The sequence below is a fragment of the Bathymodiolus japonicus methanotrophic gill symbiont genome (assembly GCF_019721995.1).
Classification (GTDB): Bacteria; Pseudomonadota; Gammaproteobacteria; order Methylococcales; family Methylomonadaceae; genus Methyloprofundus.
In genome coordinates this window covers 1-56,067 of sequence record NZ_BLYC01000023.1, presented here as the reverse complement: position 1 = coordinate 56,067, position 56,067 = coordinate 1, and the positions used below count along the sequence as shown (strand labels likewise).

At 39.7% G+C, this 56,067-nt stretch carries 58 protein-coding genes, 1 tRNA gene and 16 pseudogenes; 41 read left to right on the top strand and 34 right to left on the bottom strand.

Annotated elements, in window-relative coordinates; all coding sequences use genetic code 11:
* Positions 1 to 136: 136 nt before the first annotated feature.
* Entirely contained in the window at positions 137 to 412 is a 276-nt protein-coding gene (locus K6984_RS21355; RefSeq protein ID WP_221897329.1) for a hypothetical protein, read from the top strand.
* A 1,744-nt stretch (positions 413 to 2,156) separates the two neighbouring features.
* Here the strand turns inward: K6984_RS21355 and K6984_RS34500 are convergent.
* Positions 2,157 to 2,288 carry a hypothetical protein gene (locus tag K6984_RS34500; RefSeq protein WP_263458831.1) on the bottom strand — a complete coding sequence of 44 codons (132 nt, stop codon included), beginning with the start codon at positions 2,286 to 2,288 and terminating at the stop codon, positions 2,157 to 2,159.
* Positions 2,289 to 3,886: 1,598 nt separating this feature from the next.
* Positions 3,887 to 4,459: pseudogene (locus tag K6984_RS36475) on the bottom strand (IS1 family transposase); the annotation flags it as partial.
* Between the two features lie 74 nt (positions 4,460 to 4,533).
* On the opposite strand from K6984_RS36475, the gene K6984_RS21340 reads away from it, so the two are divergent.
* Positions 4,534 to 5,217 (top strand): IS6 family transposase, encoded by a 684-nt coding sequence (locus K6984_RS21340; protein ID WP_221897327.1) that lies wholly within the window; start codon positions 4,534 to 4,536, stop codon positions 5,215 to 5,217.
* 130 nt (positions 5,218 to 5,347) lie between these two features.
* Here K6984_RS21340 and recD2 read toward each other — a convergent pair whose 3' ends face one another.
* Both recD2 and K6984_RS31525 read right to left on the bottom strand, forming a co-directional pair.
* A complete protein-coding gene (gene recD2, locus K6984_RS21335) occupies positions 5,348 to 7,819 on the bottom strand; it encodes an SF1B family DNA helicase RecD2 (RefSeq protein WP_221897326.1) in 2,472 nt (823 codons plus the stop codon).
* Positions 7,820 to 7,997: 178 nt separating this feature from the next.
* Positions 7,998 to 8,114, bottom strand: a pseudogene (locus K6984_RS31525) (recombinase family protein); the annotation flags it as partial.
* Between the two features lie 53 nt (positions 8,115 to 8,167).
* Between K6984_RS31525 and K6984_RS34495 the strand changes: the two are divergent.
* Complete coding sequence (locus K6984_RS34495; protein ID WP_263458596.1) at positions 8,168 to 8,296, top strand: hypothetical protein; 129 nt, start codon at positions 8,168 to 8,170, stop codon at positions 8,294 to 8,296.
* Positions 8,297 to 8,548: 252 nt separating this feature from the next.
* Here K6984_RS34495 and K6984_RS21330 read toward each other — a convergent pair whose 3' ends face one another.
* The 4 genes and pseudogenes from K6984_RS21330 to K6984_RS21320 form a co-directional block, all read right to left on the bottom strand.
* Positions 8,549 to 9,142 (bottom strand): IS6 family transposase, encoded by a 594-nt coding sequence (locus tag K6984_RS21330; RefSeq protein WP_263458830.1) that lies wholly within the window; start codon positions 9,140 to 9,142, stop codon positions 8,549 to 8,551.
* A 27-nt stretch (positions 9,143 to 9,169) separates the two neighbouring features.
* Complete coding sequence (locus tag K6984_RS34490; RefSeq protein ID WP_263458596.1) at positions 9,170 to 9,298, bottom strand: hypothetical protein; 129 nt, start codon at positions 9,296 to 9,298, stop codon at positions 9,170 to 9,172.
* A gap of 22 nt (positions 9,299 to 9,320) precedes the next feature.
* Positions 9,321 to 9,527, bottom strand: a pseudogene (locus K6984_RS21325) (IS6 family transposase); the annotation flags it as partial.
* 722 nt (positions 9,528 to 10,249) lie between these two features.
* A complete protein-coding gene (locus K6984_RS21320) occupies positions 10,250 to 11,524 on the bottom strand; it encodes a hypothetical protein (protein WP_221897325.1) in 1,275 nt (424 codons plus the stop codon).
* 43 nt (positions 11,525 to 11,567) lie between these two features.
* On the opposite strand from K6984_RS21320, the gene K6984_RS21315 reads away from it, so the two are divergent.
* Complete coding sequence (locus tag K6984_RS21315) at positions 11,568 to 12,341, top strand: IS1 family transposase (RefSeq protein ID WP_221894694.1); 774 nt, start codon at positions 11,568 to 11,570, stop codon at positions 12,339 to 12,341.
* On the opposite strand, the gene K6984_RS21310 is transcribed toward K6984_RS21315, so the two are convergent.
* Entirely contained in the window at positions 12,288 to 12,845 is a 558-nt protein-coding gene (locus tag K6984_RS21310; protein WP_221897324.1) for a hypothetical protein, read from the bottom strand. The two genes, K6984_RS21315 and K6984_RS21310, sit on opposite strands and share 54 nt — an antisense overlap.
* Before the next feature lie 204 nt (positions 12,846 to 13,049).
* Between K6984_RS21310 and K6984_RS34485 the strand changes: the two genes are divergently transcribed.
* Together K6984_RS34485 and K6984_RS21305 are read left to right on the top strand one after the other, a co-directional pair.
* Positions 13,050 to 13,178, top strand: a complete 129-nt coding sequence (locus K6984_RS34485; RefSeq protein ID WP_263458596.1) for a hypothetical protein — start codon at positions 13,050 to 13,052, stop codon at positions 13,176 to 13,178.
* 27 nt (positions 13,179 to 13,205) lie between these two features.
* Positions 13,206 to 13,454, top strand: coding sequence for a hypothetical protein (locus tag K6984_RS21305; protein ID WP_221897323.1), 249 nt, complete (start codon positions 13,206 to 13,208; stop codon positions 13,452 to 13,454).
* 486 nt (positions 13,455 to 13,940) lie between these two features.
* On the opposite strand, the gene K6984_RS21300 is transcribed toward K6984_RS21305, so the two are convergent.
* The gene (locus K6984_RS21300; protein ID WP_221897322.1) at positions 13,941 to 14,150 is read right to left on the bottom strand and encodes a hypothetical protein; all 210 of its coding nucleotides are present in this window, start codon (positions 14,148 to 14,150) and stop codon (positions 13,941 to 13,943) included.
* Here K6984_RS21300 and K6984_RS21295 point away from each other — a divergent pair.
* The 4 genes from K6984_RS21295 (at position 14,107) to K6984_RS21285 (ending at position 17,003) form a co-directional block, all read left to right on the top strand.
* On the top strand, positions 14,107 to 14,328 hold the full coding sequence (locus K6984_RS21295) for a hypothetical protein (RefSeq protein ID WP_221897321.1): 222 nt from the start codon (positions 14,107 to 14,109) through the stop codon (positions 14,326 to 14,328). The genes K6984_RS21300 and K6984_RS21295 overlap by 44 nt on opposite strands.
* 300 nt (positions 14,329 to 14,628) lie before the next feature.
* Positions 14,629 to 15,033 carry a hypothetical protein gene (locus K6984_RS21290; protein WP_221897320.1) on the top strand — a complete coding sequence of 135 codons (405 nt, stop codon included), beginning with the start codon at positions 14,629 to 14,631 and terminating at the stop codon, positions 15,031 to 15,033.
* Positions 15,034 to 15,662: 629 nt separating this feature from the next.
* Positions 15,663 to 15,791: a hypothetical protein gene (locus K6984_RS34480; protein WP_263458596.1), complete on the top strand. Its 129-nt coding sequence runs from the start codon at positions 15,663 to 15,665 to the stop codon at positions 15,789 to 15,791.
* Positions 15,792 to 16,247: 456 nt separating this feature from the next.
* Positions 16,248 to 17,003, top strand: a complete 756-nt coding sequence (locus K6984_RS21285; protein ID WP_221897319.1) for a virulence-associated E family protein — start codon at positions 16,248 to 16,250, stop codon at positions 17,001 to 17,003.
* 633 nt (positions 17,004 to 17,636) lie between these two features.
* Here the strand turns inward: K6984_RS21285 and K6984_RS21280 are convergent.
* Positions 17,637 to 17,798 carry a hypothetical protein gene (locus K6984_RS21280; protein ID WP_221897318.1) on the bottom strand — a complete coding sequence of 54 codons (162 nt, stop codon included), beginning with the start codon at positions 17,796 to 17,798 and terminating at the stop codon, positions 17,637 to 17,639.
* Positions 17,799 to 17,810: 12 nt separating this feature from the next.
* On the opposite strand from K6984_RS21280, the gene K6984_RS21275 reads away from it, so the two are divergent.
* Both K6984_RS21275 and K6984_RS21270 read left to right on the top strand, forming a co-directional pair.
* Complete coding sequence (locus K6984_RS21275; protein WP_221897317.1) at positions 17,811 to 17,960, top strand: hypothetical protein; 150 nt, start codon at positions 17,811 to 17,813, stop codon at positions 17,958 to 17,960.
* A gap of 517 nt (positions 17,961 to 18,477) precedes the next feature.
* A pseudogene (locus K6984_RS21270) lies at positions 18,478 to 19,808 on the top strand (DEAD/DEAH box helicase family protein); the annotation flags it as partial.
* A gap of 57 nt (positions 19,809 to 19,865) precedes the next feature.
* Here K6984_RS21270 and K6984_RS21265 read toward each other — a convergent pair.
* Complete coding sequence (locus K6984_RS21265; RefSeq protein WP_221897331.1) at positions 19,866 to 20,534, bottom strand: IS6 family transposase; 669 nt, start codon at positions 20,532 to 20,534, stop codon at positions 19,866 to 19,868.
* On the opposite strand from K6984_RS21265, the gene K6984_RS21260 reads away from it, so the two are divergent.
* The 4 genes from K6984_RS21260 to K6984_RS21245 all read left to right on the top strand — a co-directional run bounded on the left by K6984_RS21260 (position 20,533) and on the right by K6984_RS21245 (position 22,429).
* On the top strand, positions 20,533 to 20,814 hold the full coding sequence (locus tag K6984_RS21260) for a hypothetical protein (protein WP_221897316.1): 282 nt from the start codon (positions 20,533 to 20,535) through the stop codon (positions 20,812 to 20,814). The genes K6984_RS21265 and K6984_RS21260 overlap by 2 nt on opposite strands.
* A gap of 64 nt (positions 20,815 to 20,878) precedes the next feature.
* A tRNA-Met gene (locus tag K6984_RS21255) sits at positions 20,879 to 20,953 on the top strand.
* Positions 20,954 to 21,132: 179 nt separating this feature from the next.
* The gene (locus K6984_RS21250) at positions 21,133 to 21,384 is read left to right on the top strand and encodes a helix-turn-helix domain-containing protein (protein WP_221897315.1); all 252 of its coding nucleotides are present in this window, start codon (positions 21,133 to 21,135) and stop codon (positions 21,382 to 21,384) included.
* Positions 21,377 to 22,429 carry a restriction endonuclease gene (locus K6984_RS21245; RefSeq protein WP_221897314.1) on the top strand — a complete coding sequence of 351 codons (1,053 nt, stop codon included), beginning with the start codon at positions 21,377 to 21,379 and terminating at the stop codon, positions 22,427 to 22,429. The genes K6984_RS21250 and K6984_RS21245 overlap by 8 nt, the downstream gene beginning before the upstream one ends.
* Here K6984_RS21245 and K6984_RS21240 read toward each other — a convergent pair.
* The 3 genes from K6984_RS21240 to K6984_RS31520 all read right to left on the bottom strand — a co-directional run bounded on the left by K6984_RS21240 (position 22,409) and on the right by K6984_RS31520 (position 25,509).
* Positions 22,409 to 24,151 (bottom strand): Eco57I restriction-modification methylase domain-containing protein, encoded by a 1,743-nt coding sequence (locus tag K6984_RS21240; protein WP_221897313.1) that lies wholly within the window; start codon positions 24,149 to 24,151, stop codon positions 22,409 to 22,411. The genes K6984_RS21245 and K6984_RS21240 overlap by 21 nt on opposite strands.
* A 193-nt stretch (positions 24,152 to 24,344) precedes the next feature.
* A complete protein-coding gene (locus K6984_RS21235) occupies positions 24,345 to 25,061 on the bottom strand; it encodes an ISAzo13 family transposase (protein WP_230988228.1) in 717 nt (238 codons plus the stop codon).
* A complete protein-coding gene (locus K6984_RS31520) occupies positions 24,958 to 25,509 on the bottom strand; it encodes an ISAzo13-like element transposase-related protein (protein ID WP_230988227.1) in 552 nt (183 codons plus the stop codon). The genes K6984_RS21235 and K6984_RS31520 overlap by 104 nt, the downstream gene beginning before the upstream one ends.
* Positions 25,510 to 25,867: 358 nt before the next feature.
* Here K6984_RS31520 and K6984_RS21225 point away from each other — a divergent pair, with 358 nt between their 5' ends.
* A complete protein-coding gene (locus K6984_RS21225; RefSeq protein ID WP_221897311.1) occupies positions 25,868 to 26,578 on the top strand; it encodes a hypothetical protein in 711 nt (236 codons plus the stop codon).
* Between the two features lie 363 nt (positions 26,579 to 26,941).
* Here K6984_RS21225 and K6984_RS34475 read toward each other — a convergent pair whose 3' ends face one another.
* The 3 genes from K6984_RS34475 to K6984_RS21215 all read right to left on the bottom strand — a co-directional run bounded on the left by K6984_RS34475 (position 26,942) and on the right by K6984_RS21215 (position 28,513).
* Positions 26,942 to 27,067, bottom strand: coding sequence for a hypothetical protein (locus tag K6984_RS34475; RefSeq protein ID WP_263458613.1), 126 nt, complete (start codon positions 27,065 to 27,067; stop codon positions 26,942 to 26,944).
* Positions 27,068 to 27,224: 157 nt separating this feature from the next.
* The gene (locus K6984_RS21220; RefSeq protein WP_087871031.1) at positions 27,225 to 27,869 is read right to left on the bottom strand and encodes a hypothetical protein; all 645 of its coding nucleotides are present in this window, start codon (positions 27,867 to 27,869) and stop codon (positions 27,225 to 27,227) included.
* Positions 27,869 to 28,513, bottom strand: coding sequence for an AAA family ATPase (locus tag K6984_RS21215; protein ID WP_087871030.1), 645 nt, complete (start codon positions 28,511 to 28,513; stop codon positions 27,869 to 27,871). The genes K6984_RS21220 and K6984_RS21215 overlap by 1 nt, the downstream gene beginning before the upstream one ends.
* Before the next feature lie 460 nt (positions 28,514 to 28,973).
* Between K6984_RS21215 and K6984_RS21210 the strand changes: the two are divergent.
* The 6 genes and pseudogenes from K6984_RS21210 to K6984_RS36465 form a co-directional block, all read left to right on the top strand.
* Positions 28,974 to 29,465 (top strand): annotated as a pseudogene (locus tag K6984_RS21210) (IS30 family transposase); the annotation flags it as partial.
* Positions 29,466 to 29,586: 121 nt separating this feature from the next.
* Positions 29,587 to 29,712, top strand: a complete 126-nt coding sequence (locus K6984_RS34470) for a hypothetical protein (protein WP_263458829.1) — start codon at positions 29,587 to 29,589, stop codon at positions 29,710 to 29,712.
* A gap of 464 nt (positions 29,713 to 30,176) precedes the next feature.
* Entirely contained in the window at positions 30,177 to 31,475 is a 1,299-nt protein-coding gene (locus K6984_RS21205) for a transposase (protein WP_221894003.1), read from the top strand.
* Between the two features lie 236 nt (positions 31,476 to 31,711).
* Positions 31,712 to 32,512 (top strand): BT4734/BF3469 family protein, encoded by an 801-nt coding sequence (locus tag K6984_RS36470; RefSeq protein ID WP_221897309.1) that lies wholly within the window; start codon positions 31,712 to 31,714, stop codon positions 32,510 to 32,512.
* Positions 32,394 to 32,696 carry a hypothetical protein gene (locus tag K6984_RS21195; RefSeq protein ID WP_221897308.1) on the top strand — a complete coding sequence of 101 codons (303 nt, stop codon included), beginning with the start codon at positions 32,394 to 32,396 and terminating at the stop codon, positions 32,694 to 32,696. Before K6984_RS36470 ends, K6984_RS21195 begins: the two co-directional genes overlap by 119 nt.
* 218 nt (positions 32,697 to 32,914) lie before the next feature.
* Positions 32,915 to 33,019, top strand: a pseudogene (locus tag K6984_RS36465) (IS1 family transposase); the annotation flags it as partial.
* Between the two features lie 101 nt (positions 33,020 to 33,120).
* On the opposite strand, the gene K6984_RS21190 reads toward K6984_RS36465, so the two are convergent.
* Both K6984_RS21190 and K6984_RS21185 read right to left on the bottom strand, forming a co-directional pair.
* Positions 33,121 to 34,818, bottom strand: coding sequence for a hypothetical protein (locus K6984_RS21190; RefSeq protein ID WP_221897307.1), 1,698 nt, complete (start codon positions 34,816 to 34,818; stop codon positions 33,121 to 33,123).
* Positions 34,815 to 37,271, bottom strand: coding sequence for a hypothetical protein (locus K6984_RS21185; protein ID WP_221897306.1), 2,457 nt, complete (start codon positions 37,269 to 37,271; stop codon positions 34,815 to 34,817). Before K6984_RS21185 ends, K6984_RS21190 begins: the two co-directional genes overlap by 4 nt.
* 110 nt (positions 37,272 to 37,381) lie before the next feature.
* Between K6984_RS21185 and K6984_RS21180 the strand changes: the two are divergent.
* Positions 37,382 to 37,561, top strand: a pseudogene (locus K6984_RS21180) (transposase); the annotation flags it as partial.
* A gap of 53 nt (positions 37,562 to 37,614) precedes the next feature.
* Here the strand turns inward: K6984_RS21180 and K6984_RS21175 are convergent.
* The 3 genes and pseudogenes from K6984_RS21175 to K6984_RS21165 all read right to left on the bottom strand — a co-directional run.
* Positions 37,615 to 37,770: pseudogene (locus tag K6984_RS21175) on the bottom strand (IS6 family transposase); the annotation flags it as partial.
* 30 nt (positions 37,771 to 37,800) lie between these two features.
* On the bottom strand, positions 37,801 to 39,210 hold the full coding sequence (tnpC, locus tag K6984_RS21170; protein ID WP_221897305.1) for an IS66 family transposase: 1,410 nt from the start codon (positions 39,208 to 39,210) through the stop codon (positions 37,801 to 37,803).
* Between the two features lie 259 nt (positions 39,211 to 39,469).
* Positions 39,470 to 40,012 (bottom strand): annotated as a pseudogene (locus K6984_RS21165) (IS6 family transposase); the annotation flags it as partial.
* 37 nt (positions 40,013 to 40,049) lie between these two features.
* On the opposite strand from K6984_RS21165, the gene K6984_RS34465 reads away from it, so the two are divergent.
* Positions 40,050 to 40,178 (top strand): hypothetical protein, encoded by a 129-nt coding sequence (locus tag K6984_RS34465; RefSeq protein WP_263458600.1) that lies wholly within the window; start codon positions 40,050 to 40,052, stop codon positions 40,176 to 40,178.
* Positions 40,179 to 40,205: 27 nt separating this feature from the next.
* Positions 40,206 to 40,400, top strand: coding sequence for a hypothetical protein (locus tag K6984_RS21160; protein ID WP_221897303.1), 195 nt, complete (start codon positions 40,206 to 40,208; stop codon positions 40,398 to 40,400).
* On the opposite strand, the pseudogene parA reads toward K6984_RS21160, so the two are convergent.
* The 5 genes and pseudogenes from parA to K6984_RS21130 form a co-directional block, all read right to left on the bottom strand.
* Positions 40,368 to 41,017 (bottom strand): annotated as a pseudogene (gene parA / locus K6984_RS21155) (ParA family partition ATPase). The gene K6984_RS21160 and the pseudogene parA sit on opposite strands and share 33 nt — an antisense overlap.
* 37 nt (positions 41,018 to 41,054) lie before the next feature.
* Positions 41,055 to 41,660: a replication initiation protein gene (locus K6984_RS21145; RefSeq protein WP_221897301.1), complete on the bottom strand. Its 606-nt coding sequence runs from the start codon at positions 41,658 to 41,660 to the stop codon at positions 41,055 to 41,057.
* Positions 41,644 to 41,874 carry a replication initiation protein gene (locus K6984_RS34460; protein WP_221897300.1) on the bottom strand — a complete coding sequence of 77 codons (231 nt, stop codon included), beginning with the start codon at positions 41,872 to 41,874 and terminating at the stop codon, positions 41,644 to 41,646. Before K6984_RS34460 ends, K6984_RS21145 begins: the two co-directional genes overlap by 17 nt.
* A gap of 365 nt (positions 41,875 to 42,239) precedes the next feature.
* Positions 42,240 to 42,713, bottom strand: a complete 474-nt coding sequence (locus K6984_RS21135; protein WP_221897299.1) for a hypothetical protein — start codon at positions 42,711 to 42,713, stop codon at positions 42,240 to 42,242.
* A gap of 251 nt (positions 42,714 to 42,964) precedes the next feature.
* Complete coding sequence (locus tag K6984_RS21130; RefSeq protein WP_221897298.1) at positions 42,965 to 43,153, bottom strand: hypothetical protein; 189 nt, start codon at positions 43,151 to 43,153, stop codon at positions 42,965 to 42,967.
* Positions 43,154 to 43,223: 70 nt separating this feature from the next.
* On the opposite strand from K6984_RS21130, the pseudogene K6984_RS21125 reads away from it, so the two are divergent.
* Positions 43,224 to 43,763: pseudogene (locus K6984_RS21125) on the top strand (IS6 family transposase); the annotation flags it as partial.
* On the opposite strand, the gene K6984_RS21120 reads toward K6984_RS21125, so the two are convergent.
* A complete protein-coding gene (locus K6984_RS21120) occupies positions 43,689 to 43,880 on the bottom strand; it encodes a hypothetical protein (protein ID WP_221897297.1) in 192 nt (63 codons plus the stop codon). The pseudogene K6984_RS21125 and the gene K6984_RS21120 overlap by 75 nt on opposite strands.
* Positions 43,881 to 43,907: 27 nt before the next feature.
* Complete coding sequence (locus K6984_RS34455; RefSeq protein ID WP_263458596.1) at positions 43,908 to 44,036, bottom strand: hypothetical protein; 129 nt, start codon at positions 44,034 to 44,036, stop codon at positions 43,908 to 43,910.
* Here K6984_RS34455 and K6984_RS21115 point away from each other — a divergent pair.
* From K6984_RS21115 to K6984_RS21105, 3 genes and pseudogenes are all read left to right on the top strand, one after another.
* Positions 44,014 to 44,163, top strand: coding sequence for a transposase (locus tag K6984_RS21115; RefSeq protein WP_221897296.1), 150 nt, complete (start codon positions 44,014 to 44,016; stop codon positions 44,161 to 44,163). The two genes, K6984_RS34455 and K6984_RS21115, sit on opposite strands and share 23 nt — an antisense overlap.
* Before the next feature lie 53 nt (positions 44,164 to 44,216).
* Positions 44,217 to 44,480 (top strand): annotated as a pseudogene (locus tag K6984_RS21110) (DDE-type integrase/transposase/recombinase); the annotation flags it as partial.
* Positions 44,481 to 44,948: 468 nt separating this feature from the next.
* The gene (locus K6984_RS21105; protein ID WP_221897295.1) at positions 44,949 to 45,917 is read left to right on the top strand and encodes a hypothetical protein; all 969 of its coding nucleotides are present in this window, start codon (positions 44,949 to 44,951) and stop codon (positions 45,915 to 45,917) included.
* 336 nt (positions 45,918 to 46,253) lie between these two features.
* Here the strand turns inward: K6984_RS21105 and K6984_RS21100 are convergent, their stop codons facing one another.
* A complete protein-coding gene (locus tag K6984_RS21100) occupies positions 46,254 to 46,442 on the bottom strand; it encodes a hypothetical protein (protein WP_221897294.1) in 189 nt (62 codons plus the stop codon).
* A 12-nt stretch (positions 46,443 to 46,454) separates the two neighbouring features.
* Between K6984_RS21100 and K6984_RS34450 the strand changes: the two genes are divergently transcribed.
* Positions 46,455 to 46,580 (top strand): hypothetical protein, encoded by a 126-nt coding sequence (locus K6984_RS34450; RefSeq protein ID WP_263458828.1) that lies wholly within the window; start codon positions 46,455 to 46,457, stop codon positions 46,578 to 46,580.
* Positions 46,581 to 46,600: 20 nt separating this feature from the next.
* Here K6984_RS34450 and K6984_RS21095 read toward each other — a convergent pair whose 3' ends face one another.
* The gene (locus K6984_RS21095) at positions 46,601 to 46,771 is read right to left on the bottom strand and encodes a hypothetical protein (RefSeq protein WP_221897293.1); all 171 of its coding nucleotides are present in this window, start codon (positions 46,769 to 46,771) and stop codon (positions 46,601 to 46,603) included.
* Between the two features lie 12 nt (positions 46,772 to 46,783).
* Between K6984_RS21095 and K6984_RS21090 the strand changes: the two genes are divergently transcribed.
* From K6984_RS21090 to K6984_RS21045, 10 genes and pseudogenes are all read left to right on the top strand, one after another.
* The gene (locus K6984_RS21090) at positions 46,784 to 47,143 is read left to right on the top strand and encodes a type II toxin-antitoxin system HicA family toxin (protein WP_221897292.1); all 360 of its coding nucleotides are present in this window, start codon (positions 46,784 to 46,786) and stop codon (positions 47,141 to 47,143) included.
* On the top strand, positions 47,136 to 47,576 hold the full coding sequence (locus K6984_RS21085; protein ID WP_221897291.1) for a type II toxin-antitoxin system HicB family antitoxin: 441 nt from the start codon (positions 47,136 to 47,138) through the stop codon (positions 47,574 to 47,576). The genes K6984_RS21090 and K6984_RS21085 overlap by 8 nt, the downstream gene beginning before the upstream one ends.
* The gene (locus K6984_RS21080) at positions 47,569 to 48,060 is read left to right on the top strand and encodes a preprotein translocase subunit SecB (RefSeq protein WP_221897290.1); all 492 of its coding nucleotides are present in this window, start codon (positions 47,569 to 47,571) and stop codon (positions 48,058 to 48,060) included. The genes K6984_RS21085 and K6984_RS21080 overlap by 8 nt, the downstream gene beginning before the upstream one ends.
* A 353-nt stretch (positions 48,061 to 48,413) precedes the next feature.
* A pseudogene (locus K6984_RS21075) lies at positions 48,414 to 48,545 on the top strand (IS6 family transposase); the annotation flags it as partial.
* 211 nt (positions 48,546 to 48,756) lie between these two features.
* Positions 48,757 to 48,897, top strand: coding sequence for a hypothetical protein (locus K6984_RS21070; protein WP_221897289.1), 141 nt, complete (start codon positions 48,757 to 48,759; stop codon positions 48,895 to 48,897).
* Between the two features lie 244 nt (positions 48,898 to 49,141).
* Entirely contained in the window at positions 49,142 to 50,551 is a 1,410-nt protein-coding gene (gene tnpC / locus K6984_RS21065; RefSeq protein ID WP_221897288.1) for an IS66 family transposase, read from the top strand.
* A gap of 53 nt (positions 50,552 to 50,604) precedes the next feature.
* On the top strand, positions 50,605 to 51,771 hold the full coding sequence (locus tag K6984_RS21060; protein WP_087870166.1) for an IS3 family transposase: 1,167 nt from the start codon (positions 50,605 to 50,607) through the stop codon (positions 51,769 to 51,771).
* Positions 51,772 to 51,827: 56 nt separating this feature from the next.
* A pseudogene (locus K6984_RS21055) lies at positions 51,828 to 52,340 on the top strand (IS3 family transposase); the annotation flags it as partial.
* A gap of 55 nt (positions 52,341 to 52,395) precedes the next feature.
* Positions 52,396 to 52,851 (top strand): annotated as a pseudogene (locus K6984_RS21050) (transposase); the annotation flags it as partial.
* A gap of 54 nt (positions 52,852 to 52,905) precedes the next feature.
* A pseudogene (locus K6984_RS21045) lies at positions 52,906 to 53,484 on the top strand (IS6 family transposase); the annotation flags it as partial.
* A 779-nt stretch (positions 53,485 to 54,263) separates the two neighbouring features.
* Here the strand turns inward: K6984_RS21045 and K6984_RS21040 are convergent.
* Complete coding sequence (locus K6984_RS21040; RefSeq protein ID WP_221897285.1) at positions 54,264 to 54,944, bottom strand: hypothetical protein; 681 nt, start codon at positions 54,942 to 54,944, stop codon at positions 54,264 to 54,266.
* 9 nt (positions 54,945 to 54,953) lie between these two features.
* Positions 54,954 to 55,946, bottom strand: a complete 993-nt coding sequence (locus K6984_RS21035) for an IS30 family transposase (protein ID WP_221894956.1) — start codon at positions 55,944 to 55,946, stop codon at positions 54,954 to 54,956.
* Positions 55,947 to 56,067: the final 121 nt, after the last annotated feature.

The following is a 56,067-nucleotide window of genomic DNA, read 5'->3' as shown; positions in this document are numbered from 1 at the left end:
GTAGGGTACAGATAACCCCCTGCACTGTTTGGAGGCATTGCAAAAAACTACTGATGCTTGCAAAGTTTGTAACGCAATATAGAAAGGCTGTGGCTAGTGGGTGATGCAAGATGGTGGCCCAACATAAGAGTCACTTTTGAGTGTTTTCACCGTTGGTGAAGGTTTAGAGGTTCAAATTAGCGAAGAGAACTTTATACCTGATAGCTGTCTAACGCCTTTGTGGTCATATATGATGATTACGCTACCCGAAAAAGATGCCGATAAACTCAAAAAAAGGCGTTCCATCTCCTTGTTGTGCGATTTTGTTAGATCTCATATAGCGGTGGGGTTGGAAATAGGTATCACGTTTCCAAATTTTAGAAATGATGCTGATATAAAAAACATTTTCGGGGCATGGGTCCTAAATATTTAAAGATAAGCTTGAACCTAAAGATAGAGTAGGTCCAGCAACCGCGATCACAAGAAGTTAGCTATTCTCAAGTGATATGCGCAGGATAATCAACAGGGGGCATAATGATAGATGTTGATAATTTAACGACTAGAGATTATTCCAGACCTGTCGAAGGACTTTGAAAACACGAAATAATTATCCAGCTAAAGATCGTATGCAGAGGCTATGAAGAGGGTTAGAGTCTTAAACCCAACAATAAGCGAGGTGGCTCGCTTTTAGAACATAGAAGGTATGGCAAGAGGAGCGCAATAGGAAAGTGAAAGATAGAGGAGAGTCGATTAAATTTATGGTCGAAAGAACGAAAAGGGGCTAGACGTTTAGCACAAGTAAGAGGCGAAAAAAGAGCGCAGGGGGAAGCGGCTATCAAGAGTGCGAATAAGGATAGAGATACCTAATGGTAAGGGTGTTGGCTTACCGTATTTGAATTGCGGGATGGCGAAGCGCGAGAATGTCGAATGGCAAAGGGCGCAAAAAGGCAGATTGGTTCTTGTATGGTATATATTAGCTGGAGCCTATAATCCGATGAAAGAAGCATAGCCTGCTAGCAGTTGGGCGGACTGCCTAAGAGTGCTAAGCTATCAAGATAGTAAAGGGCTTGTGATGATGAAGGAATTAAGAAGTTTAGTTGACGAAATGAACCAGGATAATGCAGTCGTTCGCTGGGTGGGAAGACTAGAGTTGGCCTAAGGCCTGATGATAAATTGCTACGTATAGTTTTCTAGACGTTTGCGCAGATTTCCACAACTTCTTTTCAAACCAGACTGTGCTTTACTGTTACCTCAATGACAAAAACTTTACGAAGGTTTTAGCAGGCTGCTATAGGGCGCAACCGCCCTGATAGAAAAGAGTACTCACAGTATTTGATTTTTATCCACTACAATTTTTGGGGGTTCTGATAGAGATATATGACAATCTTAAATTATGGGCGGTATTCGGATATCGCAACGAAAGGCTTACAGATTTATCGATATAACAACCGCTTTTCTGCATTACATCAAACGATGTTGTTTTGTGGTGGCAATGACGAAGTTTAAACAGCTTATCGTTATAGGACTGGATTTCAAAAGGTTTTCAGAAACCACCTATTCCCGCCGGTAAGGCCTTTGCTATCTGTCCTATAGAGGGGTGTAGTGTTCAGGCAAAAGTCATCTCTGGTGGCTTATTTTGGCAAATACTTGTTGTTCAATAGTTGGAATGATTATTGAAGATTGTCCCGATAATCTTACCGTACAATTCAACAATCAATTAATGAAACTGGCTTTTCTTGCGGTGTGGCAATGTAGGCGTTTATCATGGGGAATAAAACCCAATCAAAACTTAAATCATTGTGTGACAGGATACCTTCGTAATGATGAGAGGGGAAGGTGCTGATGGCATTAATATAAGCAAATTGTCTTATCTAAGCTATACTATCAGCAATATGATGATTGGGTCATTCATCCAGCTCCAGTCAAAAGTAAAGGTTTTCGGTCTTGAGTTCAAATGAAGTTTGTGTGAGAAAAAACGTAGTATTCAGACCCTTGAGTCTTACTCACCGCTGAAATCTCTGGAAACAGGTTAGCTTTAGCGAAGTGAAGATTTTGTAGATCCGCGATTATTGGCCGTAGGCGTTTGGTTTTGTCGGAGTCCTGAGCGTTAAGCGACTGGTGGAGACACAATACAATGCATCCGATATATCGACACGGCGTCAAGTCATTTGGAAGCTCTATGTTCCGTTACCGCTTGTTGTGGTCGGGACGAGGTGACGAGGACGAATCGGGGCCGCGGAGGCATAAGGTCTCGCGTTAAGTTTTTGCTGCTTTGCGGGCGCGATGCCCAAGAACAAGCTTTCCGCCAAAAAATAGCGACTCCCTGCATGATTTGGTATGGAATATTGGTGATGATGAATCAATGTAGAGGGATCATGAGGTTTTCTTCTATGCTATTGGACTATTTCTTAACTCTACGAGATAAATGGGTTTTACTCATCACGGACTTCCCGGAGACAGATAAAGCCAGACAAATCACGATTTGCATTCGCCTAATTGGTTTCCGCAATTCCTTATGGAGGTGTGTGCAGAGCTATCTTCTTATGGCTGATTGCAATGAAGCAACCCACCCCTGGTCGGAAAACATACACACTGGTCAGTTCCTCAAGCAGCTTTAAATGAATGGGGGAAGGATAATTATAGAATCGGGTATGACAAGTCTCGTTGAAGCTTTAAAATAATATTTTAGGCTAAACGTGGTGTCGTGGGTGAGAAATCTAGCAATCAACTATCAATCATTGATTTGAATCTCAAGGCTGTATCAAGCAGAGTAGAGGGTGGCATCGATTGGTTCTCCTTGAGGAACTGCTTAAAAAGGTCAGGATTGGCCGAGAATCTTCGATACACCGGAAGACGACTAGCACAATATAATGGTGCATGATCTAAAACTCAACTTAATGAGAGGCTCATAAAGTTACCTCTCGCCTGGAGATGAGATCTTGGTAACACTTTCCTGTAAATTTTTGTTACCATGGGAAGCCCTGTCACTACGTGCCCTATGATTGTCGGGTTTTGGTAACAGGTAAAAAATATTCCCAAATTCACACAGATCTTTATATATATGTTTATCACACCTCTTTTTTTATATAATTTTATATATCTTTATATACCTCGTTTTTTTTATTATTTTCCAAGAATGTTGAAAAGAAGATGTTACTTTGTGTACCTATACCTGAGAAACACTACAACAGTCCCTTTAAGCGCGGGTGGTATTCCAATTGTTAACTAACATAGTAACAAAATGGGAAATATTTTTTGTTATCCCTCTGTTACCATAGACGAAACTCTTTAAATGTTAAGATCAATAAGACAACATGAACTCACAACTTGAGTTCTATCTGGAAAGTTTCCTGAGGGGGAAACGAATGAAAAGCTCTATAGAATGACAAGCTGAAACCACAATACTTGAGATTTATATCTGAAAGTTTACGGAATAGAATGTAAGAGAAGAGACCAGGACCAACATAAGTCGATAGCTCCATTATTATCAGGTAAATTCCATGGAGAAGGCTGTAACAAAGACAAAGAGACTGGTTCTGTCGCAAACGATAAAGTATTTGTGTAGACCCGGCTATAAACCTGTTTTTTATGCCTCTCATGAAAACAGCATTATGCAGGAGAAAAATGATCAAACAGTACATCGGGATAATTGATACATGTATAAACCAGGTATGATCTGGTGTTCAGGAAAACTAAAAATAACTTATAAAATTAAGCCATACCATTTTTAGTTGAGCATTTCAAACCTACTTTGGGTGAAATTAAGATCTTATACGTCGGTAATAGAGCTTTTTTTTTGGTTTTTTGCGAACGAACCCACCCGAATTCGGTAGTGGTGTTTTTTAAAATCTGTTTTATTTAGGGCTGAATTATTCTCGGTCCAAATTCGACCTTTATTTGAATTGAATAGTCCAATGACAATATCATGCATTTGTTCTATTTTGGAAAAACAGATTGTTCGACGCGTTAAGCGTTTAATCCATGTTCTAAAATTTAGGTTTTTTCGTTCAATTTTTTGAGTGTTTTGTTTGCCTATTTCATGTTCATTTACATCTAAGTTTCGCTCATAAGCCCCCCAGTCATCTGTATAATATCTGCTTATTTCAAAGGAGTCAGTAAGGCTTTAGCTCTTTGAAAACATCATCTTTACGCTTGCCAAATACATAAGCAATGACTGTATTAGTCGCATGATCAACAGCATGCCATAAACCATCGCTGATTCGACTTTTTACCTACAATGACCATGTTCATCAATCTCAACTTCTTCGCAAACAAGCTCCAGCCGGACGTCTAAAGGTGTTTCTGATTTTTGAGATAGAAAAACAGGATTTACCTGTACAAGGCTATCTTCTTTGCTTTCAGGATGCTGATGACTGTATTTTTTATTGATTTTCAGAACCCGTGCGGTGTCTCTAATACCACTGCTATTAATAGCCATTTCGACGACTTTTTCTTGGACTCCAGGCACACATGCATTATGGTTCTGTCGCATAAATCCCCCTTCCCAACGCTATCTGCTATCATAATTCTAAATTTCAATAAAAGGTGGATCACATGCTCAGCTTCAAAGGCACTCACTTTCAAAAAGATGTCATTCTTTATGCTGTTTTCTTTTATGTCAGGTATGGCGTTTCGTATCGCGACCTTGAAGAAATTATGGAAGAAAGAGGTGTTGAAGTGGATCATGCTACGCTCAACCGTTGGGTTATCCGTTATTCTCCTGACATTGCTGTAAACGCTAAATCTCAGAAACGAGAAACCAATAAATCGTGGCGCATGGATGAAACGTATATCAAAGTGAAGGGTCAGTGGACCTATTTATACCGTGCTGTTGATAGTCACGGTGATACGCTTGATTTCATGCTTTCTGAACGCCGTGATGAAGAGGCTGCAACCGCTTTTTTCAAACAAACGATTAACAATAATGGCTTTCCTGATAAGGTCGTTATGGATAAAAGTGGCGCTAACTATGCAGGATTAGCCAATATTAACCTCTTGTTAATCCTCGCTGGGTTTGCCACTATGATCGACATATTACAGGTTAAATATTTGAATAACATCATCGAACAGGATCATCGATTTATCAAAAAAATAACAAAACCGATGATGGGCTTTAAAGCGTTTCACTCCGCTCAAGCAACCATTGATGGAATTGAAACAGCACATATGATCCGAAAGGGACAATTGTCTGAGGAAAATATTCCTGCTTATAAGCAGTTTATGGCTTTAGCAGGATAGTTATGCCTGAAGACCAGGAGGTCTGCGCTTTTGATAATTATTGCGACAGAACCCTTCTTGATAACAGGTCATAAAATCAAATTATACAGGAACCCTACAAATTCGACCCATTACCATTAAATCCTCGCTCCTAAGCTTTAATCAAATTTTCTAAAGCTGTCTGCCTCTGACTCACATCTTGTTGCATTATGGCCATAGATAATGCTCTTCTAGTCCCTACAAACACAGCTAAATCTTTTGCTCTGGTTAATCCCGTGTAAATCAGGTTACGATACAGCATCTTAAAATGCTGGGTGAGGATAGGAATAATCACCGCCTTAAATTCACTGCCCTGAGACTTGTGAATTGTAATCGCATAAGCCAGATTTAGCTCCATAATATCTTCTTTCTTATAATGCACTTCCCGGTTATCAGGATAAAAAGACACCATAGCCGTTAGTTCCTCATTGTTGATGGTTATAATTTTCCCTATATCCCCATTAAACACATTAAGATCGTAGTTATTACGCCGGTGAATTACGCGATCACCTTCTCGAAATATTCGTTCACCTACTTTCAACTGGCACTTACTTTGATGGGGTGGGTTAGATTTTTCCTGGATCACCTTATTGAGATTAGCAGAACCCAGACTACCCCGTGTCATCGGCGTTAAAATCTGTATTTCCGTGCCTGCCCCATGATATTTAGGAATCCACTCAAGATAGAGTTTAACCACGCTATCAACAGCAGACAGACCGTAATGCAATGAAGACCAGGGGTGTATTTTCTTTACCACGGACTTTAAGGCATCAACCTGCGCATCAGTTTGAGTTAATTGCTCAAGATCCACATGCTTGAATTTATCAGGGACAACAAAACTAACTTCATAAGCTGAAGTAATGGCCTCCTCGATTCTGAATTCAAAAGGGGAGGGATTGACTTTATCTGCACCAAGGTTCTCTAATTCTTTTGTATGCCAGTCAAAATGACGTTTCACGCGAGTAATAAATCCAAGCTGTTCCTGAGTCGCTTCATCTGAATCAATAAACAGACAATCTGCTCCATTTTTCCAGATGTCAGGAGTCTTAAAAGGGGAGGAAATATAAGGTGTTTCACCTTTATTAATCTGATGTGCATACTGGATAATCAAAGATTCTTTAGCCTGACGAAATACCTGGGTTAGCCGAAAGCAAGGGATAAGCTCAGAGGAAATAATATCCTTAAGCACATTGCCTGCACCCACTGAAGGTAATTGGTCGGGATCACCAATAAACAGCACCTGACAGTTATCGGGTACCGCTTTCAATAAAGAAGCGGTTAAACTGATATCCAGCATTGAGCATTCATCAATAATCAAAAAATCAGTCTTCAGCCTGGATTCTTCATTTATTTGGAACTCGCCGCCTTTCCACTCCAGTAGTCGATGAATGGTTTTCGCCTCTCGGCCAATAACCTCGCTCATTCGCTGTGATGCTCGCCCGGTAGGAGCCGCTAGTAAAACTGATTTTTTCATGGCTTCTAGTAGACGGACAATTACCAATGTCGTCGTGGTTTTACCGCAGCCAGGTCCTCCGGTCAGTACCGAGAAGCGATGCTGCACAACGCCTTTAACTGCATCGGCCTGTTCATCGCTTAAAGCAATAGATTTAATCTGACAATAGTGACTGATCCAGTTTGCTATTCTTTCTGGATCACTCGAAATAGACCCTTTCATTCCCCGTAGAATCGTTGCGACTGTTGTCTCATCATAATAAAGTGTTTTTGAGTAATAACCCGTCGTTTCAACACCTTCTTTATTAAGCTGTCGGGTACAAAGCTGCCCCTCTTGTTGCATTAAGCCAAGATAATCATCTAGACGTTCACCTAAATTCATTTCAATCAGATCGACGATACCCTGGTTAATCTGTTGCTCAGTCAGATAACAATGCCCTTGTTCACGGCTGGCCGCTAAAACATGTTTAATTGCCGCCACCATTCGCTGTTGACTATCTTTAGAAAGGCCAATACTCAGTGCCACTTTATCCGCAGAGAAAAAGCCAATCCCGTAAAAATCATTGGCTAAACGATAGGGATCCTCTGTCACCATCGCTATTGCTTTATCGCCATATTGTTTATAGATGCGCACAGCAAACAGGGTACTGATTCCATGGCCCTGAAGAAACATCATGACTTCGCGAATAGCACGATGCTCAGTCCAGGCATCTTCAATAGTCTTGAGTTTCTTTGTGGCAATACCAGGGACTTCAGTTAATCGCTTTATATCGTTCTCGAAAATATCCAGCGTCTCTTTCTGAAAGTATTTAACGATTTTCTTTGCTGTCTGAGGGCCTATGCCTTTAATAAGACCAGAGCCTAAATATTTTTCAATCGCAGCCGTAGTAGCGGGTTTTTTCTCGATGGCTTCGGTGGCCTTGAACTGACGGCCATATTTATGATCAATCGTCCAGGCACCCCGAAATTCCATGGTTGCACCGGCAAAGACTTTGGTCTGATGAACAGTCACTGTTTCTTGCTGCTGGGGTGACTGAAAGGGCTGCAAGCGTAAAACAGACCAGCCCGTCGTTGGGTTATGATAGGTGACTCTGTTTACTATCCCTTTCAGAACTTCAGTAATGGTATTCATTGCTGTGTTATTAATTAAAAATTAAACCACGTCCTTAGGACGTGGAGTTGGTCGAAAGGCTCCGCCTGGAGAGACAAGTAAAGTCTACTCATGCATTCTAGTCATGTTGTCGCCACAACAAAAACTAGGAGAAAAAGCATGAGTAGGGGTCGACGCAGAATTCGGAACATAAACCCCGTTAAGCTTTTTTCAGTAACTTTTTTCCACTTTCTCGCAACGATCCATCAGGAGCAACATAACGATAAAGTGTTTGTCTGGTAATCCCGATTTCCTTACATAAGTCACTAAGGAATGTGCACGAAATAACTTCCTGAAGCAGCCAAGCTTGAATTCGGGGAGTCGCTATTTTTGCGAAAGCTTGTTTTGGGCATCCCAGCCCAAGCAAGCAGCAAAAACTTAACGCGACCACTTATGCCTCCGGCGGCCCCGATTCGTCCTCGTCACCTCGTCCCGACCCAACAAGGGGTCGGAACATAGGCTCCAAATGACTTGACGCCGTGTCGGATGGCCTTTTATTTTGTCTCCACCTTCGCTAACGCTCAGACTCCGACAAAATAACGGCCCTACGGCTATCGCGGACTAAAAATCATCACTTCGCTTAGGCTCCGTTTCCCTGATTTTCAGCGAATGAAATATCTCCCCTAAATTAAGGTTATCTTAATTTATTACTCAGTGGGGTTCTGTCGCAAGTATTGTTGGAAATGCAGGAAGCCTAGTCTTCAGGCATAACTATCCTGCTAAAGCGATAAACTGCTTATAAGCAGGAATATTCTCCTCAGACAATTGTCCCTTTTGGATCATATGTGCTGTTTCAATTCCATCAATGGTTGCTTGAGCGGAGTGAAACGCTTTAAAGCCTATCATCGGTTTTGTTATTTTTTTGATAAATCGATGATCCTGTTCGATGATGTTATTCAAATATTTAACCTGTAATATGTCGATCATAGTGGCAAACCCAGCGAGGATTAACAAGAGGTTAATATTGGCTAATCCTGCATAGTTAGCGCCACTTTTATCCATAACGACCTTATCAGGAAAGCCATTATTGTTAATCGTTTGTTTGAAAAAAGCGGTTGCAGCCTCTTCATCACGGCGCTCAGAAAGCATGAAATCAAGCGTATCACCGTGACTATCAACAGCACGGTATAAATAGGTCCACTGCCCCTTCACTTTGATATACGTTTCATCCATGCGCCACGATCGCTGAAAATCCTGGAAACGGAGCTTTAGCGAAGTGAAGATTTTTAGTCCGCGATAGCCGTAGGGCCGTTGTTTTGTCGGAGTCTGAGCGTTAGCGAAGGTGGAGACAAAATAAAAGGCCATCCGACACGGCGTCAAGTCATTTGGAGCCTATGTTCCGACCCCTTGTTGGGTCGGGACGAGGTGACGAGGACGAATCGGGGCCGCCGGAGGCATAAGTGGTCGCGTTAAGTTTTTGCTGCTTGCTTGGGCTGGGATGCCCAAAACAAGCTTTCGCAAAAATAGCGACTCCCCGATTATTGGTTTCTCGTTTCTGAGATTTAGCGTTTACAGCAATGTCAGGAGAATAACGGATAACCCAACGGTTGAGCGTAGCATGATCCACTTCAACACCTCTTTCTTCCATAATTTCTTCAAGGTCGCGATACGAAACGCCATACCTGACATAAAAGAAAACAGCATAAAGAATGACATCTTTTGGAAAGTGAGTGCCTTTGAAGCTGAGCATGGGATCCACCTTTTATTGAAATTGAGAATTATGATAGCAGATAACGTCGGGAAGGGGGATTTATGCGACAGAACCACCTATTTTCATTTGTTTACTTCTTTAACATGGGTTTTATTAACGATAACACATGATATGTTTTTTAACAGCCTTTTTTAACGCTATTTGCGTAGAATCAGGGCAAAATGAAGGTGATTATTGGTGCTAAGTAGGGTGTTAAAAATACACTTGTTTTTTTAACATAACTATTGGAGCAATCAGTCATTAATAATCTGTTGATTTGCTGGCTATTTTCTTTTGTGCAAATCAATATTTTTGTTTTTGGATTTCCTGAAAATCAATATCGTTTTTTTTGATTCGACCCCCGCCCCCCCTATAGGTAACCCTGAATGTTTAAAGAGAAAAAAAAATAAAAAAAGATTCAGGATTTTCCGTGCTAGTCATTTTTTCTATCATTTTTTGTGACAGAACCCAATAGAACTGCTCAATGTAAGATCACGGCTAGGACGCAACACAAAATACTTGCCGCCACTTCTTGATGAAATAGTATCCATCGGAGCAACTGTCCACTTCCATAGAGTTAACAGGTTTTAAAGTGGGAGAGTGAATTTCAGAGTCGAAATCTATTACGAAATCCTAAGCCTATTACTCGATGTTCAAGTTTTTTAACTGATTGATTTTATTGACAATTTTACTGACAAAGAAAGCATCAACATCATTGTAAATCAATCACTTATAAAACAAAGCCGGAAAAATTTACTTTTCTTAGCCCAGTTATAGCTGAAAACTTGAACATCGAGTATTAAAAACAAAAGTACAGACGATAGCACGCCCTGAAGTAGGCTAAAGAAATAGACCACGTCCGGTATTATTGTTTCGCATGGAAATAACTTATCAAGAATACCAATTGTGATGCTACGTCCGGCAGGGACGAATGAAAATACCTGAGATAAAGAATACAAGAGCCCGTAACAGAAAGGAAAATAATCTAAGCTAGACTCATAAGCATAAATACACGCACAGACAATAGTTAGTACAATAAGCGAGAGCACGGGGCGTATAATACTCTGGCCATAGAGACATGCTATATCAAAAAGTATGTCCAGCAACATATGAGGTGTTTTACCCTTAATAAGTTTAGTATTATAGCGTTTGGCTCGCATTTCTATAACATGAAAATCCAGTGCCTGTTGGTGGTTTTTATTAGCCTCTGCAAGTTCTTTTAGGCGACATAAACGTCCTCCATCACTTTTATCGAAATTACCCTTCGGAGGATAATTATCCGATATTTCCATCCTATCTAGAGATACTTGATTGGTTAACTTTGTATTGGTTAAATCTGGTATGCAGTTAAATATATTGTCTGGCATATCCAAAGATTTATTAAAAATACTGTTCCGTAAAGAGAAACTAGACAATTTCTTTACATCTTGTAATTCTCTAAAACTGATATTTCCTTTAAATTCACAGGAATCAAAAAACACGTTTCCTTCGCCAAACTTAGCATCTTTGAAATTCACGTCTCCATCTCCGAAGCTAGATTTATAAAAATTCACTGTACCCTTTCCAAACTTAGCGTGCTCGAAGTCCACCGCACCCTTTCCAAACGTGACCTCCTTGAAAGTCACCACTCCATTAATCGTATTTGTATTGGTTTTACAAAAATCAACGTCACAGAAACATACGCCTCGATCACCGAATTCTGCTTTATCAAAAGTAACTTTCCTATTACCAAGTTCAGCACTGGTGAAATCCACTCTGCCATTACCGAATTTAGCATCACTGAAATTCACTTGGCCATTACCGAATTTAGCATTACTGAAACTCACCTCACCCTCGCCAAAAACTACTTCACTAAAAGAGATATCTCCATTGACTACCTCAGAATATCTGAATGACACCCCCCCCTTACCGAATGTAGCACGATCGAAAAAAACAGTAGCATTCTGTCCTAACTGTGTGTTCAAAAAAGGGTAGTGGGTTAAACCTGTGTTTAGCATGAGAGCAATAGAATAAGAAAGTGATTTATTGCATAATTCCCTCATGAAATATTATCAAGAAATCACCTGCCCTAACTGTACTAATTCCAACCTGATGAAATCAGGTAGTAGCGATCGTGGTGTGCAGCGATATCGTTGCCAGACCACAGCTTGCTCAACCAACACCTTCATGTTGGAATATTGTTATAAAGCATGTGAATTTGGAACCAAAGAACACGTTGTCGAAATGGCTATCAATAGTAGTGGCACTCGAGACACGGCTAGGGTTCTTAAAATCAATAAAAATACGGTGACTCGTACTTTAAAAAACAAAGAAAACAGTCTTGTTCAAGTGAACCCTCTTTTTCAGACCTTTGATCAAGGGAAACCATTGGAAGTCAGACTAGAACAGGTCTGCTGTGATGAAGCCGAAATGGATGAACAGTGGTCTTTTGTAGGAAATAAAAGCAATCAACGCTGGCTATGGCATGCTGTTGATCATAAAACCAACACGGTACTCGCTTATGTTTTTGGCAAGCGTAAGGACATTGTTTTCAAAGAATTAAAAGCGTTACTTTTGCCTTTAAATATCAGTCGTTATTACACCGATGACTGGGGCGCTTATGAACGTCATCTCGATGCTGAGAAACATGAAATAGGTAAGAAAAACACCCAAAAAATTGAACGTAAAAACTTGAATTTTAGAGCATGGATAAAACGATTAACTCGTCGAACAATCTGCTTCTCTAAGTTAGAGAAAATGCATGATATTGTGATTGGTCTGTTAATAAATAAGGTGGAATTTGGCAGGGATATTCATGCAAAAACACAGATTTAACCCACTACCCAAAAAAGATATGTTACCCTCGCCAAAAGTGGCACCAGTAAAATTCACACTACTCTGATCAGAACACTCCTCCTTTTCGCCAAATATTGCTCTGTTGAAATTCACGTCGCCTTTTCCAAACTTTGCATCCCAGAAATTCACGTCTCCTTTGCCAAAGTTCGCATCCGAGAAATCCACATTTCCTTTTTTTGGAAACTTATAACCTGAGAAGTCAAAAGGCTTTCCTTCTTGCCTGTACATTTCGTCAACATCTTTCCGGTGCTCTGGAAAATCGACACCTGAAAAGTCCACTTCCGTATCATCGCCATGTTTTTCAACATAAGCATTCCATCTTTCTTTACCTGCTAAGAATTCATCGAAGGCTTCTTGGTCATTCCCAGATATAGTCTTTTTATCTTTATAGTTAGTGTTCATAGCTAATCTTCCTATTTTTTGTTTTTCACGTGCGCGTACAAGTAAAATTAGCTCCTGTAATGCTCGCAGCCCGCATTCCACAAATTCTTAGGTGTACCGTTCGTGTGGAGAATATATTGGCTCCCTACGGGACGTATTGATAAAGCATGGATAACGAAAAGATGTTACCCACACCTTACCAACACTAGCCAACACATTCTCCACAATCACTATCAATCACAGCAATATGGTTTCTCTTAAACCGCGCTCCGCGCATCAAAAATAATCATCGGGGAGTCGCTATTTTTGCGAAAGCTTGTTTTGGGCATCCCAGCCCAAGCAAGCAGCAAAAACTTAACGCGACCACTTATGCCTCCGGCGGCCCCGATTCGTCCTCGTCACCTCGTCCCGACCCAACAAGGGGTCGGAACATAGGCTCCAAATGACTTGACGCCGTGTCGGATGGCCTTTTATTTTGTCTCCACCTTCGCTAACGCTCAGACTCCGACAAAACAACGACCCTACGGCTATCGCGGACTAAAAATCATCACTTCGCTTAGGCTACGTTTCCCTGATTTTCAGCGATTGTTTTTTTTAAAGAATAAAGAGATAGATAGTACAGCCATGAGACCCCTAGGGCAGGCGGGCAAAATCCCTTTCACAGCTCCCCCTCCGAAAAACTGCTTAAAAAAACAGAGAATATCAGCTTGAGTTTCTGTGTATCTTGGAATCGTGTTACTCGAGCTTTCAAATCCCTTTCACAACCGTTACGCTCTGCGCGTTACCAGATATATAAAATATCCGCCCCTGCTCCAAACGCGCCACCTTTTGCACTATAAAATTCAAATATCGCAATCAAAACGGCTATAAGCTTGCGACTTCTACTTTATACAAAAAATGCCTTATGGGTTACCTTAGCAAAGCCCTTGATCGGCAACGCTGTCCTGACCTATCCCAAAACATCTTGAGTCCAAAATAGGGGCTGAGCTTGTAAAGAAGAGAGAGAAAACTTGAAATGCTTAATAAATGAGAGACTAATTAAGATATAATTAGTATTCGTTTGATTGCAAGAGTGTGTCTCTTACTTTCAAGCTGTGGTGAGTGACTCCAATCACTCATACACAACCTTTAATAAAGGCAAAAAAACCTAAGCACTTAAAAATGCTTGGGTTTTTTTTTGCCTTTAAGCCCTAAACTTTAAAAGTTAGGGGGCTTGTTTCTAAACCTGAAAGAGGAAATATCAGATTTTATTACCAATAACTTTAACTCATACAAGCAAGACATAGCAAGTTTACAGGCGCGCCATGCTACCTCACGAAATTCCGGGACTCCTGTCGCCATAATTCGTTCACCTACGCAGCGGATGGGAGATGCCCTGAACGCCCTGCGTCCGCAACGACTACGCACAAAAGCCGCTTCGTCATTACTACCTCACTGGCTGGACGGCTATTCGGAATGCAATTCTTGCTCCTCTCGCGTGCTGCTAGCACACGTCGAATCAGCGAACTGCCCTGTCGCCTATCAGGGGCTAAAAATCACCACTTCGCTAAGCTCCGTTTCCATGATTTTCAGCGGCTGTAGTTAAGACTTCTAATAAGTCCTTTAGAGATTTGTTCTTGGCTCGTCATCCCCCTAAGTTCATGAAACATGGGGACGTTCTGTCATCGCTGTTCATTTACTAAATAAAGGGCTGTGATGACCAAGTTTTAGTTCTATCGCAAAAAAAAAGAATGAGACATTATTACCTCCCCTCTTGGGTATGCCGCTCACTCTCGCTTTACATCCCAACAGGTGTTCTTGGTGGCTTTGTCGTACAGACTTAATTGTGCCGTAAGGTTCAGTTGTTAGTTTATTACAGAGCAAGGGCCTACACCCCACGTATTCATTGAAAAAGGGGACAGATAAACTATCTCAAACAAACAACAATGTTTCTCTGTCCCCTTCCCCAGAAAACACGGGAATATCACTACAGCGTTATGATGCGAAACGAATAAAAGCCGCTATCGACTATTTGCAAGCCAATTATCAGGAGGCACACGCCGCGGGGCTAGGCAATTTCAAGGCTGTTAATCGAAAGTTAGACACACGTACATTAGGACAATTTTTAAAGAGATTCGGGCTGAAACATAAGCGCGTAGGCAAAAACCTCGCAGGGTATTACCAGATAACTGAGGACTCATTAATTCAAATGCAGGATATTAATAAACGCCGTAAAGCAAAGAAAATCAGTGCCTTTAATCGGGCGTGGGAGTGGCATAACCACAAAGAACAAACAAAGATGGCTGCCTAAAAAAGGCATCGAAAGTTTCAGAACTAATATGAAGGGACAATGAAGATAGCCCCTAAAGACCGGACTTATGCCACTAGCCAAATGATAATATTTTATTCAGTTATGAGTTTATTACAGGGCAAGGGGATACAGCCCCCGTATTCATTGAAAAGGGACAGATAAACTGTTTATATAACACAACCTATTTATCTGTCCTCTTTTTCCTCAAACACGTGGGCATCACTACCCAGAGGAGCCAGCACATGAGAAGCCAACAACACAACCCGAGGCTGGCTTGGATGAAGAGCAGCTTTCGAGTTATGCCTTTAAGGAGATTTGGGCAGGAGGTGAACTACAGCCTGCGTAGTAAACTCTAAAAATGGAATAGGTAGATGTTAAACCACCTATTCCATCCTCATAAATGTGGAGGTATGAAAAGCGACAGAACTTAGATTAATAAATAAATTAACACTGCAAAGGATATAGAGAAATGGACAAAAAAACACCCCTGCTGCACCCCGGGGAACGTGGAGAGCTTGAAGGGCTGATGAAACACTTTGGCGTGGATGCCCGTTATGATGAAATGTTGAACGCACCTGCAATTAAAGGCGTTCCCGGCGTAGAAGGGAATGATCGGGGAGTCGCTATTTTTGCGAAAGCTTGTTTTGGGCATCCCAGCCCAAGCAAGCAGCAAAAACTTAACGCGACCACTTATGCCTCCGGCGGCCCCGATTCGTCCTCGTCACCTCGTCCCGACCCAACAAGGGGTCGGAACATAGGCTCCAAATGACTTGACGCCGTGTCGGATGGCCTTTTATTTTGTCTCCACCTTCGCTAACGCTCAGACTCCGACAAAATAACGGCCCTACGGCTATCGCGGACTAAAAATCATCACTTCGCTTAGGCTCCGTTTCCCTGATTTTCAGCGATTGAAAGACTTGGTAGCGTACACCAAAGTTATTTGCAGGAACTACAAGCTTAGCAGGACGATTGTTGATGAACAGTTAGGATCTATCATTGAAAGCAATGTTATTAATCCCGTTAGAGATTGGCTTACAGGCATTACACGCACCAAGACAAATAACCCAGTCCATGAACTTGTAGATAACTTGCCAGTGAAAGATAAGGAATGGGTTAAGGTCGCCATGTATAGATGGCTAATACAATGCTGTGCGGCCGCTGATATGGCAAAGCATGAAGGATAGCATCCAGATGCTATCCCCAAATATGAATGTGTGCTGGTGCTAGGTGGAGATCAAGGACTCCATAAAACTTCATTTATTAAATACCTACTCCCTGCGGCACTTCATAAATACATAAAAGACTCTGTTCGCCTAGATACAAAAGACCGGGATTCTATGCTTAATATTCTTAGGTGCTGGATACCTGAACTTGCAGGCCTAGACCCTGCGTTGAAGAAGAAAGGGCTGCCCGAGTTAAAAGGTTTTTTGGCAAAAGAGGTGGATGAAATAAGATTAACGTACGCTAGGAAACCTACAGTCATACGTAGGCATGTATCGTGTATGACTTCTGTTGAGGGAGAATATCCACCCAAAGGTGCTAGGTGGGATAGAAGGCTTCTACCCGTTATTGCTAAAGGTCGGTTAGATTATCCACGCGTTTCTAATTTTGATTATACAGACTTGTGGGCGTTTATCTGGCATGCCTATACACATGGGGCGCAATGGTGGCTTACGCCCGAAGAAGAGGCTCTACGTGCGGAAATCTTAGGTTATCCTGACAATAGGTCATTGAAAGATATAGTTTTGGAGGTATTTGAGTTTACTGATGACAAAACGGGTGAGGTACTTAGTAATAGAACAATTAAAATGACTAACTCCGAGATAATCAATGAGCTGCCTGAGAGTATAATAACTAACAGGTCGAACCAGATGGCTGTAAAAAAAGTGTTAAAGGGGCTTAATGTGAAGCACAATAGGAGGGCTTATTTTATGCCGCCTTTAAGTAAAGCTGATAGCTCAACCCATTAGAGTCAGATTCCCTTGTATTTTTTTATATAAGGGAATCTTCATATATCGAGTATACGCTAAAAAAGTTACTTTCCCCTAGGGCTGAGAGTCTGCTAAATTAAAGGTCTACTCAAATTGCTCTGATGAACAAGCGATTGGTTATATTACAGTTTAAGAGATTGCAGTAATTAAACCCAAAGGGAATCTATGGTTCCCCTCAGCCATGATAATTTATCCTAATTGAGCAAGAAATTGATTTCATTCACGTTTAATAATTAGTTGAAATGAAGTCATACGCGTGTTATCCCCAAAGAGGAGTAACTATAAAACCCTAAATTGTAAATGTAATGATTTCGTATAAATATCCATAGGTTGTACATGACAGTAACCCTAGTCTTTGATTATAAAATGATTATAGATATAGTACAATCTATATTATATTGTACACTAAATAGCGTTTTATTATGAAGTTTAAAAAGTTACTTCCTCCCTAGGGTAAAGAGTCCCCAGAATACTGTTGCTTGTTGCAATAAGCCAACCCTTTATTTTGAAATGGTTTACCGCTTAATCTTTGTTTTCTGTAACAGCTATAACAAACCACATACCACACACCCAAATTAGTCAATCGCTTATTGGGGGGGACATGTAAGCCCCTTAAAGACCCACAAAAACCTTTAACGGGTATGTATGATAGGGGTTACAGGCGCGCCATGCTACCTCACGAAATTCCGGGACTCCTGTCGCCGTAATTCGTTCACCTACGCAGCGAATAGGAGATGCTCCAGCCGCCCTGCGTCCGCCACAGACTGAGCACAAAGCAGCTCAGTCATGGCTACCACAAATGGCTCTACGGCTATTCGGGATAAAATTTTAGCCTCCCTCGCGCGCTATCGCGCACTTCGGATTGGCAAATTTCCCTGCGCCTTCTGGAGACTATCAGCCCGTCCGGGGCTGACAGCGGCTGTTAAAACGCCTTAGCGAAGAGCTGGCTCGCCATGTGTACTGTGAGTTATCCTTTTTAGAGTACTCGGATTCAATTGTAAAAACATCAGGCGCGTCCAAGATAGAAAATTCCAGATACGATAAAAAAAGTTACTTACCCCCTGGGCGAAGAATAAAAACAGGTTCATAACCAGGTTTACACAAATACGTATCTTTTGCGACAGAACCCGCCTGTGTGCTTTAATCCGCTGGGATAGATCGTGCCAATTCTAGGAGTCTCTGTTTCACCCCCTCATCCTTAGCCCCGTTTTTCTCAGCATACAGTACGTACTTTTTTGAATCCGTTGCCCAAGAGACTAAAGATACAGCTGCCCCTGAATTACTCACATTAACTAGATATGTCGCGGGTATACCGTTAACATCCTCATTAATTAACTCCTGAGTCATTTGTATGCGACCTCTACTCGTAATATAATCAACTTCCCTCAGTTTCACTACTCCCAAATCATCGAATTTATAAAAACGGGATATATTCGTCCATTTCCCGTCATGATTTGAGGTTATTAACCAGTTACAAATTAACACCGATAACAGCCACCACCGTTACGATGTAATATTACTCATCAATGGCATTCCTGTCGCGCAAATTGAGTTAAAAAGCCACCAGATCGTTACCCGACGAGCCATGGAGCAAATTGTTAACTACAAAAACGATTCCGGCAATGGCTATGGCAATACCATTATGTGCTTTATGCAGCTATTTATTGTCAGTAATGAATATAGTACTTACTACTTTGCTAATAACCGCAATGAACACTTTAGTTTTAATGCAGATGAACGATTCCTACCTATTTATCAGTGGGCAGATAAAGATAATAATAAAATTACTCACCTACACGCCTTTGCCAAAGACTTTTTAGCTAAATGTACTTTAGGCCAGAATATCAGCCGCTACATGGTACTTGTGGCGTCAGAAAGAAAGCTGATGATGATGCGTCCATATCAAATATATGCGGTTAAAGCCATCGTTGACTGCATTCAACAAAACCGTGGCAATGGTTATATTTGGCACACCACCGGATCAGGTAAAACACTAACATCCTTTAAAGCGGCCACGCTACTTAAAGATAATCCAGATATTGAAAAATGCTTATTTGTGGTTGATCGAAAGGATTTAGATCGCCAAACCCGTGAAGAATTTAATAAGTTCCAAGAAGGTTGTGTAGAAGAAAACACCAATACTGAAACGCTTGTTCGTCGTATGCTATCTGATGACTACGCCGATAAGGTCATCGTTACGACCATTCAAAAACTGGGGTTAGCACTGGACGAAAATAGCAAGCGCAATAAAAGCAGGCTTAAAGAGGGAAAAAAACCTACAAAGAACGTTTAGCCTCCCTACGAAACAAGCGTGTCGTGTTTATCTTTGACGAATGCCACCGTTCGCAATTCGGTGAAAACCATAAATCCATTAAAGAATTCTTCCCCAAAGCACAGCTGTTTGGATTTACTGGAACACCCATTTTTGATGAGAACTCAAGCTACACACAAGTGGATGGTACAGACGGATCATTTAAAACGACCGAAAATCTCTTTGAAAAAGAACTGCATGCCTACACCATTACCAATGCCATTGACGATAGAAACGTACTCAGCTTTCATATTGATTATTTTGGCGAAGGAAAGAAGGGTAAAGAACAAAAAAAAGGTGAGACCCTACCCTATCACGCGGTGGTAAAAAAGATATTGGCAAAGCACGATGCAGCAACCAATCACCGCCGCTTTAATGCAGTGCTGGCAACAGCCTCTATTAACCACGCAATAGACTATGTTGAAGAATTCAGAATTCAACAAGAACAAAAGCAAGTTGAAGATCAGGACTTTACGCGGTTCTGTCGCAATAATTATCAAAAGCGCAGACCTACTGGTCTTCAGGCATAACTATCCTGCTAAAGCCATAAACTGCTTATAAGCAGGAATACTTTCCTCAGACAACTGTCCCTTTCGGATCATATGTGCCGTTTCAATTCCATCAATGGTTGCTTGAGCGGAGTGAAACGCTTTAAAGCCCGTCATCGGTTTTGTTATTTTTTTGATAAATCGATGATCCTGTTCGATGATGTTATTCAAATATTTAACCTGTAATATGTCGATCATAGTGGCAAACCCAGCGAGGATTAACAAGAGGTTAATATTGGCTAATCCTGCATAGTTAGCGCCACTTTTATCCATAACGACCTTATCAGGAAAGCCATTATTGTTAATCGTTTGTTTAAAAAATGCGGTTGCAGCCTCTTCATCACGGCGCTCAGAAAGCATAAAATCAAGCGTATCCCCGTGACTATCAACAGCTCGGTATAAATAGGTCCACTGCCCCTTCACTTTGATATACGTTTCATCCATGCGCCACGATTTATTGGTTTCTCGTTTCTGAGATTTAGCTTTTACAGCAATGGCATGCGAATAATGGATAACCCAACGATTGAGCGTAGCATGATCCACTTCAACACCTCTTTCTTCCATGATTTCTTCAAGGTCGCGATACGAAATGCCATACCTGACATAAAAGAAAACAGCATAGAGCCGCCGAATTAAGGAAGGCGAATAAATGTCATATACACGGGACTACGAAACCAAAGGCCAGCCGATTATTAGGTTAGGCGGTTCTATTGGCGCGGTGAATGCCACAACGGAAAACTTCAATATGACCGCCGAGCAAATCATGAAAGACGAGGACTTTATAGACCGCAACAATGCCGAAAGCGGCGTTTTCTGCCTTGTGCCGGATGAATTGACATTCCTTTTTAAAATTCCTTCCCTGCCCTATTCAGCCGCCTTTTTTAGCGGGGTTATTTTATTTTATTCGATTTTTGTTTTTCTATTAACTTGACAAAAAACCTGAAAATTGGCCATATACGCCATCGATTATTAATCGACCCTGTATTCTTCTTTATGGCGGTGTAGCTCAGGGGTTAGAGCAGTGGAATCATAATCCATGTGTCGGGTGTTCAAATCACCCACCGCTACCAATAATGCATCATTAAAAACAATATCTTATATAAAATCCATTGCGGCGCCCGTCCCATTTTCGTCGAGTGAGGAAAGAAATAAGTATTTGAATCGATAAAAAAGCTACCTATAGTGTGTAGACTTATAATCATCTTGTGCCACATTTAACCTTTATTATTACTGATAATGTTAAGGGATTATGGTAGAAAAAGAGCTAAGAAAACCCAGTCAAGAGATTACACAAATCCTTGCGGATAACATCCGTACTTTCAGAAAATCTAAACATTTATCTCAAGAAGAACTTGCCGATATGTGCGAACTTCACAGAACCTATATTGGTTCTGTAGAAAGAGGTGAGCGCAACGTCACTCTTAGTACTTTGGAAGCATTGTCAACAACTCTTGGTGTCAGTGTTCCAGAATTATTGACTAGGAGAGCAATCAATGATTGATGGATTAATTACCCCTGAAAAGTATGTAGAGGCCATACGTAATAGCGGCCTTACTATTTATGATCATATTGATATTGGCGATCATAACCTCTGGATACCAGTTCCAGAACTAGAATTTTTACTCAATAAAGGACTTATTGGATTTTCCCTTGCTGGTTTGCCACTAAGAACACGATCTAAGGTAGTAAAGGAAGAAGTTTGTAAGGCTCTCGGTTATCCTGTTCCCTCTTCCTTTAAGAAAACCCAGCCACGGTTCTCAGGGCAAATGTTCGACACATACGTTCAAAAGTCTAATAATCTGCAAGTTTGGAATGAAGAACTTTCACCCACGCGACGATATGTCATTATCCGAGTAAATGATGATGACTTGATAACAAAAGTCAAAGTTGTTACTGGTGATACTCTGTCTATGCTAGACACAACAGGAACACTTACACAGAAGTATCAGGCGAGGCTTATACTAAACGATACAAATGAAGAGCTAATTGTCGATGAAGATACCAATGTTATCAAACCTTTTGTACGCCCCGATGTTGATCTTACGAATAATATTAGTCCAGTAAGTTATCCTACTATCAATCAGTTACTTCCGATTGAAACAATATTTGAGAAACTTAAAATTCTTATTGGGATGTCTTTCCCTGACAAAGGGCATGATCAGGAAAGAAACCGTGGCGCAGATTTGCATAGGCTTATTTGTGAGCATCTTGGGTATTCTGATTACCGAGATGATGGACAATTCCCCGATGTACGACACCAATTACTTGAAGTAAAACTACAAACATCACCAACTATTGATCTTGGTCTTGTTTGTCCAGACAGTACGGAAGCACTAAGCGTTCCTAATATTGGCGGGAAACAAATTCGCCATTGTGATGTGCGATATGCTTTATTCTATGCAGAAACAGACGGACAACATGTATGTCTTACACATTTTTTCTTAACTACTGGTGAGAGTTTTTTCCCCCGTTTTACTCAATTTCAGGGAAAAATTCTTAATAAAAAACTTCAAATACCTTTACCCTCAGACTTTTTCGAAGATTAACCCAAACGCATCCCATATCATGTGGTCTAGCTCTTTCTGGTGCTTATTTATATCTGGCGAAGATACATTATCGTAAATATACTTCGCCTTTGTAATGATTGCTTGTCCAATAGTGGTTTGAGGATCAGGAACTGGAAATTGTTCAACATATTGCGTTATAAAACGCCGCCTACCTGCATAGAGCTTGTTATTGAAACTATAATCGTAGAAACGCTCAATAAAGGTTGAGTTTCCGACAGCTACGGCCAGCCATAGCAAGTCTGTTTGCGATGAGTTTTTACATATCAACCAATAACAGTCCCCATTTACAATAGAACCATCTAGGTCAATCCAAAAGATAGGTTCTTCTGAAATATCTCGAAAAACCAGCTTCGGTTGTTTCCATGCTTCAGGGTCTTGTGGTACCCATATTTCATACCATTCTCTGCCTGCTTCAATAACATATTTTCGTTTCTCTAAAATATTTCTGTGTTTCTCAAGGTACGCTCTGCTTTTTGGATATTCACTTAAATCTATTGCACACCTATTGCCTTGTCTTACCTCCTGTGGATACAGAATTTTTTTTGGCTTATCTGGTAAAACCTTAAAACGCCTCGCTATATGATGTGTTATAAGTGTTTTAATGAGTTCTGGGCGTTCTTTTTCTTGCATTTCGTTCCAGTCAGAACGGATAAAAACCTTGTCTGCGCATGTTTTGACACCAACACGCACCTTTCCTATATCTCTAAATGTGCCCCAACTATTTTCTTTAACTATTGATAACCAAGTATCGACCTCTTTTGTGGAAATGCGCCACACACCATCAATAGTGCCGCTTGTATTTAACTCCCCGTGTTGTATATCAAAACATCGCCCATCCTCTATTGCAACAACGCCATCCTTTGACAATGCGTCTATTGGATCAACCGTAACAGTGGTGGCTTTCTTTGTTGTTTGGTAAATAGACGTAAACTTCGGTGTCTCTAACTTATGGCCATTTTTTCCTTCTAGTAGAAGCACAGCAGGCAGCACAGCAGCATCAAAGAGCTTAGTATCCCCTAAATCCCATACATGCTTAATATTAAATTGGGTTAAGAGGGCTTTGCGAACTGATGCACCTGATTTTGTTGTCATGAAACGGTTAGAGACGATAATTCCTGCTGTCCCACAGGGTTTGAGAATTCTCGCCATTCCTAAAAGAAAAGGATGATAAAGATCAACTCGGCCAGATAGGCCAAATTGATCCGCAAGCATTTGAGCTTGTTTACTTCCCATAATTTGTGTTCGGACATAAGGAGGATTAGCAATTATGAGGTCATATTTTTCAGGTTTTTCTTCTCTGAATAGACCAATATTTTCTTCGCAGCCGTGATGTTCAAGGACAAACTCCAAGAAATTATGTAGTTTAAAATTTAATTGTACGTCAGGAAATGCTTGCTTAATTCGCTTTTTTGCTAAGTTAAGTGCGATTTCATTGGTTTCAAAACCATACACCTCAAGATTTACTCCATCTTGTTGTAATAACCGCCCAATCAGATGAAGTAATAATTCACCATCACCAATCGCAGGGTCTAAAACCCTCAGAGTTTTATTGGTTGGTAATATCCTTGTATTATTAACTATTTTCTCTGCCACAAAATCCGCAAATATTGCTGGCGTGTATGTAGCCCCCTCTGACTTTTCCTTAGTACTGTCTTCGTACCTGTTCTTTAAAAGTGGCTGTGCGGAAGTTTGTGTTTGCATGGTTAAGCTCAAATAATAAGTGTTTAGTGCTACTTATAGTCGTCTTTATATAAACGGAAGTCAACAGTTTGTTGAGGAAAAATGGCTTTTATTGAGGTATGATCGAAAGTGTAAAGGTTATAGGGGTATTGTACATAAACGGCATATTATTCGCTAAGGAACGTGCATGAAATAACTTGAGCAACTTCTAAAATCAATTTTCAGGAACAGTGACATAATTCCACTGGCCAAGAAACTCATCAAATATAATAGTCATTGATTCTTTAAACCCTTTCGCCACCTTTCTACCCGTTTCATAAATTCTATTTAAAATAGAGGCAAAGACTTTTAAACCTTTCTTTGTTGTCGTTTCTATCAATTCTTTTGTGAGTTGATGGCTTGTTAATACGACACCTTGCAAAGCGCGAGTGATATGAGGAAAGGCCTTATGTTCCACCGGGTTCCATTTGGAAGTATAGGGTGGATAATGTGCAACACGTATTTCAACGCCAATTTCTGTTGCTAAGGCTTGTAGATCTTGCTTGAAAATATAGTGACGGGATGAATTACTACCGCCACCATCCATCAGCATTAAAATGGAAGTCGCATTAGCATAGTATAAGATGCCGTAGTTGTACCACCAATGCCGAAGCGAGTCACAGGCAAATTCACTGGTATCACGACTTGTCCCGACAGTGACATAAGCCTCATTGCGGGCTTGATCATAAACTGTATGGGGTACAGCAACCCCTTCGGCTAATGAAGGAAAATCATGATCATAAACCTCAATAGTTTCAGTGGTATATATTTTACCTTCACGAGACAAATTACCTACGCTGAAAATCAGGGAAACGGAGCTTAGCGAAGTGGTGATTTTTAGTCCCTGATAGGCGACAGGGCAATTCGCTGATTCGACGTGTGCTAGCAGCACGCGAGAGGAGCAAGAATTGCATTCCGAATAGCCGTCCAGCCAGTGAGGTAGTAATGACGAAGCGGCTTTTGTGCGTAGTCGTTGCGGACGCAGGGCGTTCAGGGCATCTCCCATCCGCTGCGTAGGTGAACGAATTATGGCGACAGGAGTCCCAGAATTTCGTGAGGTAGCATGGCGCGCCTGTTTTTTCTTTTTTATTGGTATCCACACTGAGGATAGGATTGCCCTCAGCAGTATAGATATCTTTTAATTCGGCAATACGCTCAAATTGAGAATTACGATCCACATGTCCGCCACCCGCTTTATTTTTTAACGGTTTGCGCTTCACATAGCCATTGTTTTTCAATAGTTTTCTAACAACATTGCGGCTCACTTTAAAGCCTTCACGAGCTAATAAATAACTCATATTAGCGCGTGTTAAGTTCGTCCATTTTTGTGTTTCATCCATTGGGTTACCAGCGGTATGCTCTTTTATCAAACACAGAAAAACCTCATTGATGTCAGGCTCTTTATCAAGGATAGCCTTTCGACCACCGCCCTTTTTTCGGTTGCGAATTCGAGGAAGTATTTCTTCTGCACCCAGTTCTTCTAGCCCGTGTTTAATAGTATTACGCGAGCAATTAAAAAGCTTAGCGATATAAGTGACACCACCGTAAGCTAGTTTTAAGGCTTCAATACCGGCATATAAGCGTTTATGTTTCTCTAGCAGACGGTTGTATAGTTCTTGCATCTGCGTTTCTATCTTTTGTGGGTATGCTTCAATCATTTTGCAATTCTATACGCATCTTGTTTTTTCATAAACATTTTTGCGTAGTCTGGGCGTTTTTTTCAATACTTGCTCAAGTTATTTCGTGCACGTTCCTAAACAAAAACTGGAACCTATATTTTTACAAGCGAAAACGATTTTGGAACAGGCGCATATTTCAGAAGGAAATATTCGATTTTACAGCGATATGTTCCAAAACTACCGAACCTCGCAGTTGAAACAATTTACACCGGCTAAGGCCAGTATTTATATTGTCTCATTTCTCTGTCAACGTTATGGCCACATCAATGATAATTTGACTAACGGTTTTTATCGAGGGATCAGAAAGTACGAACAGAGCGCAAGCCAATATAGCGATACACAAATAGCCAAAGAAGCTAATCGGCTGAGCAAACAGATTAAGAAAGTATCGGATGTTTTACATGTTCTGGCCAACAGCGCTAATGATGAGACTATGCTGGCAAAGGCCTTGCTCAAGAATATTTACAAGATATTACCTCAATCAGATTTAGCATCCGTCGCTGATTTTATGGCTAAAGTTGAACTGGATAAGAAACAATTTATCTGGCAATACTATCGTCAAAATAAGGTCACTATTAGACGTAATTTAAGGCGCCTGTTTTTGACTCTAGAATTTGAAATAGACAAAGCTCATTTTGAACTAGCTAATCAAATCATTTTGGCAAAACAAGAACTCCGTCAATGTGGGGAAATAAAAACGGTTCTGTCGCAAAAACAAATGTTTGTGTAAAAAATCAACTGTTACCTGTTTTTATGGGACAAATGGATAAAACACCATGCAGGAGAAAAATCTTATCAGCCCATCATTAAAATTACGATAATCTAGTGGTAAAGCCAAGTACCATGTTGCATTCAGGAAAATAATAACTTGAAAAATAGCACCATTTTTAATTAAACATGCGAACCTTCTTTGGACGAAATTAAGTCTTATGATCGTAGGTAATAGGGTGATTTTGTTTTTTGCGACAGAACCCCCACAGGACGCTTCTTTTTGTGAAATTTTTTCGCTTAAAATCAGGGAAACGGAGCCTAAGCGGAGTGATGATTTTTAGTCCCTGGTAGGCGACAGGGCAATTCGCTGATCCGAAGTGCGCTAGTAGCGCGCGAGGGAGGCAAGAATTGCATTCCGAATAGCCGTCCAGCCATTTGAGGTAGTCTTAACGGAGCAGGGTTTTGTGCGTAGTTGAGACGGACGCAGGGCGACCAGGGCATCTCCCATTCGCTGCGTAGGCGAATGAATGTTGGTGACAGGAGTCCCAGAATGTTGTGAGGTAGCATGGCGCGCCTATTCTCACTGATTGAGTCATACCATCCACTACGCGAATATCAGACACCTTTAAAGCTCAGCGCACCTTTTACTCTCTGGGTATATCGTTCTATCTAATTTTTAATATACGTAATGCTTCTTCAAGAACCGCCGTAATAAACGCGTCTGACTTACCTATGAAAGTTTTTTCTAAAAGGTTAGAGACAAAAGCAAGAACATCATTATCTAACTTACTGTTATTTTTGTTTTTCTTTGTTTTAACCGTCTTACTAAGGTTGCTTTTATATCCATTGATAATTTCTTTAATTTCTTCTAGTTTGAGATCTTTTTCTTTTATATCATCATAAATTTTTGGAGCTATGTCTTTATTACCAGGGGCGGCCAAAAGGTATCCCGCAGATACAGGGATACCATCAAGCGATCTTCCTTCATTAAAAAATTTAGCTAGATTTATTAATTTACCTGTATTACTGCTGTTTAGTTCCGTAAAGTTTACGGAAAGCCATTTACCAAAATCTATGTTTGACTGGAACCTATTTCTAGCTTCAAGTAAAATTTGACCTTTGAATAACTGGCTTTGGTGATCTATATCATGATACCTACTCGCAAGTTCATCTAACGTTAAATCCTTTAACAACCCAGAATCAAATGGGTTCACTGAAGGTGGAATATAATTCTCCGAATTAGCAATAAATTCTTGAGTAGTTTCCGGGATTTCTCCAGCAATTGTTCTTGAAATTTTACCAATGGCCATTAAATTAACACCTCATTCATTAGCTCTATGAATTGAGAAACTGCTTTCTCATTTGATGTTTCTGTTACCCCTTGTCCAGTACAGCTAATATCTGCCCAAATTTTTCTTGTTGTAATAAACCCTCTAGCTAAAGATACATAGTCATATTTAGAAATTAGATCTGTAATTGCCTCTCTTGCTTCATCAGTATCTTTTATTCGTGGGTTGGAATTGACCCCAGTTAAAACAATAATTGCTTTAAGTTTTTCATTTTGAACCTTTGCTTCCTCTATAGACCTTAATGACTGATTTAATGTCATTAAACTTATATTAGAAGGAAATACAGGGATAATAACCACATCACTAACTAATAGAGCGTAACGCCCACTAACATCATTCTTTCCACCACAATCACAAATTAAATGGTCATATTTAGAAGATAACTCTTTCAACGATGAATAAACTGTTGACCCAGATTTCTCTACTGTAGGAACAGATACCAATGTTGGATCAGAGTCTCTATATTCCATCCAAATAACAGCAGATTTCTGTGAATCTAAATCACAAAGTAAAACATCCACCCCTTTATTTTTTAAATAAATAGCAGTAGAAACTGCCATACTGGTTTTGGTAGATGATTTTGTAGCAAAAATTGTAGTGATCATAACTATAAAAAATCGATGAAGTAAAAATTGGTTAACTCTAAGTGAGCCGTAATAATTGGATTTATCACTAGAATAAATGGCGATTATAAGTCGTTTTTTGATTAGTCAATCACCCTAATCTATGAATAGGTTTAACGCTAAAATACCACTTAATTATTAACGATGAGTTACGGAATAAAGTTTAATTCCCTATCCTTTTTTTAGGCTATGTCACCGTTAAGCATCTACTTTAATGCATCCTTCAGCCCAGCCATGACGCATGAAATAAAACCCGCATAAAAAGCCATTTTATATTTCAATACCTTCGCCAAAATGAAAATACACTCATTTTTATGAATTTTACAGCCTATAAGCGATTGATTTATATAGGTCTTAGATTCAACTAACAAGTGCAATTCATTTTTAAGAGACTGAGAGGGCCAGCTGATGTATAGTTCAGGCTTTTTCAATCCGACCAAAGATGAGGAAGCATATGAATCAATACAAGCAACTGACCGAAGGACAACGATACCAGATTTCAGCCTTATTGAAAGTAGAAACCCTTCAAAAAGACATAGCCCTAATTCTTGGCGTGTCACCGCCAACGATCAGCCGTGAACTTGACCGTAATACAGGGAAACGTGGATACCGCCCTAAACAAGCCCACATCAAGGCCGAGAGGCGTAGGCAAGCAACAGAAAGATCGATTAAAATGACCGTAGAGGTGGTCAATTTAATTGAAACCGGGATACGGCTGGATTGGAGTCCCGAACAAGTGTCTGGCTGGTTAGAAAAAGAAGAGAATATTCGTATTAGTCATGAGCGAATTTATCAACATGTCTGGGCTGATAAACGCCAGGGTGGTGAGTTATATAAGCATCTGAGACAAAGTCACAAGAAGCGTAAGAAGAAATACGGGGCAAAGGATAAGCGAGGTCAAATAAGAAACCGGGTCAGTATTGAGGAGCGACCCGAGGTCGTCGAAACCAAGACACGGATCGGCGACAGGGAGATTGATACAGTCACAGGCGCGCCATGCTACCTCACAACATTCTGGGACTCCTGTCACCAACATTCATTCGCCTACGCAGCGAATGGGAGATGCCCTGGTCGCCCTGCGTCCGTCTCAACTACTCACAAAACCCTGCTCCGTTAAGACTACCTCAAATGGCTGGACGGCTATTCGGAATGCAATTCTTGCCTACCTCGCGCGCTACTAGCGCACTTCGGATCAGCGAATTGCCCTGTCGCCTACCAGGGACTAAATATCATCACTCCGCTTAGGCTCCGTTTCCCTGATTTTAAGCGACTGTAAATAAATGAACATACAAGCAACAAGAATCAATCAACCCACCAATTCACACAACAAAGGAGGTGCAAAATGGACAACTAATAAAAGAGCTAATAAGTACAAAAAAGTCAATAAATACAAAACGATTTACTACTAATTTCATCAGTGTTCCCATTGAAAGAAGAAGTACCTAAACAAAGCAGCCTATAACCTACCTGAAGGTAGCACCACTCGAATATTTCCATCTTTTTGATTTTAATCACTTATAACAGCAAATAGACACTCTGTAGGCACCGTAAAAAAACAACAAATAATTTCAAATAAAGCTTGCAATTGCCGAAAAAATTTTTCTAAAAATTTCCGTTTTAATCACCTCATAAACGGATATCACCCATGCTTAAAGACCTACCACTCTCTGAACATATTCACCAACACTGCAATGAAAGTATGGAACGTGCCCTGTTAGCAGAGCGTCATCCTTTGTGGGCTCGTTCATGCCCAGAGTTGAAGGATATCGACTTTATTCGCCTTGGGTTATTACGCTGTATCAGTGTAGTCGATAGTGGTCGCCATTTCCTCCAAACCAATGAACAGATTTATGGCCAGCTGCTTCCCCACTCAACGTATTTTAAATCACTGAAGTCGCATAGACGAACAAGTATGCTTGAGGCATTTGAACAGCAGAGCTACCATCTTCACTCTGAAACACTGCTATCGCAAGGCATTGATTATCTTAAAGCATTCCCAGAACTTGACGAATACACCATAGAAGCAGCGGATGGACATTTTATTGATCATGCCTGCCATACTGAAAAAAACAGCAAGGGGAAAGTTTATGCGGCCGGGGGGATTTACGCGTTGAATCTCAGAAGTGGGTTGCTCAGATTTCTTTGTCTGGTGACAAACGGAACTCAGAGGCATCAAGAAATACCTGTGTTACGAGATCATATTGAAAAGCAAAACAAGGGAAATAACAGCTCTCAGAAACATCTCTATGTCTACGATAAAGCCGTCACCGACTTTGTCTGGTGGGATCGGCAGAAACGACATGCTAATTACATGATTTCAATGCTAAAAGAAAATTCAATTGCGACTCTGGTTGAGTCTATCCCTTTTGACTCCCGCCATGAGATCAATACAGGGGTTGAAGCATACAGTGTGTACGAAAACAAGGGCATCAAATTTAACGTGGTGGATTACCGTGATCCAGAAACCGGAAAACTTCACCGGTTTGTGACAACCTTGCCAATGACTATTAACCCTGGAACCATTGCCATGCTGTATTTCAAGCGATGGACGATTGAAAAGACATTCAATAACACTAAAAGTAATTTCAAGGAAACTAAAGCTTGGTCTTCCAATACCCGCTCACTTGAAAATCAAATGCGCCTGACTGCAATGAGCTATAATTTAATGCGCGTATTTGAAGAGATTTCAAAAACACAACAGCCAGAATTGATTCATCCATCGGATAAAAAATATAGCGAGGCTCTGGAGATTAGGCAGCAACAGGCCCAAAAACGAGATCGTTTTGTGAATCCATTATTTTTCCAGGCAAGAATATCTCGTATCAGCTCGTATACCATTCGGGCAGTTCAAAACGCAATAATAACAGGAATGTCTTTACAGTGCTTTATGAGCTCTCTTGTGGCGAGGTTAGTTTCACGGCCTCAATTGATAGGGGAACACTGATGACTAATTTACAAAACTAAACATACACCTAGCATGATTTAGTAAAGTAGATTATATCATTTTGTATTTATTTATCAAAGAATTGCACCCTATCAAAGAGAACTAAAAGGGTGGTTTCTTACATAAAGATATATAAATCAATTAAATGATATGTTAAATAATTCCAATAAAATAGAAATAAACACGCCTGCCTTGGATACTAAACAAGCAAAAGCAGAGCAACTCCCCCCCCAGTCATGGCTAGATATGCCCATCACATGGCAGACCAGCCGAGGGATACCTGCACCATAAGAGAAGCGTTAGAGGCTATTAAAACGGGTAGTCAGGAAGTATTTAATGCCCGTGATGCTTTATCTCGTGGTAACAAGGGGACTTATGACGATATAAAAGGAGGGTTGGAGGACTACACCTTTTCAGGAGTGTTTCTTGGCGAAAGGACAAGGGAATGCTTTAATCCTGATAGTTGCACAAATACATTCTTGGTTGATATAGACAACCTTCCCATTAATGACGTAGAAACCATAAAAGATAGGATAGCTAGCCATGAGTGTGTGCGCTTTGTCTTTATATCACCTAGTGGGAATGGGCTTAAAGTCGGGCTACATGTGCCCACCTATAGAAATGACGCAGAATTTAAAGTCATATTCGAGCATGTAGAAAAGTTGTTCAAAGAACAGTTTAATGTACCGATAGATAGAGCCTGTAAGGATATAAACAGGTTTTGTTATACTTCATTCGATGAAAATATTTACATCAAGGAGGATGCTTCAATGCTGGATATTGACGTAACCCCAAAGCTAGCCAATGAATCCCAGTTTGATGCTCAATTTGAGACTGTACCTGCTGATACACCCCCAAAAGACCCAATAAATGAGAAAGCCAAAGAAAGGTACATTTTAAAGCGGGGAGTCGCTATTTTTGCGAAAGCTTGTTTTGGGCATCCCTGCCCAAGCAAGCGGCAAAAACTTAACGCGACCGCTAATGCCTTCGGCGCCCCAGACGTCCTGCGTACGTGCCACTTCGCCACACCATCGTAAACTCGGTGCTGGCTACGTAGCACTCCCTCAAATGACTGGACGGCGTTTCGGAATGTCTTTTATTTTGTCTACACCTACGCTAGCGCTACGATTCCGACAAAACAACGGCCCTACGCCTTCTGGGGACTACCAGCCCTCGCGTTCGCTCTCCATGGCTGGCAGCGAGGGGTTAGTGATGAACTAACCATACTTGGGAGCGCAAAAGATGGGGAAAGGAATACCCAGCTTAATAAGTCAGCGTTTAATATCTTTTCGCTACTCTATGCGAATGGTTATGGGCACTTATATGACAGTTACAGACATGATTTATTAACCACAGCCAAACAGATAGGACTGGAAGATAACGAGGCTAATTCCACCATTGAAAGTGCATTCAAGAACAAACACAAATCAGACAGAACCTTAACGCGTCGAACAATCTGTTTTTCCAAAATAGAACAAATGCATGATATTGTCATTGGACTATTAATTAATAAAGTCGAATTTGGACGAGATATTCATGCCTAATAACAGATTTAACCCACCACCGGTTAGTTCTTGCTGGCTAGCTGAAACTACATTTATCTATTTTGCAGTATCACGTGAACAATCATCAGATTCAGATTCTCCTAATATAGCAATCTTAAATCCATTGTGGTGTTCGATAAACTTTTCATTACGGTCTGTCCCAGGATTAGGCTGGAAGCCTCTCCTAATATCATAGGTAAAATAAAATGTGATATTTCACTTGCAGCATTACTATCAAATGGAATAGAAAAACTTCCTAAAGCAGGTTTTACATTATCAATAAAGTTATTATCTCTTGCGTAACTAACCATACATTTTTCGTCGACACTAGGATACATAGCAAAAACAAAGTCTAATGGCTGTCTATCTTGACCATGTAAAAATAATCCATATTTATAATAAATCTCTGGACCTAAAGTTTTTTCAATAGTTTCTATAGTAGAGAATTTTGCGTCAATAATTCCTCGCCTTATCACGTTCCCCTTCTCATAGATTACAACTATATCTGGCAAATACCCAGAACTTCGAACTTTTGAATTGACTAGAGGTCCATCTATTTTTTTTGATATACGAGGTTCATAAAAAATAGATACAACCTCATCATCACGTTCAAGCTGTACTAATCCAGCTGTACCTTTATCCTTACGAATCAAATCATCTAAAGCAAAACCATTATCCAATATAGATTCAATTATTTTAATGAAGCAGAAATGCTCAAAAATTTCTGTAACTCCTAAAATTGGGCTTCTGAATTCATTTCCATAACTTAAATTGTTTACTGTGTGCCAACGAGAAATAAGAGAATATAAATTAATATAACGCACATCATCAAAGAATTTATTACTATACTCAGGAAATGTTTCAAATGGGGGTGATAATTTTAATTTAGAATTTAAAGATGAAATAATTTCACCATTATTGTCTATCAGGCGATGAACAGAACTGTGAGGAAATAATTTTGTATCTTTGTACTCCTCAGATAACTCGTACAGCTTTGATTTTATGGAATACAAACATGTCAGCAATAAACGGTTTTCATATGTATCATAATTAGTAGACATTATTGTCTGACTCATTTTGTTTATATCAAAATTTAATCCACCATATGAAACAATAACTGTTGAAGATAAACTTAACTCATCTGGATGTTCTATTAGCCATCCGATATCTTTATCAGAAACAAGTGAGTTTTTGCTATAGCTTTTAGTAACAGATTTTTTATGAATATTAGTGAAAAAACTTAATTCACCGATAAAAAACTTTTTAATTTCTTCATGCAGCTCGTAAGTTAATGCAATTCTCAGCCAAAAATGAGATGAATTTGTATCGCTAGTTTCTTTTGCCAACGTATTAGATCGATAAAAACTAGAAATATAAAAATTAAAGAAATCTGATTTGGCTACGTTTTCATACATTAATTCCAACTTTTTCCCTGATAGCAAACCTTGTTTGTTATTAAGTGTTGCCAGTCGATACTTTGTATGACCAACTTCCAAATCAAGCTCAAATATACCTAAATTAAATCCTAAAAAATATCTTGCTGATAAATAATCAGTTTTATACTCAAAAGTATCATCTTTTTTGAAAGATCTTAAAGACAGGATTTCAAATCTATTAATTATAATTTTTACATCCTCACATTTCTCTTTAGTTCTAACGCTAAAATAATAATCCCTTACATTAAAGTCAGCACTGATCTTTATAGCTTTTCTTCGTGGAGGCCACAAACCTAATCTATTTTCTTCATCCGAAAAATTTCCATTTTTAAGAACAGGTATTAACTCAACGGAGTCAATCATGAGAAAAAAGAATACGCTTCAAATTGGCTATTAGAAATAATAGATCTCAATCTCTTAGATGACCTAAGAAGCCCTTGAGATGATAAATAATCATTGAATTCTTTGATAGCTTTAGAATACTCCCTTCCTTGCCCATTTATAAGGGGAAGCACATAAACTAAAATGGCATAATCAAACGCTTTTAACATTTCAGAGTGGTCTTCGCTCAGAACATATCTTAATGTTTCTGTGAAGGCGCAGATTGCTTTTAATTTCCGATGCCCAATATCTATAAAGCGATGTTTTTCAATAATTTCTTCCATAATGCGTCTTTCATCCGTTTTAAAATCAAGAGTTTTATGTTTATTGAAAAGCTCTTCAAGTTCATTCAATGAAAATTGAGAAATTGTATCCTCATTATTTTCTGAATATTCCTGACTCAACAAACCACTAATAGAATTTTCTATATAAATTACTGGACTTCGATCTAGGAATCTTGCAGATAATGGCTCTGTTGTCCTGTCGTAATTAACAGTAGCAACAAACCTTAATCCTTTAGGTAAAGATAAAACTTCACCTCGTTTAGTTCCTGGTATAGAAAAACTATCGGAATTATCACAGGCTCCCATAAATACAGACCAATAATGTTCAATTGAACTTAAATTTGCTTCATCTAACAAAGCAATTGAAAATTGTTGTTCAGATGGTATTTCCTGAAGTCCATTAATAAGCCGATATAGACCAAAACAATCGGGTTCATAACTATTATTGAGTTTATTATAAAACCCTAATAAGTCCCTATCAGAGCTCCATCCTCTTTGCACTTGAATGTGCGCATATTTATTTTCTTTCTGTATACCCAATACATGAGCTATTTCTCCTACAGTAGAAGATTTTCCACTACCAGGCTTACCAGCTAAAGTGACTATTAAATTTTGAATAATACAAGTCAACAATATTGCGACATCATCTTGATTAACAACTCTTCTTCTTTTGCTTAAATTATTGGTCAAAATTTTAATAACATCTAACCTAGCTTTGTCATTCTCGCTGTTAATCTTTTCAAAAGTGATATTCTTTTTTATATCGGCTTTAATCTCATCAGTTAAATTAATATTTCCAGAAATAGCATCTAAACCCATTTTAAGTTCAATTAATGTTGATGTATGCTTTGTTTGTGATTGATTTATTGTATCTTGTGTTTCTTCCAATAAATTCTCAGCTTTAGACTTTTCCTTTTTGATTTTTTCGATCTCATCCATAAGAATTTTCTTATGCGTTTTAAGTTCAGAAACATTATATACGATATCTTTTTCTTCACGGATTGCAATAAGTTCTTGTTTCATGTCCTCAAGCTCAATAACAGGTTTTGATTTCTCTAGGTCATTAATCTCAGACTTTAACTGCTGAAGCTTTTGTGCTTTTAATGCAATTTCTTCCTGAGCGGCTTTTTCTGCTTCTAAAGTATTTTTTTTGAGCTCTTCTTCAAAATACCTACTTAGTAAGCTATCTCTATTTGTATTAACATAATTTTTTATTTTTTCTTGGCCTTCATCAGACCTTAAAAAATCAGATAGAATTTGTCCGAAACCTTCCATCTTGCCTAATTTATCAGGGAAACTAATTAGTCTTTTCTTCCGAAGTTCAAATACATCGTCTGGTATATGTGAATCACTAGAAAGTTGATTTAACTTGTCTTTTAATTGAGAAAATTGATTCCCAACTCCAATATTTTGATCCTTTAATAATCTTGATGCCCAGCGAATAATATTATCATCACTGCTTAAATCTAGTAAAGTCGAAGATTCATGAGGTAAAAAATCACAATTAACCAAATACTTATTTCCCAATGCTGAGAAAATAACACCATCCGGTATTAAATCGTAATCAAAAGCCTTCGTACTATGTGAAACGCCACTTATTCGCCGCCATTTTCCACCAAAAGGTTTATCTGGAGCCCTGTACTTGAAATAATATCCTCCACTTTCTTCCCTAACACTTTCCCTTAGAACCTCTACAGGGCCAATAACTAATCTCCTACCACTCTCATTAGTACAAGAAATAAAGAACGCACTACAGGGGATAGAGTTAGAAAAACATACCATTCCATCACTTTGTGCAGGATCAGGGTAATCAGTATCAATTAACAAATTTACATCTAAGTATTTCGAAATTTCTGCAAACTTGTCAAAAGTTACATATTTAGAAATTCCATCATGACTATTGTTTTCATCCCATGAGAGAGAAACATTGACTTCTACTTTATAAAACTGTCCTTCTTGTGAATTAATGAATTTGCTATACCCTTTAGTGACGTGAATAAGTCCATTTTTTAAAAATTCTTGCTCATTTACAGGCCTCAAACCATCAATAGTTTCTTCAAAAACCGGCCTTAGGAAGCCTTGTCCATTCTCATGTCGGTTTTCTCGTTCTCGTATACAAAAAACTATTTTTTTATCTTCTTTTAATTCCATAATTATATTTTTTAAGAATTCACAGTTTTATTGCTCCCAGATAGCTAGTCAAAACCTTGCACTTTAGTGCAAGGCTTTAGCTGCTACACACTTATGTTAAACTTTGTTCTATGAATGGTCAAAGTCGAAGTGGTCATACAGTTACGCGATTCACGGCTCACTTGTTATGGGTAACAAAGTATCGATATCCGGTATTAAAGTGCGATATTAAAAAGGGTTGTCGTGAATTGATAATTCAGGTATGTGATGCAGGGGATGTCCATATCTTAAAAGGAGTGGTAAGTAAAGATGGTTCTGTCGCAAGTATTATTGAAAATGCAGACCTCCTGGTCTTCAGGCATAACTATCCTGCTAAAGCCATAAACTGCTTATAAGCAGTAATATTTTCCTCAGACAATTGCCCCTTTCGGATGATATGTGCCGTTTCAATTCCATCAATTGTTGCTTGGGCGGAGTGAAACGCTTTAAAGCCCATCATCGGTTTTGTTATTTTTGTAACTACTCAGCGAAGCTGAGTAGTCCAATGAAATTATAAAGCAAATTCAGGTAACTTTCCCTCAAAAACCAGGGTCATTGCCTGAGTTGCACTTAGACCTTGTTTACGGCACGTTGATAAATACCCTCTGACACGACAAAATATCTCTGCACCCTTGGTACTACGAAAGCAGCCGGATATTTTCTGTTGAACCTTGGTCATCCGAATCGAATTTTCTGCGGCATTATTGGTAAATGGCACCCAGGTATTTGTCATGAAGCGCAAGACATCCTCTTCATAATTAATCAGCCTTTCCAGTAAGTTTCTAGCTTTACTGCGTTTTATTCGCCCCCGTTTTACTTCTTTAGGCTTATCGGGTGGTGGGCATTCAATCTCCGCTTTGCCAAGTAATTCTCTGTATTGTACTTTCCATTTTTCTGCTTCTTTATGTAGTAGCATGCCACCTGCTTCATTGACGGCATCATTCATTTTTTCAAGTAGTCGTTTCATTTCAAGCGCCCACTCCTGTTTATCCTGCTCCCAGGCGCGCGTTAATTCCCTCAAATGATGTGCATTACAAAGCGAATGAGTACAGTCATATTTATAGTAGGGCTTCCAATGATCATGACATAAAATCCCATGAAAATGGGGTAAAATCCCAATGTCATTCATTGCCTCTGTGCCACGTTTGGCATGGGGAAAGAAGTGTGTCCACTGATCATTGGACGTCCCATGTAGCCAATCGCGCTTACCATTAATATTAATGCCTGTTTCATCCGCATGAATGCACGGTGATTCGACTAAGTGTTCTTTTCTGATAGTTTCAAACCCAGCCAACTTCTCATAGGCCAGTTCATTGAAATTATAGATAGAGCCTTCACTAATCGGCATACCTAATTGATCAGCGAAATACTCCTGTATTCGGTTGTAGGGCAATAACTGATATTGCGAAAGATAAACCACATGGGCTTTTATCCCATTACCATATTGCGCAGCCTTAGTAACCTCATCTGGAAAAGGAGCGATAAAACACTGACCTTTTTCATTTATCAACCGTTGCGCCTGGTATTCTGTCACTACCCTTGAGATATCAATATCGAATACCTGGCGTGTTTCAAAGCCATCTGCCGTGTATCGCCCTTTTGGCAAGGTACGGCGATCAATGGTAATGATCTCGATTTCATCCGGGTCATCTATTTTTTGAAGTGTCGTGCCGACATGCGATTTTTGTCCGCCAGAAGGCTTATCTGATTTTTTTCGATTCCCTTTTTTACGGTTGGGATCACTTGCAGGTGGTTTACTGCTATTTTTGCTGTTCAGTGTCACTCCATTGAGTAATACCGTGACTAATAATAGAATCACTTCCAGTGCTGATTTTAGCGCAGGCGATATATCACGCTCAGTTTCAAGTAACTGTTTGGCATGACTGATTGCGGAATCAACATCGATGAAGTCTATTTTCAAAGGGTAACCTGTATTGCTTTAAGGACAGGCTTATTATCTCATGGGTTTTAAATCCCGAATTTTCCTTGTTTTAAGCGATTGTAAGGCGAATAAAAAAGTTCTTCGAGGTCGTAGATGTTTAAGGGGACATTTTGTGATGACTATAGCGATAGAAGCAATAAAGCGTGGATTAATCGACTGTTGGGCAGTTCACTAAAAATCACAAAAACCAGGCTAAAACCCTGTCAAGAACTTTTTTAATTATTTACGCTGAGTAGTTACTTATTTTTTTGATAAAGCGATGATCCTGTTCGATGATGTTATTCAAATATTTAACTTGTAATATGTCAATCATAGTGGCAAACCCAGCGAGGATTAACAAGAGGTTAATATTGGCTAATCCTGCATAGTTAGCGCCACTTTTTTCCATAACGACCTTATCAGGAAAGCCATTATTGTTAATCGTTTGTTTGAAAAATGCGGTTGCAGCCTCTTCATCACGGTACTCAGAAAGCATGAAATCAAGCGTATCCCCGTGACTATCAACAGCTCGGTATAAATAGGTCCACTGCCCCTTCACTTTGATATACGTTTCATCCATGCGCCACGATTTATTGGTTTCTCGTTTCTGAGATTTAGCGTTTACAGCAATGTCAGGAGAATAACGGATAACCCAACGGTTGAGCGTAGCATGATCCACTTCAACACCTCTTTCTTCCATAATTTCTTCAAGGTCGCGATACGAAACACCATACCTGACATAAAAGAAAACAGCATAAAGAATGACATCTTTTGGAAAGTGAGTACCTTTGAAGCTGAGCATGTGATCCACCTTTTATTGAAGCGGGGAGTCGCTATTTTTGCGAAAGCTTGTTTTGGGCATCCCAGCCCAAGCAAGCGGCAAAAACTTAACGCGACCACTTATGCCTCCGGCGGCCCCGATTCGTCCTCGTCACCTCGTCCCGACCCAACAAGGGGTCGGAACATAGGCTCCAAATGACTTGACGCCGTGTCGGATGGCCTTTTATTTTGTCTCCACCTTCCCTAACGCTCAGACTCCGACAAAACAACGGCCCTACGGCTATCGCGGACTAAAAATCTTCACTTCGCTTAGGCTCCGTTTCCCTGATTTTCAGCGATTGAGAATTATGATAGCAGATAACGTCGGGAAGGGGGATTTATGCGACAGAACCATTAATCATCTCCTTTAATTCATCAGCGATTGCCAGTATCTCTTTAGCAGCTTCATTACCAGGCTCCATATCTAAAACACTGGATCCAATAGCGGCACTTTTTTCATAAATAATACGTTGAAAAGTACAACTCTTTAACACTGGTAACCCATACCCTCTTAAGGCATCGCCTATTTCTTTACTCAACTGAGTATTTTTAATGGATCGTGAAATAATAAAGGCCGCTTGCGGAGCTCCATCAGTCACTTCTTGACGTGCCTTAATGATATCAACTAAATCTTCACAGGCCCAAATGTCATAAGGTGATGGTTGCACAGGTATCAAAATGATATCAGCACACTTAATCGCGGGCACCGCAAATTGCAGAATTAGCGGTGCCCCATCAATAACAATCCACTCCTGGTTATCTTTAACCGCTTGAATATCTTTAGCTAGAGTCTGCCTATCTAAGCCAATTACGGGGGGGCTAAACCTCCATCACTTACCGCATTCCAATCTCGTGCACTGCCCTGAGGATCTGAATCGACTAATAACACTCGCTGATTTATTGTCTGCAAGGCTCTGGCTAAATTAGTCGCAATGGTGGTTTTACCCGCACCGCCCTTTTGATTCAAAATAGCAACAATCTTACTCATTAAATGCCAAAGACCACAACCTGTTATTGATAATTTTCTACGATTTTTTACCTAATGCCTGCTTTAGAGAAGCGATCCGCTTTCCTGCCTCTGGGTATGATTCACCAACTCGTGCCAATTTATCAACCTCTGTTTCAGGGATACCGTGCCATGTCTTTTCTTTCTTGGGTTTTTTATCTTTTTTTAGTGAATACTCGAATTTAAAAGCCACTATATTACGGCCTCGCTTTATTTGAGTATAAGCCACCGTCATATCACTGTGTTGGTTTATCTCAGTTATAGCAATATCGATTACTTTTCGCTTCAAATCACCAATATTTTTATACTTATCTTCAATCTGAAATTTCTTCTTAAGCCAGTCTACTTCTACTACCTTAGTATTAAGGTCCCACTTCACCAATAATTCATAAATTCTGATTGAGTAATTTGATTTAAACATCAAGATATTGTTAAGGCGGTACTGCGTAAACTCACGTCTCAGCTCTGATATGTAAGGAATTATTTTCTGTGAAAATTGGAGCTCTACAGATCCAGAATTAGGGATGTATTCGATAGAAGAAACCCATCTAGTTTCTAGTAGCCTATTATCTGGTAGATTTATTGATACAGACCGAGAATAAAGCCTTTTAGCTGCCAGCTCCAATTGTTTGTAAGTGTTTTTTGGTGTCTAAACCGATTAAGTCTATTAGATCTTGAACTGTAACGATAAATTTATCATCACTATTTATCACTCCCATAGAATCTATTTGGCTAATACAGGTTAGCAATACCCTATTTTCATTAATGCTCAACCTATATCCAGCTTCTACAATATTGTTATGTTTTACCACTGTTAAGTGATTATTTGAGTTATCCACAGAATGCCTAGAATAATATTAAAAACAAGGACGTACAATACCATAAAAAGGTCATGATTAAACCATAAAAAGGTCATGATTAAACCATAAAAAGGTCATGATTAAACCATAAAAAGGTCATGATATACATTTATAATGTATTGATTTTAAATAATTTTAATAGTCCTAAAAAAAGAAAAAAAGAAAAAAAGAAAAAATTAAAGATTTTTTAAAAGTCACTTTTATAAGACTCATATTGAAAATATGAGGGATGTTTAAGATTCTTCCTATTTCTGTATTAAATCCTTAGTTTTTTTCTGATCCAATTCGATCAATCGTCCTTTCATTTCAGCCGCTACCGTTTGGGATCGGGGAGTCGCTATTGCCTACGGCGCCACAGCCGTCCCGCGTACGTGCCACTTCGCCACACCATCGTAAACTCGGCGCAGGCTACGTAGCACTCCCTCAAATGACTGGACGGCTTTCGTTTTTAACAAATCAGTAAAACTGACTTTCTCTTGAGCAAAGTCAGTTTCTTTTTGGTTAAGTTGGTCTTCTAAGCCCCCTGACTTTTCCTTTTCAGCTTGAAATTTAGCTTCTACCACAGCTAACTCCTTTCCTGTTTGATTTTTTATATCATCAGACTGCTTCAGATCGTTTTTAAGCTCGATTACGCCAGATTCTAGGGAGTTAGCCCTCTGAATCAATAATTCGGTCTTGTTAAGCTTCTGAGTGAGTTTTAAGCGTGCGTCTTCGGAAGCATTACGTTCTTGCTTTAAATTCTGGGTTAATTTATCAATTTCTTGTTTACGTTCATCAGCTAACGCTTGGTTTTCAGACTGTAAACGGTTCTGTCGCATAAATCCCCCTTCCCGACGTTATCTGCTATCATAATTCTAAATTTCAATAAAAGGTGGATCACATGCTCAGCTTCAAAGGCACTCACTTTCCAAAAGATGTCATTCTTTATGCTGTCACAGACTGAGCAGAAAGCAGCTCAGTCATGGCTGCCTCAAATGGCTCTACGGCTATTCGGGATAAAATTTTAGCCTCCCTCGCGCGCTATCGCGCACTTCGGATTGGCAAATTTCCCTGCGCCTTCTGGAGACTATCATCCCGTCCGGGGCTGACAGCGTATGTCAGGTATGGCGTTTCGTATCGCGACCTTGAAGAAATTATGGAAGAAACAGGCGCGCCATGCTACCTCACGAAATTCCGGGACTCCTGTCGCCATAATTCGTTCACCTACGCAGCGGATGGGAGATGCCCTGAACGCCCTGCGTCCGCAACGACTACGCACAAAAGCCGCTTCGTCATTACTACCTCACTGGCTGGACGGCTATTCGGAATGCAATTCTTGCTCCTCTCGCGTGCTGCTAGCACACGTCGAATCAGCGAATTGCCCTGTCGCCTATCAGGGACTAAAAATCACCACTTCGCTAAGCTCCGTTTCCATGATTTTCAGCGGAGGTGTTGAAGTGGATCATGCTACGCTCAATCGTTGGGTTATCCGTTATTCTCCTGCCATTGCTGTGAAAGCTAAATCTCAGAAACGAGAAACCAATAAATCGTGGCGCATGGATGAAACGTATATCAAAGTGAAGGGGCAGTGGACCTATTTATACCGAGCTGTTGATAGTCACGGTGATACGCTTGATTTCATGCTTTCTGAGCGCCGTGATGAAGAGGCTGCAACCGCTTTTTTCAAACAAACGATTAACAATAATGGATTTCCTGATAAGGTCGTTATGGATAAAAGTGGCGCTAACTATGCAGGATTAGCCAATATTAACCTCTTGTTAATCCTCGCTGGGTTTGCCACTATGATCGACATATTACAGGTTAAATATTTGAATAACATCATCGAACAGGATCATCGATTTATCAAAAAAATAACAAAACCGACGCTGAAAATCAGGGAAACGTAGCCTAAGCGAAGTGAAGATTTTTAGTCCGCGATAGCCGTAGGGCCGTTGTTTTGTCGGAGTCTGAGCGTTAGCGAAGGTGGAGACAAAATAAAAGGCCATCCGACACGGCGTCAAGTCATTTGGAGCCTATGTTCCGACCCCTTGTTGGGTCGGGACGAGGTGACGAGGACGAATCGGGGCCGCCGGAGGCATAAGTGGTCGCGTTAAGTTTTTGCTGCTTGCTTGGGCTGGGATGCCCAAAACAAGCTTTCGCAAAAATAGCGACTCCCCGACCGCTCAAGCAACCATTGATGGAATTGAAACAGCACATATGATCCGAAAGGGACAATTGTCTGAGGAAAATATTCCTGCTTATAAGCAGTTTATGGCTTTAGCAGGATAGTTATGCCTGAAGACCAGGAGGTCTGCGCTTTTGATAATTATTGCGACAGAACCGGATTAGCCAATATTAACCTCTTGTTAATCCTCGCTGGGTTTGCCACTATGATCGACATATTACAGGTTAAATATTTGAATAACATCATCGAACAGGATCATCGATTTATCAAAAAAATAACAAAACCGATGATGGGCTTTAAAGCGTTTCACTCCGCTCAAGCAACCATTGATGGAATTGAAACAGCACATATGATCCGAAAGGGACAATTGTCTGAGGAAAATATTCCTGCTTATAAGCAGTTTATGGCTTTAGCAGGATAGTTATGCCTGAAGACCAGGAGGTCTGCGCTTTTGATAATTATTGCGACAGAACCATCGGGAAGGGGGATTTATGCGACAGAACCGTTTCTAGTGCTAAGTTGTGGCAGTTTAGTAGAGCAAATTGCTTTCCGCCGGGAGGAGCTGATTATGGAAATGAGTCAATAACATTCATGAGCTCGGAGAAGAGATTGTCGAGGGTTTTTAGCAGGCACTATAAGCATGGAAAGATGAGACATCAGCTTGACACTGGATGGGAATATTTATGGAATAATAACGGGGCAGCCCATAGAGATAATACAGGTCAATCCTTATGGACTGTTGTGGGATTCCATTATTTGAAATCTGGAAATAATAAAACGTTCCTTTCTAAACGTAGCCAAACTGACAATTGTAATTTTTCTTTAACTTAACCTTAAAACGATGTAGCTCAGAGGATTACATCGTTTTAACTATCAAGAGGATAGAACTATGAGTACATGTAAAAAATACGGGTTAACAGTGTTTTTTCTAGTAGGCTTGTTTTCAATTTTAGCTTATGCGAGATACACATTAACCGGGGACGAAGGTAATTCTGAAGAGGGAGGTGTAATTGAAAAAGTAAGTAAAGTTGAAAAAGTTTCACCAACTTTTGTTCCAGAAAAAATTCGTCATAACCCATCCCAAAAACCCCCTGAGGTATCAGAGAAGGTGCATTCGGGATATAAGGCGTGGGAGCCACCTTCAGATATGGAATATGCCTATACTGAATATCCTGATACTGAAAATTCAGATACTGAACATTCCGATGAAAATAAAAAGAATATAGAGTCAGAATTTGAAGCTATGGAAGAGTTCTTTGGGGGGCAGGAAGAGGATGTATCCTTCGCTCCAATGGAGGATTTTCCTATACCTGACTATGTTAAAAAGGAAACGGAGTTGTCTATACGACAAATGAAAGAACGGGGGTATGTTGATATGACTGAAAATAGTATAACTCCAATCCGAGACGAGATGACTCCAAAAAGTAAAAAATTTGAGAAGACCCATGAGGAAGCGGTTAAACTTTTAACGGTAGAACCCACTAATTTAGATGAAACACCCTTCGAAGGTAAAAAGGTGGTTTCCAGACAGGTGAGCGGGCTCTATGATGAAGGGAAGTGGACTACTTTAACAAGAGTTTATGAGTTTGACAATTTAAGCTTGGTTCAACTTTCGGAGGATGATTATCATACCGGAGGGGGTAAAGTGGTATTTACCGAAGAGGCAGTTAATGAAAATATTAATGGGAATCCTGCTATATACGAAGTGGGGATAAGTCCCAGCGGGAAAGCTACAACTTCCCTAGTATGGACAACAGATTCTAAATATTATGAATTAACCCTAGAGAAAAACGCATCAAGTAGTAAAGAAATGAAAGAGGAATTCTTAAATTTAGCACGTTCAGTACCTATAGATTAAGAATTTAGGTGGTTGTTCAAATCGTGATCTTCTTATTGAACAACTTGGGATGTTTATCCACATATACCCCGCATTCGTGACTGTGCGAGGTATTTTAATATAAAATCGGGGGTGGGTCGCTTTTGATAATTATTGCGACAGAACCTTATATAATGGTTCGGCTTCAGAGAACGAAATATCTCAAGAGCCAGAATGGATACCTGAAACGGTTTTAAATCGTGGACTTCAGTTGTTAGCATTTATGGAAGAAAGGTGGCAAATAGTGATTGGTGATGATGAATTTAAGACTCAGTTATTGCATTTGGAATTTATTAAGGACAAGGAGGGCGTCGCGATTTAATGATTGCATATTATCATTTTTAATGTAAAATTTGCCAAATCACAAATTGTGACACTATATATGGTGTCATAGGCGCGCCATGCTACCTCACGAAATTCCGGGACTCCTGTCGCCGTAATTCGTTCACCTACGCAGCGAACAGGAGATGCTCCAGCCGCCCTGCGTCCGCCACAGACTGAGCACAAAGCAGCTCAGTCATGGCCACCACAAATGGCTCTACGGCTATTCGGGATAAAATTTTAGCCTCCCTCGCGCGCTATCGCGCACTTCGGATTGGCAACAACCCTGCGCCTTCTGGAGACTATCATCCCGTCCGGAGCTGACAGCGAATGACAAAAATTATCTATACTAATGTAATAACAGCCTTTAAGGGTGCTGGTGCTAGCATGAGGTGCCAACAGGCGCGCCATGCTACCTCACGAAATTCCGGGACTCCTGTCGCCGTAATTCGTTCACCTACGCAGCGAATAGGAGATGCTCCAGCCGCCCTGCGTCCGCCACAGACTGAGCACAAAGCAGCTCAGTCATGGCTACCACAAATGGCTCTACGGCTATTCGGGATAAAATTTTAGCCTCCCTCGCGCGCTATCGCGCACTTCGGATTGGCAAATTTCCCTGCGCCTTCTGGAGACTATCAGCCCGTCCGGGGCTGACAGCGGAGGCTAAAGCTCTATTGAGAAAATTAGACTTTGAATTGAAAGACGGACGGAGAGGTGGACATAAGGTTTATACTCATCCTCATATTGCGTCTTTCACTTCAGGTTCACTAAATTGTGATCATGGCAGAAACCCTGAAATTAAAAAGCCCTATATAAAAAAAATAATAAAGGTATTAGAGAAGTACAAGAATGAACTCGTAAAATACTTGGAGAAACGAAATGAATAGTGAAAAAATGTTTGATGCGGGTCTATACAATATCACTGTACGAAAAGGAAATTTCGACGGCGAAGTGTTCTTTGAAGCCAAAGTAAAAGAATTACCTGATGTAGTAGAATATGCAGATTCTTATGAGGAAGCATATTTACTTGCAATCGACAGTCTTGAAACAACAGCCGAAGCTTTAGCTGAACAAGGTAAAGTAATGCCGTCTCCTATTTTGGAGAATGGTGATTTTAGTGGACGCATCACTAATTGTTTGGCCTTTACCTTAGGTGAAAAGTTTGGAGTAACACGTACTATTCACAGTATCAAATCATCTATTGGTTCTTTGAACCAAACAGATTTCATGAATGTGCAACCTAAACGTCAGCAAGTAGCTAAAATATTTCCCATTAAACCTATAATGGAAGGTGCTACGGAGCAAAGGTGTTATGGCTAATCATGCAGACTTTCAAAAAGCTAAAGATACACTTAAATCTCATGATATTTATATAAAAAACACAAATTGTTTTACTAATCCAGATTTCGATCCTAAAAGATCTGATTTCGATGGTGTAGTTTACCAGTTCATGCATGTTGTTAAAGGCTCTGAGGTCTTTGGAGTTCAAGATGATGAAGGTAATGAAGAACACTTTTTTAAAGTTTATGTAGATGTAGGTTGCCGTTTTATTAAAGAAGAAGATAAAGGCAATAAGGAGCCTGAGGCTTTAGCTCAAATAGAAGCTAGTTTTTGCTCTGAATATCAAATGCTTGATAAAAACATTGATGAATATTCATTAAAAACATTCGCACTTCAGAATGTTAGCTATCATATTTGGCCTTTCTGGAGAGAGCATTTAATGAATATGTGCACTCGTTTAAACCTTCCGAAAGTTGCATTACCAACAATGCAAGTTAAACCACAAAACAGTAATGAAGAATAACTCTGTTACTTCATCTCGCCTTCAGTATATAGATAAGGGGTTCTGTCGCAAAAAGTGTAAAAACCGACTATATCCTAGTTTTATGCAGCTAATGAATAATATTTCATTCAAGATGAAATCTCGATTACCCTATCGTTAAAAGTTCGACAGATAGCTTTTCAAGCCATATAGCACCTGGCATACAGATTAATAATGCCTTAAAAAATACCGCTATTTTTAGCTGAACATGTGAATCTTTTTTGGATGATATTAAACCTTATAATAGTGGCTTTCGGTTTTTTGCGACAGAACCCTAAAAATCACCACTTCGCTAAGCTCCGTTTCCATGATTTTCAGCGAACGAATGACATCATATGCTCAGCTTCAAAGGCACTCACTTCCCAAAAGATGTCATTCTTTATGCTGTTTTCTTTTATGTCAGGTATGGCATTTCGTATCGCGACCTTGAAGAAATTATGGAAGAAAGAGGTGTTGAAGTGGATCATTATAATCCCCCAGCAAATCCAGACAAGAAATCAAAGCAATCTTATTCCAAATTAGTTACTATTTGTAAAAAATTGGTAACTACCAGGCGCGCCATGCTACCTCACGAAATTCCGGGACTCCTGTCGCCGTAATTCGTTCACCTACGCAGCGAATAGGAGATGCTCCAGCCGCCCTGCGTCCGCCACAGACTGAGCACAAAGCAGCTCAGTCATGGCTACCACAAATGGCTCTACGGCTATTCGGGATAAAATTTTAGCCTCCCTCGCGCGCTATCGCGCACTTCGGATTGGCAAATTTCCCTGCGCCTTCTGGAGACTATCAGCCCGTCCGGGGCTGACAGCGTCAGCGTAAATAATTAAAAAAGTTATTGACAGGGTTTTAGCCTGGTTTTTGTGATTTTTAGTGAGCTGCCCAACAGTCGATTAATCCACGCTTTATTGCTTCTATCGCTATAGTCATCACAAAATGTCCCCTTAAACATCTACGACCTCGAAGAACTTTTTTATTCGCCTTACAATCGCTTAAAACAAGGAAAATTCGGGATTTAAAACCCATGAGATAATAAGTCTGTCCTTAAAGCAATACAGGTTACCCTTTGAAAATAGACTTCATCGATGTTGATTCCGCAATCAGTCATGCCAAACAGTTACTTGAAACTGAGCGTGATATATCGCCTGCGCTAAAATCAGCACTGGAAGTGATTCTATTATTAGTCACGGTATTACTCAATCGAGTGACACTGAACAGCAAAAATAGCAGTAAACCACCTGCAAGTGATCCCAACCGGAAAAAAGGGAATCGCAAAAAATCAGATAAGCCTTCTGGCGGACAAAAATCGCATGTCGGCACGACGCTTCAAAAAATAGATGACCCGGATGAAATCGAGATCATTACCATTGATCGCCGTACCTTGCCAAAAGGGCGATACACGGCAGATGGCTTTGAAACACGCCAGGTATTCGATATTGATATCTCAAGGGTAGTGACAGAATACCAGGCGCAACGGTTGATAAATGAAAAAGGTCAGTGTTTTATCGCTCCTTTTCCAGATGAGGTTACTAAGGCTGCGCAATATGGTAATGGGATAAAAGCCCATGTGGTTTATCTTTCGCAATATCAGTTATTGGCCTACAACCGAATACAGGAGTATTTCGCTGATCAATTAGGTATGCCGATTAGTGAAGGCTCTATCTATAATTTCAATGAACTGGCCTATGAGAAGTTGGCTGGGTTTGAAACTATCAGTAAAGAACACTTAGTCGAATCACCGTGCATTCATGCGGATGAAACAGGCATTAATATTAATGGTAAGCGCCATTGGCTACATGGGACTTCCAATGATCAGTGGACACACTTCTTTCCCCATGCCAAACGTGGCACAGAGGCAATGAATGACATTGGAATTTTACCCCATTTTCATGGGATTTTATGTCATGATCATTGGAAGCCCTACTATAAATATGACTGTACTCATTCGCTTTGTAATGCACATCATTTGAGGGAATTAACGCGCGCCTGGGAGCAGGATAAACAGGAGTGGGCGCTTGAAATGAAACGACTACTTGAAAAAATGAATGATGCCGTCAATGAAGCAGGTGGCATGCTACTACATAAAGAAGCAGAAAAATGGAAAGTACAATACAGAGAATTACTTGGCAAAGCGGAGATTGAATGCCCACCACCCGATAAGCCTAAAGAAGTAAAGCGGGGGCGAATAAAACGCAGTAAAGCTAGAAACTTACTGGAAAGGCTGATTAATTATGAAGAGGATGTCTTGCGCTTCATGACAAATACCTGGGTGCCATTTACCAATAATGCCGCAGAAAATTCGATTCGGATGACCAAGGTTCAACAGAAAATATCCGGCTGCTTTCGTAGCACCAAGGGTGCAGAGATATTTTGTCGTGTCAGAGGGTATTTATCAACGTGCCGTAAACAAGGTCTAAGTGCAACTCAGGCAATGACCCTGGTCTTTGAGGGAAAGTTACCTGAATTTGCTTTATAATTTCATTGGACTACTCAGCTCCGCTGAGTAGTTACAAAAATTGGAGTATTAAAATGAGCAGAAAAAGAACGGTCTACAGTGCTGAATTTAAAAGCAAGTTGGTATTAGAAGTTTTAAAGAATGAAAAAACACTGCAAGAAATTGCCAGTGCAAATAACATCACACCTAAGAACCTACAAAACTGGAAAAAAATATTCTTAGACAATGCAGAAATAGCAATGGAGCCCTCCAAAGCCGTTAAAGATTACAAAGAGGATCTATTAGCAGCTCAAGAACAAAATGAGATGCTCACAAAAATCGTAGGAAAAATGACGGTTGAAAAGGAGTGGCTCGAAAAAAAGCTAAAAAGCTTGGACTCATCTGATAGAAAACAGTTGATTGAGCCCAAGCTTAACACTCTACCTCTAACACAGCAGTGTGCATTATTAGGATTAAATAGAAGCAATCTCTATTACAAAAAAAGAGAGAATAAAAAGAAAGAAGAGATCAAAACTCAGATTAATCACATTTTTAAAGACATCCCTATTTATGGTGCGGCTAAAGTACACCAGCAGTTGCTTGAAGGTGGTTTTAAAGTCAGTTTAAACACGGTGGCGAGTTATCGGCAGCAGATGGGCTTGAAAGCCGTATTAGCGGTAAAACAAGTCAATACAACGATCCCCATAAAAGAACATAAAAAATATACTTATAAGCTTAGAGATCTTGATATATCACACGCTAACCAAGTTTGGAGCACAGATATAACCTATATTAAAACCAAAGAAGGGATGGTTTATTTAGCGGCGATTATTGATTGGCACTCAAAAGCAGTGCTCGCCCATAAAATATCAAACACAATGGATTCTTTTTTAGTTATGGATGTATTAGATGAAGCGCTTTCTCTCTACGGAACACCTGAAATTTTTAATACGGATCAAGGCAGTCAATACACCAGTGAAATTCATACCCAACGACTAAAAAACAAAGGCATCACTATTTCTATGGATGGAAAAGGACGAGCAACGGATAATATTTGTATTGAACGGTTTTGGCGAAGTGCAAAATGTGAGCGTATTTATTTAAATGAATATGGTTCAATTAGAGCGTTAATAGAAGATGTTGATGACTATATTGAGTTTTATAATCATCAACGGTTTCATGAAACCCTGGACTATAAAAAACCAATGAATGTATATAGAGAAAGTATTTTAGCTAATGAACAGCAGAATGAAGCGGCTTAGGAATATGGAATAAGGATTGTTGAAAAATCTGTCTTGACTCTTTGGGGTGCTATAATATATCACACGCTAACCAAGTTTGGAGTACAGATATAACCTATATTAAAACCAAAGAAGGGATGGTTTATTTAGCGGCGATTATTGATTGGCACTCAAAAGCAGTGCTCGCCCATAAAATATCAAACACAATGGATTCTTTTTTAGTTATGGATGTATTAGATGAAGCGCTTTCTCTCTACGGAACACCTGAAATTTTTAATACGGATCAAGGCAGTCAATACACCAGTGAAATTCATACCCAACGACTAAAAAACAAAGGCATCACTATTTCTATGGATGGAAAAGGACGAGCAACGGATAATATTTGTATTGAACGGTTTTGGCGAAGTGCAAAATGTGAGCGTATTTATTTAAATGAATATGGTTCAATTAGAGCGTTAATAGAAGATGTTGATGACTATATTGAGTTTTATAATCATCAACGGTTTCATGAAACCCTGGACTATAAAAAACCAATGAATGTATATAGAGAAAGTATTTTAGCTAATGAACAGCAGAATGAAGCGGCTTAGGAATATGGAATAAGGATTGTTGAAAAATCTGTCTTGACTCTTTGGGGTGCTATAAGGGATGGTTTATTTAGCGGCGATTATTGATTGGCACTCAAAAGCAGTGCTCGCCCATAAAATATCAAACACAATGGATTCTTTTTTAGTTATGGATGTATTAGATGAAGCGCTTTCTCTCTACGGAACACCTGAAATTTTTAATACGGATCAAGGCAGTCAATACACCAGTGAAATTCATACCCAACGACTAAAAAACAAAGGCATTACTATTTCTATGGATGGAAAAGGACGAGCAACGGATAATATTTGTATTGAACGGTTTTGGCGAAGTGCAAAATGTGAGCGTATTTATTTAAATGAATATGGTTCAATTAGAGCGTTAATAGAAGATGTTGATGACTATATTGAGTTTTATAATCATCAACGGTTTCATGAAACCCTGGACTATAAAAAACCAATGAATGTATATAGAGAAAGTATTTTAGCTAATGAACAGCAGAATGAAGCGGCTTAGGAATATGGAATAAGGATTGTTGAAAAATCTGTCTTGACTCTTTGGGGTGCTATAGAAAGAGGTGTTGAAGTGGATCATGCTACGCTCAATCGTTGGGTTATCCGTTATTCTCCTGCCATTGCTGTAAAAGCCAAATCTCAGAAACGAGAAACCAATAAATCGTGGCGCATGGATGAAACGTATATCAAAGTGAAGGGGCAGTGGACCTATTTATACCGAGCTGTTGATAGTCAGGGGGATACGCTTGATTTCATGCTTTCTGAGCGCCGTGATGAAGAGGCTGCAACCGCATTTTTCAAACAAACAATTAACAATAATGGTTTTCCTGATAAGGTCGTTATGGATAAAAGTGGCGCTAACTATGCAGGATTAGCCAATATTAACCTCTTGTTAATCCTCGCTGGGTTTGCCACTATGATTGACATATTACAAGTTAAATATTTGAATAACATCATCGAACAGGATCATCGCTTTATCAAAAAAATAACAAAACCGATGATGGGCTTTAAAGCGTTTCACTCCGCCCAAGCAACAATTGATGGAATTGAAACGGCACATATCATCCGAAAGGGGCAATTGTCTGAGGAAAGTATTCCTGCATTTCCAACAATACTTGCGACAGAACCCACATAAATGGTCGTTTATGTGGTGGTGCTTTTCCCTCATAAATTATTTCGCAACCAGCTGCATTAAGCGCGTCTATTTGTAGTGATGTATCTTGAAATGTTGTTGAAACCCGGACGTAACCTATTTTCATTTGTTTACTTCTTTAACAGGGGTTTTATTAACGATAACACATGATATGTTTTTTAACAGCCTTTTTTAACTCTATTTGCGAAGAATCAGGGCGACTTGAAGGTGATTATTGGTGCGGATGGTGATGTAAAAAATACACTTGTTTTTTTTACATCGCCATCAGTGCATCTACCCCCACTCTCCTCTAGTGAGTGTCGAATTGTTAGGATTGCCAAGGGGATGCGTGGTTAAAGAATGAATAAACTAGGTGCGGTGGCAAATGGTACGTATCACCAGTCAAGAATATTGTTGAATGATAAAAGGAAATAAATAGTCTTAGCGTAGCTATCTCGATAACCTCTACGACTCTATCGAGAGCGGTCCACGAATCTTTGAAGCATACTTTATGTATTCCCCCTGTAACTACTCAGCGTAAATAATTAAAAAAGTTCTTGACATGGTTTTAGCCTGGTTTTTGTGATTTTTAGTGAACTGCCCAACAGTCGATTAATCCACGCTTTATTGCTTCTATCGCTATAGTCATCACAAAATGTCCCCTTAAACATCTACGACCTCGAAGAACTTTTTTATTCGCCTTACAATCGCTTAAAACAAGGAAAACTCGGTATTTAAAACCCAATTGCTTAATATAACATGGCTTTTTATGCGGCTTTATTTCATGCGTCAGGGCTAACAAAGCGGTGGTTATCTTTTCGTTTTGATTCTGGAAACTGGTGATTGTAATAGTCAATAAGCCAGATATGTTTACTCCTAATTGAAGGGTTGTCACTTAATTCATCGGGAATTACTTTACATATTGCTTTCCAACTATCATCAGCATTACCATTTTTCATATAGTTTATGAAATACAACCCATCACTCTCGAGTATCAAGTGCTCGTTTTTTGACAGCTCACTAGCAGGGTAAACTAAATCTATTAACTCTTTGCTAATTATAACTCTTGGAGTTAATGCAATGGTAGATTCAATCTTATAAGCATCAATCATTCCATTGCTAAACAAGAAATCTTCAGTTGAAAAATGTTTTCCGTATGAGGCACCACCACGGCATAATATTCCATCATTAAGCAAATCATATTGGTAGTTTGAAATAACGTCTACGACCTTTTTGTAGTTCTCTTGGCTATATGGTATAGCCAGCACGACGGAATCAGAGAACTGTGTTATTTCTAGGCCAATTATTGTCTTTTTCAGCTCTTTAGTTTTAAGGTGAATTGTATATAAAACTTTAATGTAACGATGTTCTTTTTTTGGTCTTTCGCAATCATGTTGTACCATTGCCGAAAACCCTAATAAATCTATAAAAGCGACTATATATTCCTTGAGTTCAATAGCCATTACTTGAATTCAAGTCATAAGTACATAACCCAATAAATTTTTCATATCTATCCCAGTCAGCTCTTCAAATACCTCATAAGGTGTTTTGTAATTGAGACACTTTTTAGGGCGACTATTTAGCTTATCAACGGCTATAAAAACCTCTTTTATCGTAACATCAATCAACTCCATTACTTTAGGGAAATACTGTCTTAATAAGCCATTAGCGTTCTCATTTTGCCCTCTTTCCCAAGAGCTGTAGGGAGTCGCAAAATACGTATCACAGCCTAGTGCTTCTGCTATTTTTTCATGCAGGGTAAACTCTTTCCCGTTATCAAAAGTAATTGTTTTAACAAAGCTTTTTATAGGATCAAGCATTAAAATAGTTGCGTCTAATACATATTGAGCCTTTTTCCCCGCTAAAGGGAAGGCCAACCGTAATTTAGAGACTCGCTCATCCAACGTTACAATCGCCCCTTTGTGATTTTTCCCAATGATTGTATCTGCCTCCCAATCACCTATACGCTTACGGTTGTTGACCTCTTCAGGACGCTCATCTATATCGACTCTATTAGGGATTCCTGTCCTATTATGGGCTGACCCATACCGCTTGCGATAGGTTTTGTTCTGATGCCGAAGATGCTTGTATAGTTCACCCCCTGCCTTTTTGTCCGCCAGAATATGCTGGTAGATTGTTTCATGATGAAGACTAATTATACCTTCTTGTTTTAACCGCCCTGCAATCTGCTCAGGACTCCAGTCATCCTCAATGCGAACATTAACAATGCCTTTTATTTCATCCGTTAATTTAACCTCTTTAGGCTTGTTTTTGTGTCGTTCTTGGGCAAAATCTTCTGCTTGTTTATGCCTGTAGCCTCTTTGACCTGTATTGCGTTTAATCTCGCGTGAAATATTGCTTTGGCTTCGTTCTAAGGCTTCTGCTATTTTATTCTGTGAAGTTCCCTTTTTTAATTCAATTTCTATATAATATCTTTCTTCAGGACATAGGTGTGTATAGCTCATTTGTAGCCTCTGTAAATTGTTTGGTAGCTGTTTACTTTACACCTATGTCTTGTCTTAATTCAACAGGTGTTAGTCTAGCCAATACTTGCAGAGGGTTATGCACTTATTATACGAATTCAGG

What these genes read in the sequence shown, in the direction of transcription:
- K6984_RS21330 (WP_263458830.1), bottom strand. Translation starts at nt 9,142, where the DNA reads ATGGCCTTTTATTTTGTCTCCACCTTCGCTAACGCTCAGACTCCGACA.
- K6984_RS21250 (WP_221897315.1), top strand. Translation starts at nt 21,133, where the DNA reads ATGGTAGAAAAAGAGCTAAGAAAACCCAGTCAAGAGATTACACAAATC.
- K6984_RS21120 (WP_221897297.1), bottom strand. Translation starts at nt 43,880, where the DNA reads ATGGCCTTTTATTTTGTCTCCACCTTCGCTAACGCTCAGACTCCGACA.
- K6984_RS21135 (WP_221897299.1), bottom strand. Translation starts at nt 42,713, where the DNA reads ATGCGACAGAACCGTTTACAGTCTGAAAACCAAGCGTTAGCTGATGAA.
- recD2 (WP_221897326.1), bottom strand. Translation starts at nt 7,819, where the DNA reads ATGAATACCATTACTGAAGTTCTGAAAGGGATAGTAAACAGAGTCACC.
- K6984_RS21185 (WP_221897306.1), bottom strand. Translation starts at nt 37,271, where the DNA reads ATGGAATTAAAAGAAGATAAAAAAATAGTTTTTTGTATACGAGAACGA.
- K6984_RS21040 (WP_221897285.1), bottom strand. Translation starts at nt 54,944, where the DNA reads ATGGCTATTGAACTCAAGGAATATATAGTCGCTTTTATAGATTTATTA.
- K6984_RS21220 (WP_087871031.1), bottom strand. Translation starts at nt 27,869, where the DNA reads ATGGCCATTGGTAAAATTTCAAGAACAATTGCTGGAGAAATCCCGGAA.
- K6984_RS21275 (WP_221897317.1), top strand. Translation starts at nt 17,811, where the DNA reads ATGGCTACCACAAATGGCTCTACGGCTATTCGGGATAAAATTTTAGCC.
- K6984_RS21085 (WP_221897291.1), top strand. Translation starts at nt 47,136, where the DNA reads ATGAATAGTGAAAAAATGTTTGATGCGGGTCTATACAATATCACTGTA.
- K6984_RS21160 (WP_221897303.1), top strand. Translation starts at nt 40,206, where the DNA reads ATGGCCTTTTATTTTGTCTCCACCTTCCCTAACGCTCAGACTCCGACA.
- K6984_RS21115 (WP_221897296.1), top strand. Translation starts at nt 44,014, where the DNA reads ATGCCCAAAACAAGCTTTCGCAAAAATAGCGACTCCCCGACCGCTCAA.
- K6984_RS34450 (WP_263458828.1), top strand. Translation starts at nt 46,455, where the DNA reads ATGGCCACCACAAATGGCTCTACGGCTATTCGGGATAAAATTTTAGCC.
- K6984_RS21240 (WP_221897313.1), bottom strand. Translation starts at nt 24,151, where the DNA reads ATGCAAACACAAACTTCCGCACAGCCACTTTTAAAGAACAGGTACGAA.
- K6984_RS21215 (WP_087871030.1), bottom strand. Translation starts at nt 28,513, where the DNA reads ATGATCACTACAATTTTTGCTACAAAATCATCTACCAAAACCAGTATG.
- K6984_RS21205 (WP_221894003.1), top strand. Translation starts at nt 30,177, where the DNA reads ATGCTTAAAGACCTACCACTCTCTGAACATATTCACCAACACTGCAAT.
- K6984_RS21260 (WP_221897316.1), top strand. Translation starts at nt 20,533, where the DNA reads ATGTCATATACACGGGACTACGAAACCAAAGGCCAGCCGATTATTAGG.
- K6984_RS34475 (WP_263458613.1), bottom strand. Translation starts at nt 27,067, where the DNA reads ATGGGAGATGCCCTGGTCGCCCTGCGTCCGTCTCAACTACGCACAAAA.
- K6984_RS21105 (WP_221897295.1), top strand. Translation starts at nt 44,949, where the DNA reads ATGAGTACATGTAAAAAATACGGGTTAACAGTGTTTTTTCTAGTAGGC.
- K6984_RS21060 (WP_087870166.1), top strand. Translation starts at nt 50,605, where the DNA reads ATGAGCAGAAAAAGAACGGTCTACAGTGCTGAATTTAAAAGCAAGTTG.
- K6984_RS34470 (WP_263458829.1), top strand. Translation starts at nt 29,587, where the DNA reads ATGGGAGATGCCCTGGTCGCCCTGCGTCCGTCTCAACTACTCACAAAA.
- K6984_RS21295 (WP_221897321.1), top strand. Translation starts at nt 14,107, where the DNA reads ATGGGAGATGCCCTGAACGCCCTGCGTCCGCAACGACTACGCACAAAA.
- K6984_RS21245 (WP_221897314.1), top strand. Translation starts at nt 21,377, where the DNA reads ATGATTGATGGATTAATTACCCCTGAAAAGTATGTAGAGGCCATACGT.
- K6984_RS21315 (WP_221894694.1), top strand. Translation starts at nt 11,568, where the DNA reads ATGAAATATTATCAAGAAATCACCTGCCCTAACTGTACTAATTCCAAC.
- K6984_RS21035 (WP_221894956.1), bottom strand. Translation starts at nt 55,946, where the DNA reads ATGAGCTATACACACCTATGTCCTGAAGAAAGATATTATATAGAAATT.
- K6984_RS21305 (WP_221897323.1), top strand. Translation starts at nt 13,206, where the DNA reads ATGGCCTTTTATTTTGTCTCCACCTTCGCTAACGCTCAGACTCCGACA.
- K6984_RS21090 (WP_221897292.1), top strand. Translation starts at nt 46,784, where the DNA reads ATGGCTACCACAAATGGCTCTACGGCTATTCGGGATAAAATTTTAGCC.
- K6984_RS21070 (WP_221897289.1), top strand. Translation starts at nt 48,757, where the DNA reads ATGGCTACCACAAATGGCTCTACGGCTATTCGGGATAAAATTTTAGCC.
- K6984_RS31520 (WP_230988227.1), bottom strand. Translation starts at nt 25,509, where the DNA reads ATGGATGAAACACAAAAATGGACGAACTTAACACGCGCTAATATGAGT.
- K6984_RS21190 (WP_221897307.1), bottom strand. Translation starts at nt 34,818, where the DNA reads ATGATTGACTCCGTTGAGTTAATACCTGTTCTTAAAAATGGAAATTTT.
- K6984_RS21340 (WP_221897327.1), top strand. Translation starts at nt 4,534, where the DNA reads ATGCTCAGCTTCAAAGGCACTCACTTTCAAAAAGATGTCATTCTTTAT.
- K6984_RS21080 (WP_221897290.1), top strand. Translation starts at nt 47,569, where the DNA reads ATGGCTAATCATGCAGACTTTCAAAAAGCTAAAGATACACTTAAATCT.
- K6984_RS21320 (WP_221897325.1), bottom strand. Translation starts at nt 11,524, where the DNA reads ATGCTAAACACAGGTTTAACCCACTACCCTTTTTTGAACACACAGTTA.
- K6984_RS36470 (WP_221897309.1), top strand. Translation starts at nt 31,712, where the DNA reads ATGGCTAGATATGCCCATCACATGGCAGACCAGCCGAGGGATACCTGC.